Here is a 44,618-nt window from a genome sequence, read left to right as displayed (position 1 = left end):
AGTAACCCAAACACAAGTATTTCATTTTAACATCTCCTTTTTATGGCAGCAGTTTTTGATTCCAATGGTATTTTTTCTATTAAGTAAAATTCAACTAATCTTTATAAAATCCTTCTTCAACTATCCTGCTTCGTTAGTGCAATAACAAAAGGGATAGCCGTAGCAATCCCTGATTTTCAACTGTTGCACCCGTTAGTAACAATCACTAAGTTATTCGAACAAGTCATAATTCTCAATGATGTCTTCAAGTATTTCGTAGTTTTCTGGTTCCTTTTCATTTTTCAAGGCACTCTTAAGAATTGAAAAAATTGCTTTGTCACGAATTTCCCCTAATGCAATATAAGCAGCCCACCTTAAATCAGAATCCTGTTCATTCACCATTGATGAAAGTGGTTCTATAAGCCGTTTATCTGGAAAAGATGAAGCAATTTGTGCAGACCAATAACGAACCCCTTGATGGTCACTCAGTAACGATTTCACCAAATGAGGTATTACTTCTTCATTACTGAATTGTATTATTACATCTTCAATAAGTTGATAAACTCCAAACCCACTACCTTGTCCAAACACATTTAGAAAAAGCGGGATACAATCGGGATCAGGATTTTCGATAAAATACTTTCTTACTTCATCAAGACCTCTTATTTCTTCTATATCTACTTCACTATCACTTAGCAATGGTTGATGTTCTTTCAAGAAGGATAAAGCCTGATTAATGTCCATAAATAATATCCTTTCTAATATGTTTATATAGAGATTCAACATATAATTTAACTTTCCTTCTTCAACTATCCTGCCCTATAGTTTAAGTACATTTCTTCACAATCTCACACCAATATTAACATAAATATCCAGTATTATCTGGAAGTCTTATTAAGTTAAATGATCCATTAACATAAAGAAAGAGCACAATTCTTGCTACAGAATTGCGCCCTTTAATGGAAAAACATAGTTTATGATTTTGATCAAACTTTTGAAATCCACAATACCGAGGGCCGTAATCCAACGGATACAGTTATAGCAATTGCTAGCTAAAGCTACTAAAGGTTTTTCTTTTAGCAGCCTTTTTTAGTTTCCCTGCGGACCACCGGAGCTACCTTAGTTGCTAATAGCTCTATGTTTTTAGCAACTTTTTTAAAAGGTAAACCACCTATGTCAATTTGAGCAAGGAAGCGTTGATGTCCAAACAATTCATGTTGGCGTAGAATTTTTTCAATAATTTCCTGCGGGCTCCCGACAAATAAGCTGTTATTCGGACCAGCCATTTGCTCAAAATCTGTTTGAGAGATTTTCAATTGCCCTCCGTTTTTCATAAAAGATTTGAAATAGTTTGTATAATAAGCGTAGAATTCTTCCTTAGCCTTTTGAGATGTTTTACTAATATAACCATGTGCACCAATTGCCACCTTAAGTTTTTTTGAATTGTGGCCAGCCTTTAACCCTGCATACCGATAGGCCTCGACTAGTGGCTTAAATTGAATAGGGTCTCCTCCAAGCACCGCTAACATCAACCCTTCCCCCAGCCTGCCAGTACGTTCTGCACTTTCTTGTGAACCTCCAACACCTATCCAAATGGGGATTCTCTGTTGAATGGGACGGGGGGCAATATCTACACCCTTAAGCTCCGAGCGGAAATGGCCTTTCCAGGTAATACGCTCATTCTCATTTAATTTTAATAAAAGTTCAATATTCTCGGAGAATAAACGATCATAGTCATCCAGATTATATCCGAACAGTGGAAATGATTCCAAAAACGCCCCCCGCCCTGCTACTATTTCAGAACGACCATTTGAAACAATATCTAATGTTGCGAAATCCTCGAATAAACGGACAGGATCCACTGTGCTCAGAACGGTTGTTGCACTTATCAGCTTAATTTGGCTAGTATTTTGGGCAATAGCCGCTAATATAATGTGGGGAGATGATACAGCAAAATCCAAACGATGGTGCTCACCAATCCCGAACACGTCAAGTCCTGCATCATCCGCCAGTTTTGCTGCCTCTATAATTTCATTTATACGTTGTTTTGCGCTTATTAATTGACCGGTATAAGGATCGCAAAGTAGTTCCCCAAAAGTGTAGATGCCTATTTCTATTCCAGAATTCAAATTTATTTCTTTTCCCATAAGTCTCCTCCTACTAAGGTTATTGGGATACCAGCGAACTAACTCATTCTATATATATATATAAATGACTCCTTTGACCAATACACTTTAAATTATTAAAACAAGCCGAATTATTGAAAAAATAAATTTTGTTAGTGTAAAGATAGAATCAATCATTCAAGCGAAATGGACTAGAGTTTTTAAAAGATTCGGAGAAAAACTTCAGGGACAGCCTTAGGAGACTGTCCCATGTCCATTAGAACAACTACATCTTTTGGTTCGCCTTACGTTTTGCCAATCGACGAGTTTTCATTAGCATTTTTTAAGAACGTATTTACCAGGGAGATACTTTGGTTCTTATCATAACTATGATAGATATTACTGGCCATTTTAATCGGATCACCAAAAAAGAAACGTTCGTATAACGATTGCCTGCTGCCAAATGCATTCATGCTTATGTTCCAAGCCAAACGAAAAAGTCTTCCTCGTTCATTCGCATTTACATTAGTAGCTTGTAAGTAGATTTCGAGGTCATTTTTTATTTCAGACGAAAAGTCAACTTCACTTAGAATCGATACGAGTCCACTGGCTCCAATTTGTTGCAAAATTTCGCAAAACCGAGGGTAAAAGCGGGTATATATTAAAATGGCTGTGCTTAATGGGTTAAAATCAGGAACCATTGTCCCCCATTTGTCCAATTTAGCATTCACTTCTGAGGTAGACAATAGTGCTCTAAGAGTTTCAAGTCCCGAAATCACTTCTGTTATCTTTTCATGAATATGTTGAAATTCCTCAACATTGATCGTATTAACAAGCATATGTGCAACACCGAGAATAAATTCAGTTTTAACAATTCTCCTAGATGTAATTTGGTGTGCAATTAGCGGATAAAAGCTGCTTTCAGCAAAGATTTTATAAGAGGCTTCTGGATGTTGATAACAAGGGTACCGCCAACATTTCGGAAATTTTGTACGCTAACCAAATATCAACATCAAAAAGCCGATTTCCTGAAGATAAGGAATCGACTTTTTTATTTGCTTGTTAAACTAAAGCTACCCGATAGTTTAAGTACATTTATTCACAATCTCTTCTACACCTTAATATAACTCCAATCCCTAATACGTTTTATAAGGGGTATAAACAACATTACTTCTTCTAATATTTCTTTACCTCTTTTACAATAGTTCGTTCCACTAATAATTGATAAATATAAATAACGATTGCTGTTACAACTGACAAAATGAAAAAATGTTTTGGTCGCATTTTCTTGAATTCGAATACTCCAACTTTAGTGAAAAATTTTGCGATAGGGAAGGCAAGGAGATAATCTAGTACAATATTTAATGTTAAGTACTTTTTAAAGCTACCGTACGATAATTTAAATACCCAAATAGTTGTTATAAAAAATAAGCCTAAAAGGTAAGAGAAATCTAAACGATAATTTGGAAATAAAGCATTTTTTACTTTCCACCACTTTCGTCTATCAGCAATTTCACCTAACAAACTAAAGATATAACCAATAAAAGTTGCGACTGGAAGAAAGCGAACAAAAGAATTTTTCCCTAGCAATGGAGTAGTTAACCAAGGAATAACTAATGTACTAAATGATAAAGCCTTTCTTTTATTAATCATAGCAGCCCTCACAAGATACAATTTATCATTTATTATTCCCTTTTGTTCAGAAGTTTTATTCCATTAAATAGCCCGATTGTTTAACACAAGTTAAACACCGTTTTTCAACTATACTGCCCCTTTAGTACAATATCGACATAGCCATCCCGCAAAGCGAGGGAAGAGAATATCTGTAACACGCATGTCATACATTTAGATGGGAAAGGGGTTGAAAAGCGAAATGATTGCCGCATGGATTTGCGCTGTGATTGGCGGAATTTATTCAGGAATCTACTATGGTCAGGTTCCAAGTGCAACGGATGTATTCACCGGTTTCATCGCCGGCATTCTGATTGACTTTTATATCATTTATAGACAGAAAAACGGGTCAGAAGGCTGATCCGTTTTTGCTTTTAATAAAAAAACTTCCATATGGGTTGGGCTGAATTGTTGAAGCAGGGTATTTCCAATAGAATAGACATTACTGAACAAAGCTGACAATTTATACAGCTAGCCATTACACAAGCAAAGGATTTAATAATAATTTCCGGTTGTTATTGAACTAAAGCACCCGTTAGCTCAATAAAGGGCTAATCTATTTCTCCCATCTGATGCCGATTTCTTCAAATGAAATTCTGCTTTCGTTAAGACCTTCCTCGTCATCTGATTCAATCATTTTTATTTCATCCTCAGTCAAAACAATGTCACCAGTTGGGTTACTTATTTTTCTTTTAAACACAGATTGAAGTAGATTAACTTGAGTTTCAGACATTTCATAGTCCTCTTTCCATTCATTAATCGCTGTTTTAATATCTGTAACTTGCCTTTCTATTAAGAAACCACCATTTTCAATAAAATCCTCAAATTTGTCTTTTGAATAAATACCATCACAATTTCCCCAAAAAGCAGTAGTAACTACTGGGGCTGTCTTTCCATCAACATCATCTAACACATATTGTAGAGTTTCGTTAACTGCCAACGTTTTTGCTACTTCGGGTGCATCTATAAAGTAATCAAGAGCATCTATATTTTCTGATAAACGCTCACTATTATCGTTTCGAAAAGCACCTACCAAATAGTTGGGATGGAAAGTTATTGTCCCACGAGTACCTGAACTATCTTGTACATTGTAATTAATGTCATCCCAGGATTGTTCGTGCGACAATTCAGGATAGTGAGCTACCATAATGGCGTGAGCAATTGAAGCCAATATGCATCCTTCCCAAAGCTGTTCTCTTTCCCAATTTAACCTTTTCATATATTAATTCCCTCGTTTAACGATTAGATTTTATCCTTATTATTTCGCTACTAATTCTGATTAACCTTCTTAAAGTAACCTGCTCCGTTAGTTTAAGTATATTGTTTCACAATCCTACTTTTCTAATTTCTGATAATTCTAGTATTGACTAATATATAAATGTGTGTATAATATAAAACTAATTGCATAAGCCAAATGTTTTCTAGGGTTCCGTAACTTTAATGTTGGTCTGGTCCGAGAGAGAACTCACAGCTATGCTGTGTCACGGAAGGATAAAAGCCTGGGAGAAACTGTTTACAGTTATCTCCCAGGATTTTTTTGTTTTGGTAAAGAATAAAATTGGAGGTATGTTTAAATGAATGCAAACTGGATTAAAGTATTTGTTGCGGCTCTATTTGAAGTATTTTGGGTTATTGGATTAAAACACGCAGATGACTTTTGGACTTGGGCTGGAACAGTTATATCTATTATTATCAGCTTCTATGTGATGATTATGGCAGGACGACAACTTCCCGTAGGAACAGTATATGCAGTTTTCGTAGGACTAGGTACAGCAGGCACTGTCATTGCTGAAATTATACTGTTTGGAGAACCATTTAAAGTGAGTAAGTCACTTTTGATATTACTGTTACTAGCAGGTGTAATTGGATTGAAATTAGTTACAAAGGATAAGATTCAGAAAGGGGCTGATTCCTAATGGCGTGGTTTTCTTTATTCTTAGCAGGGTTATTTGAAATGTTTGGTGTTGCTATGATAAATAAACTTCATAAGGACCGTAATTTGAAATCCTTGATTTTATTAATTATTGGATTTGGAGCAAGTTTCATCATTCTAGCTTATTCAATGAAAACACTTCCTATGGGAACAGCATATGCAATATGGACAGGAATTGGAGCGTCTGGTGGAGCAATATTAGGAATGCTCTTTTACGGAGAACCAAAAGACTGGAAAAGATTGATCTTCATAACGATGGTTTTATGTGCAGCAATAGGATTAAAACTTGTATCATAACGGAAAAAAGGATAAGTAATATTTATTACCTATCATAATGGAATAAGAAAAGCCTATTCTTTAACTCAACTTATTATTGAAGGGGCTTTTCTTATTCAACCTGCCCCGTTACTTTAAGTGCAACTTTACACAATCTATATTTTCATTTTCACATAAATATCCAATAACTCTTCGGTAAATCAACTCACGTTCACTTAAATGTTCTAATAAATTCAATCAAAATGTTGGGGTACAAAAAAAAGTCTTCCCCGAATGGGAAAGACCTGTGCGAAGACTCCATTACATATTTTCCTTAACCTTCACCATCGAGGTTTCCTGTGTGACATTACCTTTGCGTTTTAGTTTACCCCAGCCAACGGTTACTCCCTTTATTGCCGAGAAGATCGATTTTATCACCACATAAGTCATCAGCTGCTTGTACAAGATTCGTTGCAGAAACAATGAGGCTAGTGGTTTGGGACTTTCTTTCTCCAATCGAAACGCGTAGAGAGAGGTTAATAAATCCAGTAAGTAAAAAAGAATAAATCCAATCGCTGCTCTTTCAGGGTGCGGGTTAAACAGGGCTAAAATAAACAAGATATCTGCAATAGGCGATATGGTTTGGTAAATATATTGGAAAAGCCACATATTTGGTAGGGCGATAAATCCTAATGAGTTATGTTTTTTATTGAATAAAGCATCCCGATGTTTCCATAAGCATTGTAACGTACCGTAAACCCATCGGTAACGCTGTTTTGCCAGACTTTTAATATCTTCCGGCACTTCTGTAAAGGCATAGGCCTTTTCCTCAAATTCTATCGTTTTCCCTTGGCGTAAAAGGGTAAGCGTGATATCGGTATCTTCTGCCAGTGTATCCTCTTGAAAGTATCCTGCATCTTCTACGGCCGTCTTTCTCCATGCACCGATCGCACCTGGTACAACCGTAATGCAATTGAGAGCGGCAAAAGCCCTTCTTTCTAGGTTAAAGCCTGTCACGTATTCGATATGCTGCCAGTTTGTAAGGAGGTTCCCCTTATTGCCGACCTTTACATTACCTGAAACCGCAGCAACCTTTTCATTCTTAAAATGGTTAACAAGCAATGAAATCGCATTTTCAGCGATGAGTGTATCAGCGTCAAGAGCCACCACGATTTCCCCGGTTGCCTCTTTAAAACCAAGATTAACAGCAGAAGATTTTCCCCCATTGTTTTTTTTAATTAATCTGACGAGCGGATGTTTTGTATATGTTTCTTGAACGACAACAGCGGTATCATCCTTTGATCCGTCGTCGATAATCAGTATCTCAAAAGCAGGGTAGTCGCTCGATAAAATAGAATCTACTGTTTTACAAATTACTTTTTCCTCGTTGTAGGCAGCAATTACCACACTGACAAAAGGTGTGAAGTTAGGGTCAATCACGGTCTCTTTATACCTTTTTACTTGCTTCCTTGAAAGGAAAACGAAGATAGCCAGTCGTAAGATTCCTAACAGGATCGCTGAGTAGAACAGGAAGCTTAATCCTAAGTGCCAGCCTTGTATCACCATGAATACAGCCTTGTCATAGACCAAATAAGGGCTGTCCTTAACAGGGGGCATAATCTGACTATCACTTTTTCCAGTTAGATCAGCAATGGTGGTAAATGTATAGCCGCGCTGTTTGAGTTCTTTAATAATCGTAGGCAAGGCTTCTACCGTGTTGGAGCGGTCACCGCCAGCATCGTGCATCAAAATCACATTTCCTTCAGGCAGCTGATCCAATACCCTGTTTACAATTTCATCACTAGAAAGTCTTTGCCAATCGTCTGAGTCAATTAATTCACCGACCATGGTATAACCCATATCCTGTGCTCGCAATATTGGCTCCAGTTCGCTCTTTGTGCTCGGTTCCGCATTGGCCACATATGGCGGACGGAAAAGAGTCATCGAATGACCGGTAATTTCTTGAAATAATCGCTGATTTGCATTTAGCTCCATTCTCGTTTGAAATGGTGTGATCGATGCAACATCCGGATGGGTAAAGGTATGGTTGCCAATTTCGTGACCTTTTTTATACATCTTGTTAACCAGTTCTGGATGCTGCAGCGCGTTCTCTCCAATGATAAAGAAGCTCCCTTTTATATGATTCTTGTCCAAAATGTCCAATATTTGTGGTGTATAGGTTGGATCCGGACCGTCATCAAAGGTAAGGACGACTTCCTTACCTTTCGGCTGGCCATACCGAACGACCTCAGAAGGCTTTGGTAATTTAGTATAGGTCTCGGTTTGAATCAACCCATGTGAATCCAATTGAATCGTTCTTGTTCCTTTTTCTGATGGAGAGGCAATTTTTAAAATCTCTCCAGCACCTGTATAGTGAACAGACTTAGGGCTGACCAAGGTTTGAAGGGCATGGGATGGATCGGTTATTCCCTTTGGTTTATTCAGGAAATTCCAGATTGAAGGATCTTCAGAACCGAGCCGCCAAACCGCTATTCCTCTTGAACCGTGATCTATCGCTAGCTTCATTTGATTATAAAATGAAGCTGCATCTAAAAACCAAACAACATGTTTTTTTCCGTTTCTTTTGTAGCGTACATAAGGGTTGCCTATTTGTTTATTCCATTGGATTTGGAGGTTGGTCCCAATTCCTAAATCCATGATATCGCCGAAAGCAACCGTATCTGCGGGCTGATGGGAGTTTTCTTCCCAGTCGTAACCGAAGCTTCCCAAACTCACAATCAATTTTTCAGAAGGAATATGGAGCTGGTTCAAGTTCTCTTTTACCCAATCAGACGGAGCCACAGGTCCAGGTTTACTCATCGAATGGTGCTGATCATAGAGCATGACAATCATGCGATCAACGTTCGTTGCTAAAGAAGTATAGTTAAAACCATTGTTATTCGGCGGAACATCCAATGTGACCATCAGACCATGTGGATGAAACGCCTCATAAACTTTACCGATAAAATGAGTGAAATCCTCTTTGTCCTTTGGCTGGATATCTTCAAAGTCTATATTAATTCCGTCAAAGTCATTTGTTCTCACATATTCCAACATCTTTTTAATAAAAAGATCTTCAGCACCGGGAGTAATAAATAAGCGGTGTAGGGCCTCGCCATCCCATTTATTATTACTAAAATTATTCACTAATGGGAGAATCTTTATATTATGGGCTTTGGCCTCTGCAATAATGGACTTGTCCGTGCTGGTTTTTAGGGTAAGACCAGGTGTCAGCTGCATCCACCCCGGCACTAATGTTGTAATCGAATCGCTATTCTTTTTAAAAGAAGTATGGCTGTTTTTGTCCCAATCGACGTAAAAGCCATACACTTCTTGTTTCTTGTTCGATTGCCCGATATTTTTTTGAATAAGAGGGGATGGACTCGTTTTTTGAAACTGAGTGGCAAGCTGTTCTGCACTGAAACTTTTATTAATCGGCTCGATCCCGCTCTTTACTGCGCTTTTATTTAATTGTAGTTCAGGAAATTCAGGGTTCGTATTAAGACTTTCAATAAAAATAGTCGATACTAAAATAATTAAAACCGTAAAGCCTGCACTCATTCGTTTGATAATGGACCAGCGTCTTTTGGCTGGATCAAGAAAAACATGTTCTTGATTTCTCTCCCTCTTTTTCAGCCCTAAATTGTAAAACCAATGGAAAATAAAGTAGCAGACAAGACCAATCAAGCCTCCTAGGACCCCTGAAGCCATGGTTTGTGAAAGCTGTATTTTAGACTGCAGGGTAGAAAATAACCAGTAATCCTCCAATAAACGCATATCCAGGAAGGGTAAATGATTCATCTTTGGTATAAAAAGCGGAATCAACGTTCCAAGAAATAAGGCAATGATATTAAGTCGCAACAAAAGTGAAAGAACAAGCAATAATGGAATTCTAAAACTATCTAAAGGGAAAAACCCCATGAAAAAACCAAGTGTACTTGCAACCGCTCCTGCATTACCAGTGACAGGTGCAAATAATGATCTAACAATCCACCTAAAAATTCGATTCACATAGACTCCTCCTATAGGCGTAGTGTCAAAAATTCTATTTTAATCGATTGAGTTTATACAATTAAATCTGTAAAAGGTTCACTGAAACGTTAACCGAAAGGAATTATAAATCGTGCGCATCGAACGGACAGACTTTTCGACAAAAAATGACTAACAGAATAAGCTTAGGTAGTCATTTTAAGATTTTGGGGGTAGGCAGAAAAAGTTCTTTTATATTTTTAATGGTAATTTGTAATTTTTCAGAGTTTGATAGAGGTTGGAGGGGAGAAGTGTTCGCGCACTTCTCCTTTTTTGCTTGGTTGGAAGCGAATGATGCCCGTGGAGGTTAAAAAAATGAATTCATCGGCGTAATGTTAGGCGGTATCCCTGCGAGAATGCACCTTTTCCCTTTTTTAAGCTATTTTTTCCTCTAGTTTATTCCCCGTCCCTTTTGTTATGATAAGGACTGCCAGTGAGTTTTTAATAATATTAACGGTTGTCGAAGATTGCCTTTGTTCTATACATTTTGTAGAAGGTTGTCTAAACTAACAATAAAAGTTTTTTACTTGAAGAAGGGTATGAGGAGAAAAAATGGGGCATCCAAATAGATTAATTAGAGAGCAATCAATTGAACCATTACCTGAAAATAAAAGGAAATCAGTTTTTCAAGATCTAACGACTCAAAACGTATCTTCTGGATTAATTTCTAGTACTTTAGTCATGACGGGTCCAGCGTTAATCATTCTGCAGGCAGCAGCGGCAGGGCATTTCTCTAATCAGCAAACCATCAATTGGATGTTTGCCGTCTATTTCTTTGGAGGGTTGTTAGGGATCGTAATGCCTCTGTTATTTAGAATTCCCATTACCGGAGCTCACTCGATTTCGGGGGTTGCTTTTTTAGCGACAGTGACAGCACATTTTACTTATCCCCAGCTAATTGGCGGGTATGTGATGTCAGGGCTGCTGATTTTGCTGATTGGGTTGTCAGGACTTTTTACTAAAATTATTAAATGGGTTCCGAAAGAAGTCATTGCAGCCATGCTTGCAGGTCTGGTCACCAACTATGTGGTTCAGCTTGTCCAAGACGTTAAGGCCTTACCCTTAGTGGGTGGGGCAGCCTTGCTTAGTTTCTTTATCAGTACGAAAATCTCAAAACGGATCCCGGCCGTTATGGTCGCAGTGGTTGTCGCTTTTATTACTTTGTTTTTAACCCAAGATCTACATAGCTCATCTAAGGAGATTGCTTTTTTTCTACCATCCATTCAAATGCCGGAATTTACATGGACGGGCATGGTCACATTAGGTCTGCCTCTGGCCATGTTAATCCTAAGTAATGATATGGCACCTGGAATCGGCGCACTAGAAAGCTCGGATTTTGAACCTCCGATCCGAAAAATTGTTTCTTTTAGTGGAGTGTTTTCGATTATTGCCAGTTTTTTCGGGGGGCAAAGTGCGAATATTGCTGGCATGATGACCGCCATCTGTTCTAGTTCGGATGCAGGGGTAAAATCAAAGAGGTATATGGCAGCGGTGGTATCGGGGGTTTTGACATTATTGTTTGGAGTATTCGCTTGGAAAATTGTTCCGTTTATCCAATCGTTACCCCACGCGTTTGTGTCGATGCTAGCAGGATTTGCGTTAATCAGCGTCCTTCTTTCTAGTTTGCAGCTGGGTTTCTCCGAAAATAAATATCGCTTAAGTGCCCTATTTGCGTTCCTCATCGCGTTATCCAATGTATCATTTTTCCATATTAGTGCACCGGTATGGGGTCTGGTTGTTGGAGCGATTATTGCAAAGACGGTGGAAGCGTAATGTGCCTGTCACGCCCCGAAATTTGTCGTAGATTAATAGGTTGTTAGAGGGGAGAAGTGTTCGCGCACTTCTCCTTTTTTTGCCGCAATCTAATTTCACTATCGGAAGATTAGCCGCTGTTCATATTATGGGTATGGGCACATGTTCTAGTTCAGCGGCTAAACATGGTTCCTTTTTAAAAGAGTTATTTATTGAGGAGAGACTAGCTGTTGTGTTTTCGCAAATAAAAGCCTTACTTTCGCAGGATTACATAATTTCGAACTCTTATTATATATTTTACGAAACTTATTCCATAATTTTGGATTCTTACTACATATTTTACGAAACCTATTACATAATTTCGCGCACTTACTACATATTTTACAAGTCTTACGACATTTGCTGGATAATAATGGGAAATATCTTCGAGTTTCAGTGCATCTATAATCCATTTGGTCTATTTTTATAATTAAGATTTTAATTGATTGACAACATTAACCAGCGAGTGTAGAGTGAAGGTTAAATTAATAGGAAGACCACTAGGGGAGCCTTTTTATGGCTGAGACGAGAGTTATCTTGGACCCTTTGAACCTGATCTAGTTCATACTAGCGTAGGAAAGTGGAGTTCGTGTATGGATAGATATAATTATTCAGCCGCTCCATTTTTGGGGCGGTTTTTTCGTTTTTAACATTAAGTTGATCCCAATAGAGTCTTCCCATTAAAACCAATAAGGGGGCAAAATTTTATGAGTTTTTCAGCAGAATTAAGAAAAGAAGCAGATCCTATTTTCGAGGCGATTTTTGAACATCCTTTTGTGCAAGGGATAGCTAATGGGGAATTACAAAAGGAACAATTGATTCATTATGTTAAACAGGACTTTGAATATTTGAATTCGTTTATTCGCATCTATGGAATAGCGGTTTCCAAGTGTGAGAATCGTGAAGATATGGATATGTTTAATACGCAGATTTCTTTTATCTTAAACAGTGAAATCCATCCTCATAATAACTTTTGTCAAGTAGCAGGTGTTCCTTACGAGGTATTACATGGATATCCGTTATCTCCCTCGTCCCTTCATTACACGCGTCATATGCTTACCGTTGCGCACGAAGGTACATTAGGGGAAATTCTAGCTGTGCTATTACCATGTCCGTGGACGTATTGGGAAATTGGGAAAAAATTATTAACGGAGGTTAATCCAGATCCTTCTCATCCTTTTTATGATTGGATCAGTTTTTATGGAAATCGTACCGATTCGATTACCACGAAATTTTGTGCCCGTCTTGATGAGTGGGCAATGACAGCAACCGAGAGAGAGAAGGAGAAGATGAAGGAACATTTCTTAATCAGTTGTCAGCTGGAATATATGTTTTGGGATATGGCTTATAAACTCGAAGAATGGCCTGTGAAAATGGAGGTAGTGAAACGATGACTTGGAAGATGAAAGAAGTCGTTCTTGCTGTGATTCTAGCGGTCGCATGTGGAGTAATCTATTTAGGATGGTCGACGCTTTGGATTCCCATTTCAGCTCTTGTCGGGCCGGTGGGCGCAGGTTTTATGTTTGGAATTTGGGTGATTGCTAGTCCAATCGTAGCGTATATTATCCGAAAACCAGGAGCAGCGCTTATTGCAGAGGTTGCAGCGGCGGCAGTGGAGTTATTAACCGGAAGTCATTTTGGTTTGTCGGCCCTTTTAGTAGGTGTCTTTCAAGGGATTGGTGCGGAAATCGCATTCGCAATATTCGGATATAAACGTTACAACCTATTTACTTTAATGCTATCGGGGGCTTTTGCAGCGCTTGGAAGCATGATTTATAACTTAATTGCCAACGGTTTAGGTTATTACTCGAAGGAAGTATTTTTTACAACATTAGGAATTCATGTCATCAGCGGAATGATTCTCGGTGGATTGTTAGCGAAGGTCATTGTGGACGCACTCGCAAAGACAGGTGTGTTAGAACAATATGAACTGATGAAGGAAAAAAGGAAAAGGGAAAACGTCGATGGACATGTTTCTGGGATGTAAGGATCTTTCGATTCGCTTTTATAATCGCTCTGAAAAAATACTCAGTCAGATTACTTTATCCATCAATAACGGGGAGAAAGTATTAATACTTGGGCCTAGTGGGAGTGGGAAATCGACGTTGATTTCCGCTCTTGCAGGCATTATCCCGGAGCATATGGAGGCAGAGGTAAGTGGTGAGGTATTCCGCAGGAAAGAAGCCGGTGTGATGTTTCAAGATCCAGATTCGCAATTTTGCATGCTTCATGTCGATGAAGAAATTGCGTTCAGCCTCGAAAACCGATCGGTTCCGCGCAACCAAATGGACCAAATGATTTCTGAGTTAATGGATAAAGTAGGGCTGATGGTCGATAAAAAAACACCGATTGAAACTCTATCAGGTGGGATGAAACAACGATTGGCGTTAGCTTGTTTACTGGCATTAGAACCAGAAGTCATTTTCTTTGATGAACCAACAGCCCAGCTAGACCCTGCTGGCCGGAATGAGATATTTGTTTTATTGAATCAATTAGCCCAAAAGACAAACCATACGATGGTATTTGTCGAACATGTCCTAGACGGCTGCATCGAATGGATGGATCGAGTCATTATCCTAAATGAGAAAGGAAGTATTATCGGGGATGGGGAGCCAAAAGAAATGCTGCTGAATTTTAAAAATGAAATGAAAGAGGCGGGTATTTGGCGCCCTAAGTTGTTTCCTCACAAATGGGAGGAAGTTGTTCAAAATGACGCGCATCCTCTATCTATCAAACTTGTTAATCTGAAAAAAACCAAACCGATCAAGGATGGCGAGATTTTACTCCATACCGAAAATGTTGAAATTGGCTATCGGAAGAAGACCATTGTGAGCGACATTGATATAAAAATCCATAAAGGGGAATGGATTTCCATCGTCGGAGAAAATGGAAGTGGGAAAAGTACCTTCTTAAAAAGTCTGATCCGTTTGGAGCCAATTAAAAAAGGGAAAATTCTCTTTAAAAATACGGAACTAAAAAAATGGCCAGAACGAGAATTATATGAAAAAGCAGGCTTTGTTTTTCAAAATCCAGAACTTCAATTCATTACGGATACTGTCTTTGAGGAAGTTGCCTTTGGCGGCCGGCAACGAAATTGGCCTGAAGACCTGATTCATACCAAAACCAGCCAATTGTTAGAGGAGTTTGGATTGGAATCGCATCAACATGCTCACCCGTTTACCCTAAGTTTAGGACAAAAACGGCGGTTAAGTGTGGCGACGATGTTATTGTTGGATCAAGATTTATTATTGCTGGATGAACCAACATTCGGTCAGGATGAAAAAACAGCGAACGAACTGATTCAACGCTTACAGGAGAGGCAGGACCAGGGAACAACGATTGTGATGGTCACCCACGATATGGATTTGGTGGATGATTATTCTGATCAAGTTATTCTCTTCAACAAGGGAAGAGTAACCTATCAAGGGACCCCCTATGGGTTATTTTCAAATCCGAGTAATTTCCGTGACAGTGCGTTAATTCCACCACTCCATTACCAGTTGATGCATGCACGAATGGAGGGGGTTTTGGTATGAAGGCTAACGATTCATTCCTCGCAACTCTCAATCCTGCTAGTAAACTGCTTTCTCATTTGATCGTTATGTTTCTTTTAATGGCAATCTCCAATCCAATGGTGACTTTTTTGATCTGGTTACTTGCTGTATTGATCGGTATTTTTTTAGGCGGATGGAGAATGACTTACCTTCTGAAAAGGCTTTTGCCCTATTTAGGTTTTTTCATTCTTGTATTTTGGATGATGGCGGCGTTTGGTGAAGGAGAAGAAACGATTTGGAAATGGGCCTGGTTCCATATTACGCAAGAGAGCATGAATCATGGCTTAACAATCGGTTTGAGGATGTTAGCGTTTGTTACGTATGGATTATTATTCACTTCTACCACAGACATCACGGTGTTCATCATGAGTTTAATTCATCAATGTAAACTTTCACCAAAATGGGCGTATGGGCTATTAGCGGGGTTCCGCTTTATCCCACTATTCCAATCTGAACTAAACCAAATGAAGACGGCTCATAAAGTCAGAGGTTACAAGCAGAAAAATAGATGGAAAGCTTTTATGAGGTACTCTTTGCCACTGTTTACTCAAGGAATAAGAAAATCAGAACGAGTGGCTATCGCAATGGAAGCGCGTGGATTTACGGGCACAAAAGACAGAACGTATTATCAAACAACTAAAATAGTACCGAAAGATTTGGTCTACTTACTTTCTTTGCTAATTGTTGGATTGGCAATTATTATTTTTATTGGATGAATGGGAACGATTAGTTAGAGGGGAGAAGTGTTCGCGCACTTCTCCTTTTTACTTTGGTTTCCTAAAGGTCTTTTTGATCGACGTTTAGTTCAATTAGATTCCCATCAGGGTCCGCACAGAATATTTGCGCAAAACCGCTCATGCCATTGGGTTTCTCTAACAGTTCAACATCCTTACTTTTCAACCAATTCAGCGTCTCTGTGTAATCCTGCACTCTTAGTGCAAAATGGCCTTCCCTGCTGCTCAGGCGTTTATCTTGGCGGATCGTTTGTGATGTAGGAAGAACAATTAGATGGAGCTGTTGTCCCTCAACTTCGTACCAGGCACCAGGAAAATCAAAATTAGGACGTTGTATTTCTTTTAAACATAAGATGCTGCTATAAAAATGCTTGGCGCGTTCTAAATTAGTAACCGTTAGACTAACGTGGTGGAGTTCTTTATATTGGATCACCGCAGTCGTCCCCCCTAAATAAATTTATTTTCATCATAACACAAATAGATGATTGTTATGGCGTGTTAAAAATTGCAGATAGGAATCACTTTTTTAGTTACTAAGTGATTTACAAGTGTCCACTTTATTGACTAAGGACCAACTTACTACACCTTTATTGGCACATACTACAAATTTACAGACACTTACTACATATTTATTGAGACTTACGACGAAATTGTGGTCACTTACAACATATTTTCCAAAACTTACGACATTTACTGGATAATAATTGGAAAATTACAACAGCTTACAAAGTATTGTTTTGTTAGTTTATCGGCCACTTCCGATTTTCTCCCATCACCCACCCCAATAAAACCTAAAAAAGCCAGGCATTTAGCCTGGCTCAGATCATTGTCATAATTCTCGTTGTCTGCCTGTCAGCCATTCACTCCTACAAGCTCTTTTTTTGGATTATCCCCGAAGTGATCACACTCCTTGATCATGGCTATAAACGGTTCAATGAATTGAGGATCAAATTGTTTTCCAGAGCAGTTGCGCAATTCAGCGATCGCTTCATGGAAGGTTTTTGTTTTTTGATAAGGACGCTCGGTTGTCATTGCGTCAAAGGAATCGATCACGCAGAGAATTCGCGCCAGCTTTGGAATCAATTTTCCTGCTAAGCCATATGGATAGCCGTTCCCATCATATCGTTCATGGTGGAGTTCAACTAGAGGAATCAAGTCTTCTAATTTTTTATTCGTTGAAATGATCTCTTTTCCATAGGTTACGTGCTTCTTCATCAATTCCCATTCATGAGGCTCAAGCTTTCCTTTTTTATTTAAAATCTCCCGCGGGATTTCAATTTTTCCAATGTCATGGACAAGGGCTCCAAGAATCAGCGTTTTGCGTTCATGAACACTTAAGTTAAGCATCCGTGAAAAATCAACCGCATATTGGTAGACCCGTTTACTGTGGCGATAGGTATAGACATCTTTTGAGAGGAAGATCTTTAATTGAAACTCCGCTTCCTCCAGCTCTTTTTCAAGTGAAAGCGAGTGATGAACGGAATATTCAGATCGGCCATTATAGATTTGGACAAGATTTTTCCCTTGGTTCTTCGCCGCATACATCGCTTGATCCGCTTTGTTCAGAAGTTCAGAAATATTGTAGGTCTCTTTTTCACATTCGGCAATCCCAGATGAAAAGGACAAGCAGCCGTAAGGGAGACGTTCCACCCCTTTATAGTAGGTGTCATTTACTTTCTTCCGTAATTCATTCATGAACGAATAAGCGGTTTTACGATTGGTGTTTGGCATTATAATCGAAAATTCTTCGCCGCCATAGCGTGCAACGATAAAATTTGCCGCGTCGGACTCGGTTTTCAAAATGGCACCAAATTCCTGGAGCAGATGATCGCCTTGAATATGCCCGTACAAATCATTAAATTTTTTAAAATCATCGATATCAAGGATGACCACACTTAAAGACTGATCGGTTTCCTTTGCGATCGCTACTTCTTTTTCCAAAATTTCTTTAAAGTAACCGTGGTTATTGAGGCCTGTCAAGGTATCTTTGTTGGCTTTCTCGGAAATCTCTTTATATAAATTAAAATACTGTTTAAATGCTAATGATAATAAAAACGCAATACAGGTGAAAAGAGACAGACCGAATAATTCGTCGGGTTTCATTAAAATGACTAGGACTAATGAAAGTACAAGTGTGATAATATATGTGGCAGCTGTCTCTTCAATAATTTCCTTAAAAAAGTTTACGATGTTTTCAGATGTTGCCAATATGAAATAAATCCCAACTAATAGTAGATTTAGTGTAAAATAGGTGCAAAAAGAAAGTAAATAGGAAAGAATGTTATCGACACTGAACGGTCCAGTGATGCCATTTGTATATATAAAAACATAATAGGCACTATTAATCATTAAAGAATAAACAGAGAAGTTAAATACATGTTTCCACCAGGCGATTTTTCGCTGGAATAAAGCAAATACAATGGAATGTATGAATAAAACAAGTAATGATGTATTTAATCCAAACAAAAAAAGACTTGCTAGATAAATAGAAGAATCCATGGAAAGGGAATTACCCTTTGGAGGAATCAGTACGGTGTAGTAATTAAGCAATAAGATGGAACTGGAAAAAGCAAAAATAACAATCCAATCCATTTGAGAGTACTGTGGGATTTTAATTGAGAAAGTAAAAAACAAAATGCCTAAGACTGAAATTAAGAAAAGATATATATTTGCAGGTCTCTTTATATTACGCATACTCATCACTCTCATAAATAAATTTAGGAGAAGTAACAAAAATTACTTCTCCCTACCATTCTACTCTTATACTAATTTATATCCAGATGTTAAAGCAATAATAATTGAACCAATAATGATTGCATTGAAAAGAATTCCAGTTAATTTAATGCCTTTTTTTTGTTCATTTTTCATCTTTTTTCACCTCCTCTAAAGGAGACGGGTGTGTATTCACTCTTTTTGGCGACTGGATGATGAACCATGAGATGTTGGATGAAAAAGAAGATTCCAATATTCATAACGATATCACCGATACTGATGATTTGCGTTCGTGGATAGGGGTCTGTGATGGGAATAACATCGCCCAAAAATCCAAGATACGTAGAAGACGTTAGCATCGTATGCTTGGCGTATAGGCTTTCTTTAAGGACTTCGATATATTCAGGATCCAAAACGGCAGCTGCTTCCAATGAAACCGGCATTCTTCCGCCGTTGATCACCATGACTAAAAAATTGAGAAATACACCAATTAGAATGAGAGTAAATCCTGGGTTATTGCGGTTCATAAATAAAAATAGCAAACCGAGTACATATACCACAATGTAGATGTATCCGCTTACCTGTCCCAGAAATTTGTAATCGTTTTGGAGCATAAAAACGGCTAGTTCAACAACCAATAGGAGAGGAAAGATCCATCCCCACTTTAGCTTTAGCTGTGCCAGAGCTCTTAGGTTCCCTTTTCGAAGAAGCCCTACTATAAACGAAATAATAATGCCGTCAAATACCATCGTTGTTACCTACCTATGCCAGAATATATAACTAATAGAAGAAGTTCAAAAATTCCACAAAAAAAAAATATTCCCACAATAATATAATCAAAGATATTCGTCGAATGCAAGGGGATGTCGCTTGGTCTTGTGTTGAATTTGTGTATATTCTGATGTCTTGACTCGAATACTCTTATTTCATAGGATTGTCCCACGATATAAACCGACTGGTAGGTTAATAGAATAGCTATTTATTACGTGAGTGCTTAGCTGTTCATTAGTAATCTCCAGAAAAGAGGTATTTTAAAGACAGTTCTCGACATACTTTTCAGCCATTTAGAGAAATAAATCCAGGAATGGCACGTCCTGAACCCACTTTTAATCAAACGTTTATGTAGTAGGGAAAAGGGGGGGAATTAATAGAATGATGTAAGTTCAAGCGAAATCTGCCTGTTTTTGTGGAAATAATGGTTATTACCTGCGGAATGATCCCGCGTAAACCGACAATTTCCCGCCTGCATTAGCAGGGGAAATCCTTATAGGCCAATACTTGCAGCTGTTTCAACCAAACGTTTGATTGAAAGGGAAACTTGGGGGAAATGGGTGAGATTTTTCATTTCATTGGATGGATTTGGAGTAAATAATCTACTAGCGGACATCCTAAAACCAGTTTTATAAATATGGAATAATCTAACTGATGATGAGATGGCTGTAGTGGGAAAGCATGTATTAAAAGTGGAAAGGGATTTTATCAAGGGGATGGGAGAGTTGTGTATGCTAGATAAAGTAAAAGGTGGTCTTTTTGGAGTGGCGATTGGGGATGCCTTAGGAGCGACAACGGAATTTATGTCCCCAGAAGAAATTAAAAAAGAGTATGGTCGAGTGACGTCGATCATTGGTGGGGGCGTTTGGAAAGTAGAACCGGGGGAAACCACTGATGACATAAAGAGGTTCTATGTGACCGTAAAGGAGGAAAAAAGGAGAGTCCGGTCACATAGAGAGGTTCTAAACAAAATCAGCTAGTGTGAGGCTTATTTCATTTTAGTAATATAGTTTTTTGAGCTCTCTCGCCGATAAAAGAGTTTATGCGGTGAATTAATTTTGTTCTAGCGGGTTTCTCCATTCTTCTGTTTTGTGCTATTTTTAAATATATCAAAAAGACATTTAAAATAATGCCCATTGGAGGAAGTTTACATGTTAGGTGCCATTGAAGCAGGAGGAACAAAATTTGTTTGTGCAGTAGGGGATGAATCGGGTAAGATTCTGGAGCGTTTTCAGGTTTCTACAACCGTTCCTGAGGAGACCATTCCTAGGGTGATCGAATTTTTTAAAAAATATCCTATCCAAGCCATCGGAATTGGCTCGTTCGGACCGATTGATGTGAATCGGGAAAGTCCAACTTATGGAATGATTACCACAACACCGAAAACAGCATGGAGGGACTTCCCATTTGTTGAAACGTTCAATGAGGCTTTTTCCGTTCCAGTCGGATTCAATACGGATGTAAATGCTGCTGCATTGGGTGAGTCTGTTCTGGGGGCTGCAAAAGGTCTGGATAGCTGCCTTTACATCACTGTTGGGACTGGCATTGGAGCAGGTGCGATTGTACAGGGAGAACTCTTGCAGGGGTGGTCACATCCTGAAATGGGTCACATTCTTGTAAGACGTCATCCGAATGATGAATACAAAGGCAAATGCCCATACCACGCTGATTGCCTGGAAGGTCTGGCGGCTGGACCTGCGATTGAAGAGCGGTGGGGTGAAAAAGGAATCCATCTGGTGGAGCGTTCAGAAGTTTGGGAAATGGAAGGGTACTATATTGCACAGGCACTTATGCAATATATACTGGTTCTCTCTCCTAAAAAAATTATTCTTGGCGGCGGCGTCATGAACCAAAAGCAGGTATTCACTTCTATCTATAAGTACCTGCCAGAATTATTGAACGATTATATCACCTTACCGGAGCTTTCCAACTTTATTGTGAGTCCTGGTCTAGGGGATAATGCCGGGATCACGGGGTCCCTTCTGCTTGCCCATCGAGCGTTACTTGAAGGCTGACTTGAAAAATAAACTTAAACCATCCTAATAAAAAGCGTAATAGGCGATGACCTATTTCGCTTTTTATTTTTTTCATAGATTCCCGGTCTTAACGAAGAGTGGCTGGAGGCCTTGAAATAGAGAGTGAGTAAATGCTGAAGCCATTTTTCTACATTCCTTTCAGGCATTTTGAGGGATATGTTCAGGACTGGAGAGTGGTGACACCACTTTTAGTTAAACGTTTGTGCAGTAGAGAAAAGGCGGGAAATTAATAGAATGATGGAAGTTTAAGAGAAACCCATCAGATTTTGTGGGAAGGTGGGTTATTTCCTGCGGAATGTTTTTGCGAATCTCGACAATATCCACTCACCTTTTACAGGGAAAATACCTATAGAACAGTGTTTGCAGCTATTTCAACCAAACGTTTGATTAGTATAGCATATATGGAATCACGTCGATTGGCTGTCGTTTAGAGACAATAATTGTTTAAAGGCTATTTATCTCCTAATTTTAGGTCGTTTTTCAACAATTAATTTATAAATTTGAAGGTATGAATACTTATTTATCAAGGGTTGAAGACACTTTTAATTAAACGATTGGTTGAAAGGGAAACTTAGGGAAAAGGGGCGAGGTGTGTCATTTCGATGATCGGTTATGTGAAAGAAGGGGAATCGAAACAGGCAGCGAATTAATTAGGTATTCTATATTAACGTGAGGTCTGATATGCCAACTCCAAAACATATTGTTTCAGCTGCAACTATTGTACTTAATGAGCAAGGGGAAATTTTATTAATTAAAGGTCCACGAAGGGGATGGGAAATGCCTGGTGGTCAGGTTGAAGAAGGAGAATCATTGAAGGAGGCGGCAATCAGGGAAACAAAAGAAGAAAGCGGAATAGATATTGATGTGATTAAATTTTGTGGTGTATATCAAAATGTGAGCCAATCGATATGTAGTACATTATTTTTGGGGATACCTACCGGGGGAGAGATGACCACTTCCTCAGAAAGTTTGGAAGTAGGTTTCTTTTCAGTTGAAGAAGCATTGGAAATGGTCACTTGGAATAATTTCAGGCAAAGAATCGAGTATTGTTTAAACGAAAAACTTCATCCTTTTTATGTGGAGTGTTGATTTAGTTTTTTTAGTAGTTGTGAAAAGAATGGAACGAACAGGAGTTACCGTGGGTTTTTCTTTGGACAGTAATCAGCCCTAACTCGGAAATATTCACTTATGAACAATCAGTCCATGCTAGACTGATTGTTCAAAAAACTCATTTTTTGATAGTGAAATTATCAGCTAACAACGTCCAGTTCGACGGATATGGATAGCCTAATGCCCAGTAACTAATTCCGCGGAGATTAAATTCCTTAGCCAAGTCGAACTTGGCTTGGGCGCTGCGGGCATCTTCAAACCAAACTTCATGGCCACGGCCCTTTTCATCGACGTAACGGAAAAATGGTGATTGGGTGGTGTCATCATATTGAATCGATGCCCCGTATTTTACCGCACGCGCAATCGCTTCTTGTGTACTAAATGTTTCTGCTTCTTGTCCTTTAACATGTGGAAGGAGCCAATCACGGGCATAAATTTGAAACCCTAAGAATATTTTTTCTGCCGGCATAACGGTCCGTGCGTATTCCACGACACGTCTCATTTGGTTGATAGGAGAGATCGCCTGTGGCGGCCCTAATCGGTATCCCCATTCATAGGTCATCAGCACGACAAAATCTACAATTCTTCCATGTGCTTCATAATCATGTGCCTCATACAGCAGACCCGCTTGTGTCGCACTTTGCTTGGGTGCAACTGCCGTTGAGACAAAATATCCTCGCGGATGAAGACGGTCCACGGTTAGTTGGAGGAATAGATTGTAATTTTCGCGATCGGCTGGCAACACATTTTCAAAATCAATGTTTACTCCTTTATATCCCTTTTCATCCATAATCCGAAGCATATTTGTCAGTACCTTTTCACGTAATTCTGGACTAGATAAAAGGGTATGAGCCACGTTTGAGCCAGCTGCAGTTGAAGTAAAGTTTGTAATCGACATCATCGGTGTGACATTACTTGTTTTTGCTGCTTGAAGGGTTAACTCATCATGAACTGGAGTGAGATCCCCATTTTCATTGATTAGGTAAGCAAATGGACTGATATACGTGAGCAACTGGCTAAGTTCCTTAACCGTTTCAGCCGCTGCTTGATCGGGTTGATAGGTATAGGCATTGACTTCGATGGTTGGTTTCTTGATTGGTATTCTTAGCCGTGTACCCGAATAAATAAGGTTTGGATTTTGAATCTGGTTTTCATCGATAATCGCTTGGACTGTTACCCCGTAACGATTTGCGATTTGCCATAATGTTTCCCCAGATTGAGTCACGTGTATCCGTGGAGGGATAATTAGTTTTGTCCCTGGATATAAAAGAGATGGATTTGTGAGTTGATTTGCCTGGATGATCGAGTTAATTTCCACCCCATATTGTTGTGAAATCGACCACAATGTATCACCGGATCTAATGATGTGTGATGTTCCGGGGACTGGGATTACTAGTGATTGCCCAACTAACAGCTGGTTCGGGTTTTGCAGCCCATTTGATTGAACAATTCCATTCATATTTACTTTGTAACGAGCAGCAATTTGCCAAAGTGTTTCACCGCTCCGGACCACATGGATCACCATCTGCCTCTCCTCCTGTTTCACTTCAATAATGTAACCTATGTGGGTTAGAAGGATTGGGTTAATTGTCTATATAAATTTATGGGCACAGTTAGATTTTTTTTGTAAAAAAGCTAATCATCGAATATTAGTGGGGATAAGTGAAATCAAATTATTCTTATTTTTCTATAGAAGTTGTTGTATGATCCTCAAAGAAACGACATATAGTCTGAATGCTTAGTTTTTTGTAATAGTATTGACAGTTTTTCGACATAATTATAGAATTACATTGAAATATATGAATCTATGTTTTTCTAATACGGTTGATCGGGGGATCAACTAAACCAGCTTATTATTACACTTCCCATTCCATAGCATAACATCTTGTGTTCAAAAGTAGGATTGAAAAATTTCGGGAGTAATTTTCGTGATGTAATTGTTTTTTTTGCACTCATTTGAAATCGTTTTCAATTTTTTTTGATAATAAAATCCCGAAGAAACAACACGAGTAGGTGTAATGTGAAGAAACTGAGTGAGGTAATATAAAAGGAGGAATTATTTTGGCAAAAAAGGTTTTAAAGGATTTCTTAACACCCCAACTGAACGAGTTGCGGGAAAACGGCCTCTACAATGTCATTGATACTGTAGAAGGACCAAACGGCCCTATAGTTACCATCAATGGCAAATCATTAATCAATATGTCATCCAATAACTATCTTGGCCTTGCCAATAATGAAAGAATGAAGCAAAAAGCGCATGAAGCAATCGAGGCATATGGTTTGGGGGCCGGTGCGGTCCGTACAATCAATGGTACATTAACAATCCATAATGAATTGGAGAAAACAATTGCCAAGTTCAAGCATACCGAAGCTGCCATTGCCTTCCAATCCGGGTTCAATTGCAACATGGGTGCCATTTCAGCCCTGATGACAAAGAAGGATGCAATTCTCTCGGATGAATTGAACCATGCATCGATTATTGATGGGTGCAGATTGTCAGGAGCGAAAATTATCCGCGTCAAGCACCAGGACATGGACGATTTGCGTCGAGTAGCGAAAGAGACAATTGAAAGCGGTTTATACGAAAAAGTCATGTACATCACAGACGGAGTTTTTTCAATGGACGGTGATGTAGCAAAGCTTCCGGAAATCGTTGAAATTGCTGATGAGTTTGGGTTAATCACGTATGTAGATGATGCTCATGGCTCTGGTGTAATGGGTAACGGTGCTGGTACGGTTAAGCATTTTGGCCTCTCAGACCGAATTGACTTACAGATTGGGACCCTTTCAAAAGCGATTGGCGTCGTTGGCGGATATGTAGCAGGTACAGAGCAGCTGATTGACTGGCTGAAAGTCCGCGCACGTCCTTTCCTGTTTTCAACCTCATTGACTCCGGGAGATGCGGCGGCATGTATCGAAGCTATCAATATCATGACCGAATCAACAGAAAAAGTTGAAAAGCTTTGGGAAAACGGAAGATATCTAAAAGAAGGCTTAAAGAACCTTGGTTTCGAAATTGGCCATTCCGAAACACCAATTACCCCATGCATCATAGGAAAAGAAGATCTGACCCAGTTATTTTCGCGCAGGCTGATGGAAGAAGGCGTTTATGCAAAATCGATCACCTTCCCAACAGTTCCGAGAGGTACAGGCAGGGTTAGGAATATGCCTACTGCAGCGCATACCAAGGAAATGCTCGATGAGGTTCTGGCGGTCTATGGAAAAATAGGCAAAGAATTGTCTATTATATAATCGTTTACAATTTCACAAACTATAACAGAGTTCTTGCTTCAGTTGAATAACTGTAAAATAAACCTCAGGAGGTCTCTAATATGAAAAAAATTCTTATTACTGGCTGTCTCGGCCAAATCGGTTCTGAATTGACACACCGTCTCAGAGTAATGTACGGAACAGAAAACGTTGTTGCAACAGATATTCGCCATATCGAAGGCAATCCAGTCATCGAGGGTGGTACATTTGAAATACTTGATGTTATGGATTACGAAGCAATGCTAGGCCTTTGCAAAAAATATGAAGTTGATACCCTCATGCATCTTGCAGCCCTTTTGTCGGCAGTAGGAGAAGCAAAACCAAAATTCGCATGGGACCTGAATATGGGTGGCCTGATGAACGCCCTTGAAGTTTCACGTGAGCTAAACCTGAAACTCTTTATACCGAGCTCCATCGCTGCTTTCGGGCCAGGAACACCGGCAGAAATGACACCACAGGATACGGTACAAAGGCCAGCTACTATGTATGGTGTCACAAAGGTAGCCGGAGAATTACTTTGCGATTACTATTTTACAAAATACGGTGTAGACGTACGCGGAGTAAGGTTCCCTGGACTGATTTCATACAAGACTCTTCCAGGCGGGGGAACAACCGACTACGCAGTAGATATTTACTATGAGGCTCTTAAGAATAAGAAATATATATCATTCATTGGCAAAGGAACCTATATGGATATGATGTATATGCCTGATGCTATCGATGCTATCATTCAATTGATGGAGGCTGATCCTTCAAGATTGAAGCACCGCAATGCATTTAACATCACAGCCATGAGCTTTGAGCCGGAACAAATTGCTGCATCCATTAGAAAATTCATTCCTGAATTCGAAATCTCATACAATGTTGACCCTGTACGCCAAGGCATCGCAGACTCATGGCCAAATAGCCTTGATGTATCTGCGGCACGCGAGGAATGGGATTTCAATCCTCAATATAACCTGGACCGTATGACAAAAGATATGTTGGAAAACCTATCAGAGAAGTTAGGCATTCCCTTTAGGGAGCTTGCACTAGCCTATTAAATATTAACTTCCTTTCCCCAAACTATTTTATGAAATCTGGGGTAAAGGAAGGCGCTCTCTTCTATAAAAACTATTATAATTCATCTGCGGAAAAAAGACAAATGTATTTTCAGGATGGACTCTTTCATGTATATTAGAAATTTAACAATAAAGAGGGGGAAATTTAAATGGCAAACAAGGAATTGAATAGGGGTTTAAGTTCACGCCATATTCAGATGATTGCGTTGGGCGGAACGATTGGTGTAGGTCTATTTATGGGGTCTTCCAGCACGATAGGCTGGACGGGGCCATCCGTAATGCTTGCTTATGCAATTACAGGAATTTTTCTATATTTGATTATGCGTGCCATGGGCGAAATGCTCTATTTGGAGCCAAGTACAGGTTCATTCGCAACATTTGGCTATAAGTATATCCATCCAATAGCGGGATATATGACTGCCTGGAGCAACTGGTTCCAGTGGGTAGTTGTCGGCATGGCGGAAGTTATCGCGATCGGCACATATATGCATTATTGGTTTCCAAATCTACCTGCGTGGATTCCAGGCCTTATCGCAATGGTTATCCTTGGGGCAGCAAACTTTATTTCTGTTAAATCATTTGGTGAGTTCGAATTTTGGTTTGCTTTGATTAAAGTAGTTACGATTGTATTGATGATTGTTGCAGGTTTCGGCCTGATTTTCTTCGGCTTTGGCAACGGAGGAGAATCAATCGGCCTATCAAACCTCTGGAAAAATGGCGGCTTCTTTACTGGCGGAGTTAAAGGGTTCCTCTTTGCCCTAGCACTCGTTGTGGGTGCTTATCAAGGTGTTGAGCTTATCGGTATTACAGCTGGTGAAGCGAAAGATCCTCAGAAAACAATAAGGAACGCGATTCAAAGTACAATTTGGCGTATCCTCGTTTTCTATATTGGCGCAATTTTTGTTATAGTCACAGTTTATCCTTGGGATCAATTGACTACTATCGGAAGCCCGTTCGTAGCAACTTTTGCAAAAATCGGTATTACAGCTGCAGCTGGAATCATTAACTTTGTGGTTATCACTGCTGCATTGTCAGGCTGCAACAGCGGTATCTACAGCGCAGGGCGCATGCTTTATACTCTTGGAGTCAATGGACAAGCTCCAAAAGCGTTTGCGAAGGTTTCAAGTAATGGGGTGCCTTTATTCGGTACAATTGGCGTACTGATCGGCCTTGGCTTTGGAGTTGTTTTAAGTTATATTGCACCGGAAAAACTGTTTGTGTACGTCTATGCTTCAAGTGTTCTTCCTGGGATGGTTCCTTGGTTTGTCATTCTGATCAGCCAAATCAAGTTCAGGAAAGTCCATGCTGCAAAAATGGCCGCCCATCCATTCAAAATGCCTTTTGCGCCTGTCACTAACTATCTGACAATTGGCTATCTGGTAGCGGTCCTTATCGGTATGTGGTTCAATGAGGACACTCGTGTATCGCTGATTGCGGGTATTGTGTTCCTGGTTATTGTGGCCATCAGCTTTTATGCTTTCGGAATAAACAAGCGTGTACCTGCGGATCTTCAAGCAGAGGATCGGACAGAGAGGAAAGCAATCTAAATCCTGACTGTTTGATTGTGGGAGAAACGGAAGGGTATAAGGAAGTAATTAATATAAGAAGCAATAAATAGGGACAGTTTTCATAAATTGTCCCTATTTTTCTTGCAGGCTGCATGCTAAGAAAACCAACGGAACATCTATGTAGAGAATCTTAATTATAGAACTCAGGTGAAAAAAATGAAGTATCGATCAGCATTTGAAATCATTGGTCCAATTATGATTGGGCCTTCCAGTTCACATACAGCTGGTGCAGTCCGGATTGGCCGCGTTGCCCGAACCCTATTCGAGGGCCAGCCTAAAAAGGCTGTTCTCTCGCTTTACGGCTCATTTGCAAAAACGTATAAAGGACATGGAACTGACTTGGCTCTTGTTGCGGGCTTATTGGATTTTGATACGTTCGACGAGCGGATACCCGACACATTGGAAATAGCGAAACAATTGGGTATGGAGGTCATCTTTCAAGAGGAAGAGGCCATTACAGAACATCCAAACACAGTAAAGATTAATCTTTTTGATGAAGATAAAGAGTTGGAGATTATCGGCATCTCCATTGGCGGAGGAACCATTGAAATAACTGAAATCAATTCGTTCAAACTAAAATTATCGGGTGACCCTGCAATACTGGTCATTCATAATGACCGTTTTGGAGTAATCAGCTCTGTAACATCCATTCTTTCGCAAAATAAAATAAACATCAGTCATATGGAAGTGTCCAGGAAAGATAAAGGCGACATGGCAATCATGGTAATTGAGTCCGATGAAAAGCTAGATGACCAGGTGATCAACGGGGTGCAAAAGCTGGATAACGTTATAAGTGTAATCCGTATGGTTGTATAAATAGGTGTTTTCGGGCACGAACATAAATTAATAGAAGACAGCAGGGGGAAATCCTATGTTTCGTAATGTAGCTGAACTTGTTTCGCTGGCGGAACAACGACAGGTTAAAATAGCCGAAATTATGATTCGGCAGGAAATAGAAGTGACTGGCCTTTCCCGTGAAGATGTGATTGCCAAAATGGATCAGAACCTGACGGTAATGGAACGGGCTATCGAACGGGGCTTAAATGGAGTAAAATCACGCACAGGACTCACAGGCGGAGATGCAGTATTGCTGCAAAACTATATTCAGAGCGGAAAGTCCCTTACGGGCACATTGCTGTTGGATGCGGTGAGCAAGGCGGTTGCCACAAATGAAGTCAATGCAGCAATGGGCATCATTTGTGCCACGCCAACAGCTGGTTCGGCCGGGGTTGTCCCGGGTACATTATTTGCGGTAAAGGATAAACTCAATCCAACTAGGCAGGAAATGATTGAATTTTTATTTACGGCAGCGGCGTTTGGATTTGTCGTTGCAAACAATGCGTCCATTTCAGGGGCTGCAGGCGGTTGCCAGGCAGAGGTAGGTTCGGCTTCAGGAATGGCAGCAGCAGCAATCGTTGAAATGGCTGGCGGTACGCCAAAGCAATCAGCAGAAGCGATGGCCATAACCTTGAAAAATATGCTGGGCCTTGTTTGCGACCCGGTTGCCGGCCTCGTTGAAGTGCCTTGCGTGAAACGGAATGCAATGGGTGCATCGAATGCTTTGACAGCAGCCGATATGGCCCTTGCCGGGATAACCAGCAGGATTCCATGTGACGAAGTCATTGGAGCCATGTATGCAATAGGACAGTCAATGCCGGCTTCTTTAAGGGAAACAGCCGAAGGCGGACTGGCGGCTACCCCGACCGGACGTAGGCTTGAAGCAGAAATCTTTGGCCAGCCTAAAGTAAAACTGATTGATTATTTAGTATAACTACTTCAAAAAGCTGCCGGTCATACTAGGCAGCTTAATTTTTTTGCATCTATGAAGGAGAAACGGAAGGCAAAAGGTCCATTGCAGATACCCTGAAAACTGGATTCACATCGAAAAACTTAATAACTCCTCAGCCGAGAGAAGAAGATACCGAGGGAGGTAGTCACTAAATGTAAAAGCTGCTTGTTCCCAATCTTCTGCAAACGTACATATTCTTTATAGGTTATTTTACTCCTGGCGATTCGCCGGCCAATTTCGTTCGACTCAATTGAAAAGAGCTGTCCGTCCCGGCCTTCAAGAACAACTTTTGAAATCACTGGCACTTTTTCAAGCCGGGTCCGTATTTTATTAAGTGGTTGTAAATTTAGCATAGATGATAAAAAATAAAGTTAATTCTCCCATTATGACAATGTTTGGAACTACCATGATCAAATTAATAATAAAAAAGGCTGCTAAAATCCCTAAAAACAACCCTAAATGATAAATTTTCAGACGGTGTTGTTCATACCTGTATTGATGAAAAACAATAGAAGTTGAAATGAAATAGAACAATACAGAACTAAATACAAAATATAAGATAAATGAATAATGGACCTCATTTAAAAACATCAGTTTGATAGATGCTGCAATCATGCTCAACGACATTAGAATAAACAGATGTCCGTAAATAATAGTTTGTCCTGCCCCCTGAATCGACTTGTTTACCTTCTTTTCTACATTATCAAAATATTGCCACCACATCGAAATAATAAGGATAAATGAAATAATCGAAAATGAGATCGAATTCCATTCACCTTTTTGGGGCTGTAGTACAAATAGGGTGCTGACGACCGATTCTCCAAAAAGGATTAATGTCAATAAAGCAAAACGTTCTAATAAATGAGCCGTATTGGTCAGGGCTTTTACCAAATACTTGCGTCCGAAAACAGGCACAATAACATCGACAATAATCCCTGCATATAACACGGCGTATCGAATCCATGAATCAAAAAATATAGAGAGAAATGAGATGAGGACTCCAATCCCAAAACATGTTCCTAAAAACCGAGCAGCCGTTTTTCTATCCCCTTCTTCTATATTCTGAACAACAAGATATTGAATTGCCGTTAGTGCCCTTACCCCAATATAGCCAATAAGAAAAGGGAGATAGTATTGATCAAAATCTATCGATAAGCTGGATGTCATAACAAGGATAAATAACATTTGAAGAATTATAAAGATACGTTGATGCAAAAAATCATGTCCAAACCGATTGATAAACATTGTTTGTCCAGTCCAAGACCACCATATCGGGATAAACATTAAAGCAAACTTTAATAAATATTCTGGATGAATATAACCTTTTTCAACATGAAGTAAAACATGAGTAGTAGTTGCAACTGCTGCGACAAATAGCAAGTCATAAAAAAGTTCTAACCACGTCACTTTTTTTTCTTCCACCACTGGTAATGCCTCCCATAAATGACGAAATATTTATAGACATAAAGTTTCAACTCTTGCAGCCACTTATTAAAACAAATGGAATCTTCCGATTATGATCGTCCAAAGGATCAAAGTTAAGATTGGCATGGAGATTAGGGTGATTAACCACGCTCTTTCAAATAGGTTATAGCCTTTTTTCTCCGCAAACCATTCAGACCATAGGATCAGGAGATAAAGGGAGATGAAGGGAGATGGACTCTAGCGTAATAGTTAATAACTTATAGAGTACAAAATTGAAGAAGCCATGATTGTCCATGTTTATCCCCTTTCGCTTGTACATGTTTATTCAAATTCAGGCGAAAGTATTATAAAAACTAAGGCTGTGGTGTCAGGCACCATTTACAACATGTCCCTACCGTAATTAAGAGGAAGCTCGCTACGGTTAACGATCTGATACTATAAATATATATTTATACAAAAAAATTGACAAATTCTGAATGGAATTTGTCGGTGAAGAGGTCATTTTCGTAGGAAAAGTTGAAATATGGGCTGAATTTTATTCCCGGGGACCTTTAGATGATGACTTTCCTCAAAAATAAAAATAAAAGATTAGATTTGTAGATTTTTGACTAAACATTCTTACCAAAGTGAGATATTTGGTGCAAAGGACATATCCCTGTATAATCAAAAGAAATATGAAGCTATTGAATGATCCGATTATAAGCACTAATACTCCCTCATTTGAAAGGAACATGAACCCATGCGATTAGAAGGAAAGAAAGTAATTAGTCTCGTTCATAATGATTTTGAAGATTTAGAGTTATGGTATCCGATTCTTAGACTTCAGGAAGAGGGGGCAGTCGTCCATCTTGCCGGAGAAAAAGCAAAGGAAAAATATATTGGTAAATACGGCGTACCTGCGATCTCTGATTTTGCCTATGATGAGGTTAGAGCTAAAGACTATGATGCAATCTTAGTTCCAGGAGGATGGGCGCCAGATAAAATCCGACGCTTCCCGGAAGTCCTTTCTCTGCTTCAGCAGATGAATGCGGATGAAAAACCAATCGGACAAATCTGCCATGCAGGCTGGGTACTAGTTTCTGCAAAAATCCTTGATGGAAAAAAAGTAACCAGTACCCCTGGGATTAAGGATGATATGGAAAATGCAGGCGCGATCTGGTATGACGAACCCGTTGTGACGGACGGTCACCTTGTGTCTAGTCGTCGTCCACCGGATCTGCCTGACTATCTACGGGAATTTATTAATGTGTTAGAAAAGAAATAGTAATGGAAGGGAGATAGCGAGCAATAACTCGCTGTCTTTTTTTGATTCCGTGCCTTGTCATGCCCTGAACATGGGGTCAGGCATCCTCCTTTTTTCCGAGGTCAAGGTAACGATTAACCTCTAATCGTTACCACTGACTGCTTTTTTCTTTGATTACGGGTAGAATAACTTTGCTAATCGATTTTTGACGGAAATTTTGGATTTTTCTAATGGGATTAGAAGATGATGGTGTTTACACCTCGACCGACCAAACCACAATCCACAAACCACAAACCATGAAACCTTTCCATTTATCATACGTATGTTTTATTAATGAGAATAAGGGTAATTTTGTAGAAAATAAACAAACGAGGGTGACTCAAAATACATGGAAACAAGAGATGAATTATTGAAAGAGCTAACAGTTATTGAGAAGTGGGAAAATGGCCAAAGTGATTTGTGGATTTGGGATCGCCTGGGACGACTGCCATTTAAGATTCTCGATAAAATCACTCCTCAATTCATCCACAATAAAGTGGGGAAATTACTAGAAGAGGTCGGTAACTATATTCAGACCGGCGGCAGCTATTTAATTAAAGAAGATAAACTATTTGATAGAATTGAAAAAGAGACAGGTAAGCCGATTAACAAAATAGCTGATATCAAGAAGATCCCTTTAGCTGCCATGAATAAGATAAGCGAAGAGTTGACCGGTCAACGAAAGAAGTTTGCGACGATCCAAGGAGCGAGCACCGGAATCGGCGGGATTTTTACTCTTGCGATCGATGTTCCGGCTTTGATGGGCATTTCATTAAAAACGCTGCAGGAAATTGCTATCATTCATGGATATGATCCTAGCGAAAAAAGCGAACGAATTTTTATAATTAAGTGCCTGCAGTTTTCCTCAGCCGATATTGTCGGCAAACGTGCGATTTTGAATGAGCTTTCCAGCTATTATCAACAAGGGAGCGGGTCAGGTGAAATGATGTCGCAGCTGCAAGGCTGGCGTGAGGTTGTTTATACATACAGAGACCAGTTTGGGTGGAAGAAGCTGTTTCAAATGGTACCTATTGCTGGGATGATTTTTGGTGCATTTACAAACAGGTCAATGATTAATGACCTTGCTGAGACAGGGATTATGCTTTATCGGAAAAGAAGGATTCTTGAGAGATTGGAACAGGAATAGTGTCAATCTAATTTGGGCGTAAGTTTGTTAATAAAAGAAACAGCATTTTTTGAAGGGATTACGTTTCCAATCGTAAAGCTGAAAATAGCACCGCATAATGCGGTGCTTTGTCATTTACAGATTAAAAAGCTCAGTTACGATTTAGTACAGGGAGAACAAGTTTTTTTCATTCAATAACTTGTTTTTAAGAATAACGGAGGAATCTTTAGAAAATGCTACTAAAATGGGGAAGATTGGTTATCGTTAGGGGGGGCTGTCTTGTTCAATCATATGGTAAAAGCTATACCTAATTTATTTACGATTGGAAATTTATTGTGCGGTGTTCTTTCAATTACCTCTAATATGAGTGGCTTTTTGGAAGTAGCCTCCATTTTTATTTTCTTATCGGCAGTTTTAGATCTTCTTGACGGAAGAATAGCGAGAAAATTAAAAGTGAATAGTGAATTTGGCGTAGAATTAGATTCTTTAGCTGATATTGTTAGCTTCGGAGTTGCTCCTGCACTTCTATTTCATTCGATAGCTGCGCCATCCATTTTAACTTCATTGGCATTTATCCTTTTCCCAACGATGGGGGCATTGAGATTAGCTAAATTTAGTGTTAAACCAACCATTGGATATTTTAAAGGATTACCTATTCCAGCTGCTGGATTGCCGTTGGCTGGTATGGGATTGTTTTTATATAGCAATGCATGGATCACCTTAATCCTCGCTCTCTTAATGGTAAGTCCAATTAGGATTAAAAAAATTTAATATTATTATCATTTGTATAAAAGCTAGTAACTTTTTCAAAAAAGGAATAGCTTTTTTATTTTATCCATTATCCTTTTTGTTCTCTTAAATCAAGATTAAGAATTCATTAAGTTGGAAAATTAAATCATTTTTCGTGCTACATTGTATTTAGAATTAAAATTTAAGTATTATTTATTTAGTGTTTTATAATTACTGGAGGCATTTATTTGTCATACTTAATCACTTTATTTGAACAGCACAGTTATCTGATTCTATTTTTAGGAATCTTTCTAGAACTGATGGCCCTGCCTATTTCAGGCGAATTTTTAATGAGTTACGCTGGGTATTTTGTATTTCAGGGAAAAATGAATTACCATTTGGCGCTGATGACAGTCTTTGTTTCAGGAGGAGCGGGAATTACTGTAACCTATTGGATTGGAAGGGCAGGGGGATATAAACTTATTGAAAAATACGGAAAATATATCCACCTAGGACCGGAAAGATATAAAAAAACATCCACTTGGTTTGAACGTTCAGGTAGTAAATTGCTAGTCTTTGCTTATTTTATTCCAGGGATTAGGCATTTCACTGGTTATATTGCGGGGATTTCTAGAATGCCATTTCGAAAATTTTTAATTCCTGCATATATCGGTTCATTTTTATGGGAAATCTGTTTTATTACATTAGGAAAAGTTTTGGGCCCCCACTGGGAGGCTTTCCATCATGCAGTAAGTAAATATTTACTAATTTTTATTATTGCTATAGCAGTGTTTCTAGCAGGATATTTGGTCTATCGGTTTAATAAAAATCAAATTAAAACATTTTTTATTAGTTTGTCAACATGGTTAATAAATCGACTAAAAACCATAAGAAAAACAGAGATCTTTCTTATTTTTCTCACTTTAGTTTTAATTGGTATGGTGACATTAATGCTGGGAATGGCTGAAGATTATTTATTTAATGAGTTTACTCAGTTTAATGAAATAGCTGAATATATGGTTAAATATGCTATTTATGTGAATTGGATGAAATGGTTTCTAGTATTTCAATCTCCATATGCTGTTGGTGCAATTATCGGAATAACCATCATTCGTATTTGGAGAAAAGGTAAGAACAGGATCCTAGAGTATCTTCTTCTCCTCATTTCAATTTTAGGAGCTAGGCTGTTTCATGAATCAATATTGCAGATTTTTTCCTTTCTTCAATCATTAGGCTTTGTAGGGAAATTTCATTCAGATAATTTTCCTGATATAAGTTCCACTTTAACAATCATTATTTATGGGACATGCATATTTTTAATTGTCCGACATCCCAAAACGAATATACCGCCAGTATTAGGCCCTTTATTTATTTTCGTTTTATTAATGGGGTTAACCATAGCAAATATTGTATCCACTGAAAAACTCCCGAGTGATATTGTTGGGGGTTATGTTTATGGAAGTGTCTGGATATTTTTTAACTTCTTGTTTTTTGAAATGATACGACTTGTATTGGAAAAAAATAAAAATGAAAATCAATACATTTAAAGTCATCATGGTTAAGAGGAAATTTCAACAGACAAAAACCCCCATATCTACAAAAGTAGGTAAGAGGGTTTTTGTCTGTTCCATGCCATTCCTAATTCATTAGAGTTATGGTTTTTTCCTCAAAGTATTTATTCATAAGTAAATTAAGTCTGATTGAAAGTGTAATATATTCGGAACTGCTTGGACCTATTTGATTATATATTTCGCTTAGTTTTGTTTTAAGAGTAACTATTTCCTGTAAAAGTTCCATGTTTTCATTATGAGCAGATTCGATTGCTTCCATCATACACCTCGTAAAATAATATTTTTTTCCAACAATGGTTTGGAAGGCATGATGACTTGATTCCTTATTCTTCGTCTTCTAATGATAATACGATTCCAATCCCATTCTGATAGTAACATAGTGGATTTTTCATGTGAACAGGGAATGAAATAGTAAAAATATTTGAAAAAAGGTAAATAATATTGGTATATCAAGTGTTCTCCAATAGCAATTTGTAACCGCTTGAAAATAAACAAATACTGAATTTAGCTTATTTCGATTCACTGCGAACAAGTTATATTGTAATAACATCAAAATTAAAAATAAAAATATTTTAAAAATTGAAAATAATTTAGATAAGGCATGCTTAAAGTTTCTTAAAAAAAAATATCCGGCAAGATGCCGGATCTACAAAAAATATATTAAAAGGGGGTCATGAAAAAGAAAAAGTTAAATGTTGTCCTCTTCATGTATTTATCGTACTACTTAATCATGAACAAACTATGAATAAACCGTTTAGATTTTATTAAAAAAGTTAAATTCAAAACTATTTATGGGAATTATAGGTTAATTAACATTGGGCTTTGCCTACTAGATCGTTAGATACTGTTTGCTAAGATTGTTACAAATGCGCTTAGTAGAACAGTTCCAATGGCTATAAAACTATAAGTAAGGTTTTTTTTGCGCTTTTTCTTTTTAAGCATTTCTTCTGTGGTGAGCCAGTAGCTTTTTGATATCTATATTAACTCCTTTGTGCCATTATAAAAATTTACTGTATTCCTGATGTTTATCTGTTTTTCCTGAATGTTATTATACAATAATTCTAAACAGATAAGAAAGTGACTTTAGGTAGTGAATTTTTGGAAGCTGATGAGTAAATTCCTATCCTAGTCTAAAATGTGATCCAATGGGCAGATCTTTCAAATGAGCTAACCATACGTTTATTTGCAGGCATCTTTTATATGAGATGCGATTGAAGCACGAGAAAACTTCGTTAATTCATTGCCAATATCTTGTCTTATAAGGGATTCTTCGACTTGATTTCTCGATGCGTTTAGAAGGAATGAAAAGAATCGGTGGGTAATTCGCCTAATTTATAGGTGAAATAAGCTCCCATATTTTCTTTTAGCATAGTATGCAAAAGAAAGTAGGTGAAAACATGACATTAGGGTCACATGGTATGATGTCATTTCCAGGAATGGGGATGAGCGGTTCACCAGGAATGGGAATGGGCGGTCAACCAGGCATGGGGATGGGCGGTTTTCCAGGAATGGGAATGAGCGGTTCACCAGGAATGGGGATGGGCGGTTCACCAGGAATGGGAATGGGCGGTCAACCAGGCATGGGGATGGGCGGTTTTCCAGGCATGGGGATGTAGCGGTTTCTCTAGAATGGATATATAGCGATGATTTAACCAAGTTTCCAATACTTTGTTCATCAAATAAGTGCTTTTGCGAAAACCAAAGCTGTCAATGTGGCAGCTTTTTTTATCAAAAAGCAGCGTAAAACCCCTAACTTTAGCTATGGGGATACTCATTTCAATTCTTTTTAAAGGAAACAAAAAAGGAACGGAGAAATCCATTCCCTTCTTGACTACATTTAAAGTCCTGCTTGGAATTTTTAATTACTTAGAGAATTCTAGTTTAAAATCACCATCATAAGGTTTATGCTCAACTGTTATGGTTATGTCTTTACCATCTTTATCTTTACCTTTTCGCTTATATGTGAATTTATTTTCATTAAGCTCTGTTAGTTCAAGAACGGCACCATACTTCATCCCTAGGGAAACATGTGCTCTTATCTTATTTCCATGTACGACATCGAAATAGCCGTAATCACCGCGGCTTTCACCCGTATTTGCATCAAAAAATTCATATTTATTTGTCTTATTATCATATTTGGCTAGACCTAAATAATTTGAATTAAAACTTGATACATCGTTTCCGTTTTCATCTAATGCCACGGTTCCTTGCCATAAGGTGCCTGATAAAATTTTATCCCCATCAATGTTTGTCACTACTTCTCCTGTAGTCGTTTCCAACTTCTTGTCCGGATCAGTAAAGGAAAGTTTTGTTTCTTTATAAGGAATATGATCAACGAATACCTCTACTTCGTTACCATTAGCATCTTTTCCCATTCTTTTATAGGTAAAGATATCTTTATTTAGTTTTGTTATTTCGACAACAGCTTGGTAACCCATGGATTCTGAAATTAATACTCTAATCTTTCCATCGTTGGTGATAAAGAAAGTTCCTTTATCGCCACGGCTTGCTTTTGTCGTTTTATCAAAAAATTCATATCTCGATGTTTCATCGTCATATTTCGCAAGGCCGATAAAGTTTGCGTTTTCTTTTGTTAAGTCATTTTTATCCTTATCATATACTTTTGTACCTTGCCAATTTGTGTTACTAAGTATATTAGCCAATTCCTGTCCTTTGGTTTCCTTATTTTGTTTTTTGCTCTTTTTTGCCGTTTGTTCTTGCTTCTGTTCACTCGTTTTCGCTTGTGTGACTGTGCTGCATCCTGTTATCACTAAAGTTAACCCAAGTAGTATAGATGGTAATATTTTATCCTTTTTGTTCATTTTATCGTCTCCTCATTTCTTTATTTTGGTGTAATTTACACTAGTGTCTATGATTTCTAGTAGTAACATGGTTTTGTGCTTAGAGATGGGAACCTTATACGCTCTGGTTACTTTGCTCCTGCTTTTAGCAAAATATGTTCAATCTCTTTAAATCCTTTCTCGCGTGCATGCTGTATAGGTGTCACATTATTATGATCAGGATTGTTGATATCTGCCCCATGATCTATTAGTAATTGCACTGTTTGCTGCTGTTTTTCGTCACCATTACTCAAAATAATCGCTTCTAGTAAAGCTGTCCAACCGAGATCATTTACATGATTAATATCGATATCAGTACTGGTAAGAAGTTCTTTAATTACATCCACATATCCATGTTCAGAAGCTGGGATTAAAGCAGTTCCTCCAAACCGGTTAGTTATAGATGGGTCGGCACCTGCTTCAATCGTGAGTTTAAGAATATCTATATAACCTTCTGCACCAGCATACAGGAAGGGGGTATTTTCCCTGTTATCCTTGATGTTGACATCTGCCCCCGCATCAATTAGGATTTTTGCAATCTCTACATCATTGTTATAAGTCGCAATCATAGTGGCAGTTCGCCCTTGTGAGTCCTGTGAATTAATATCAATACCTTCCTCAATCAATCTTCTTAAGGTATCCGTTTCTGTGTTTTCTGCAGCTTGAAATAGTTTTTCATTCACATCTATTGCTCCTTTTAACTCTTTTTCCTGTTTATTTGGATCTCCATCGTTATCAGAGACACATCCCTGAAGAATGAAAATACATCCAATGAATATTGTTAGCCACCTCCACATGAGAATTTCACCAGCCTTTTTTTAATTATTACTTTAATTATGTTAATACTTAATCTTGAACTCCCTCTAAATAATTTCTTAAAATAAGATAAACTTTTTAATAAAATTTCTTAAGATTGATAAAAAAAACCGTCACCTTTGTGACGGTTCCTCAGATTATTTAATTTAAATATTAAATCGATACCCGGCTCCCCAAACCGTTTCTAAAAATTTCGGATGTGAAGGATCTCTTTCAATTTTTCCGCGAATTTTCCTGATATGAACTGTCACAGTTGAAACATCTGCTGCCGTTTCTAACCCCCATATATTTTCATAAAGCTGTTCTTTGCTTAATACTTGATTCGGGTGCATCACAAGAAACACAAACAAATCGAATTCTTTTGTTGTGAACGGTATTTCTTCACTGTTCATATGAACTTTGCGCGCTGACTTATCAATCGAAATTCCATGTACGAGAATCGTATTTGTTTTAGCTTGATTTCCAGCTAAACGTTTATAACGCTCTAAATGTGCTTTCACCCTAGCTACCAATTCACTTGGACTAAAAGGTTTGGTTATATAATCGTCTGCCCCTAAACCGAGACCCCGAATTTTATCGATCTCGTCTTTTTTAGCGGAAACAAACAAAATAGGAATATTTTTAACAGCGCGTATTTGTTTACATATCTCAAACCCATTTACTCCTGGGAGCATGACGTCCAATATAATTAAATCATATTGATTTTGAAGAGCTAGTTGGAGTCCTGCATCACCAGTATGTTGAATTTCGACATTAAAATGATTAATTTCTAGGTAATCTCTTTGCAGTTCTGAAATACTAACATCGTCTTCAATAAGCAATATCTTTTTCACAATACATCACCTTTCTTCTTTAAGGAAAAGAAGATACTTGTACCTTTTCCTATCTTGCTTGTAGCCCACATTTTCCCTCCATGCTCTTGAATTATATGTTTTGTGATCGCAAGTCCTAAGCCACTTCCGCCTGTCTGAGAATTTCTAGATTGTTCTGCCCGGTAAAACCGATCAAAAATGTAAGGTAAAGCAGCAGGCTCTATCCCTTGTCCATTATCTTTTACTTGTACAGTTACGTTATAGATTCCATCAAATAGAGAAATGGTAATGTTCTTTTGGTCCTTATTCATATATTTTACACAATTGCTAATTAGGTTGGCTAATACGCGTTTTAATTTCTCTCTATCTGCTATTACATTTATCGGTTTGTCCATAAGATGAAGGTCAATCCGGATCCCTTGTTGAAGTAAATCATGATGAAGGTCTTCTACGTAGTCTTCCATATATTTATCCAGTTCGACAGTTTCAAAAGTAAAGGGCTCTTTTTTTAAATCTAGCTTAGAAAATAAGAACAGTTCATCTATTAGTGAATCCATATATATTGCTTTTTGGTACACAGTTGATAGGTACTTGTCCATTTTCTTTGGAGTATTAGCTACACCGTCTTTTATCCCCTCAACATATCCAATAATTGAAGTAATAGGAGTCTTCAAATCATGCGAAATATTGGACAGAAGTTCTTTTCGATTTTCCTCATACTGAATTTGGAGATTTACGGACTCTTTTAATTTTATTCTCATATCCTCAAAGGTTCTGTTTAACTGTCCGATTTCATCATTAGAAGCAGCTTTGATTTCAAAATTTAGATCTCCTGATTTTATTCTTTCTGCACCTTCCCTAAGAATTGAGATAGGTTTGATGATGCTTCGTGAAACTAGATAGTTCAAAAGTCCAATAATCATTATAAAGAGAACTAGCAATAGACCGAATAAAATTGGAAATAACTCACGAGTCAATTCAGCAAAGGAGCTTACCTTTCTCAATACAAAAATACTTCCTTTACTTTTATCTGAAAAATAGAAGTCAAACTTCACATACGTGAAAAAAAAATCTTCAATTTTAATCGTATCTCGCGTATTAATGTTCGTTGCCTCAAACCCAGGAAGGGACTTAATCAATGCTTCCTTATCAAGAGTGGGGGAAGCGTACTCTATTTTTCTATTCTTTCTTACGACAATCTTGATCTCTTGCTGTTCAATCTTTTTTAGTTCCTCTTGGTATAGAAGTTGCTTAGGATTATTTTTAGCCAACAACTTTAAATCTAGGAACGCACTTTCCTCTACTGGTGTTAAGGGTTTTTGAACATAAGATTTTTTGTAAAAATGCTCGATAGATTTTACATCACCTGTTACCGCAAAAATAAGTAAAAAACCAGCCGCTAATAATAAAGTGATAGAAACAAGGACTACTCCAACGTAGGACAACAGAAACCTCATTTTAATTGACATCATATTCACCCCAGTATCTATCTCTTGCTCATTCTTTAATAGAAGTTTACCGTTTAATCGGCTTGTTCTTGAATGCGAAATGCTGTTTGCAAATTACCATATCACATAATCCTTAAAACTTTCTAAAATATATATGAAAAATCCTTAAACATCAAACAATAAACGGCTTAAATAGTAATGGATTAGAATAAGGAAGAACTGTGGTTATCTAGCAAGAATTATAGTGGGGGTGAATCCTTAAAAAAACTATGAAATCTTTTAATGGGGATACAGAGATATTTTGAAATATAACATATAAAAGCGAAACGAAAAAAAGCGAGGTACCACACCTCGCTTTTTCAGTTCATAGTTTTGCGATGTATTGATCAGGATGAAGTAATCCGCGGTCGTCCTGTCGACCCTTAGGGACTAAGTCGAGAAACTGGTAAGTGATGTTCAGCATGTCAATACCACGGGCATAGGTTTATTTTGCTACTGCACCCCTTAGAGCTTTTAATATCCCAGTTGCAGCTAGTTCGCCTGTATCCACAGCTCCGTTCAAATAACCTTGATAATCTTGTGAGCAATGCTCGCCAGCGAAAAATACGTTGCCTTCTGGTTCACCTTCAACTCCACTAAAGGATGTATATTGCCCTATTTTCCAATAAGAATAAGAACCTTTTGTCCATGACATGCCTGGCCAATAAACAATCGCTGAAATTCCGTTCCATTTTTCTGTTATGCTCTTTTAAAAAGTGGGTTTCAAATCGAATCAGGGTCCAACAAAATTAGTTTCTGGCCTGTCGATATGCATCACAGCATAAATTATTCGTGTTTGCATAGTTTTTTATAATCTAAAAATACTATATATTCTGAAAAAAGTAATACAAATGTAATTAATTACATTTGGCATAGGAATTGCATTCCTTAGAGTAGATAGAGAATTAATAATAAACTCAAGGGGGTAAACATGAAAATTACTAAAAAGGTTCCAAAGTTTATGATGGTTCTTGCTGCGTCAGCAATGATCCTTTCAGCGTGTGGAAAGAGTGATAAGGAAGCCGCTAGTACAGTAAAGGAAACAAAAACCTTAAATCTATTAACTTGGGAGGGTTATGCAGATCCGGAGTTTACTAAAGCATTTTCCGAAAAGTATGGAGTGAAGGTAAACGCCACTTACTTCGGATCTAGTGATGAGCTGTTAGCAAAACTTAAATCGGGCGGCGGAGATACATATGACATTATCTCTCCTTCATCAGACGTAGCATCCATGCTAATCGATTCTGGCTTAGTTGAGGAAATTGATACTGAAAAAATTGACAGTTTCGGAGACTTAAATGAGCGTCTTCGTTCCCTTCAGGATGTGCAAAAGGATGGAAAAACGTATGGTATGCCTTTTACATGGGGACCTGATTATTTAATTTATGATGCGGATGTCATTAAGGAAGAGCCAACTTCCTGGAGTACGTTCTGGGATCCCAAGTATAAAGGAAAAGTATCAGTTTGGGATGACATTTCTAATATTTACTTAGTTGGACAAATTATGGGGTTGGATAAAAAAGATGAAAGCGCCATATACAACATGTCAGAAGAACAGCTTCAAGAAGCGAAGAAGAAATTGTTAGAACTAAAGCCGAATATTAGAAAATATTGGGCAACTGCTGGCGAACTTAATGATTTATTTGCGAATAAAGAAGTGGTCATGGCAGTTGGCTGGCCGCTGACTGTTGAGGCGGTAAATGCAAAGGGCCGTAATCTAAAGTGGACAATCCCGCAAGAAGGAGCAACGGGCTGGATTGACCGGTTAATGATTGTAAAAGGCGCTAAAAATAAAGCCAACGCTGAAAAGTACTTAAACTACATTTCAACTCCTGAAGCACAGGCGAAAGTGGCAAAAGTTACAACGTATGGCATTGCGAATCCAAAAGCAGCAGAATTCATGGACCAAAACCTGCAAGAACAAACATATGTTAACAATATGGACGACATGTTCTCTAAATTGAACTTCTGGCAGCCTGTTAAGGAACGTAACCGTTATAACGAGATATGGACTGAAATAAAAACTCAATAACCGTTAAATACTGAAGCCTTGAGGAGGGGTTACTATATTAGTAGCCCTTTTTCTGTGTGCCAGGCATGTTCATTAACTAGGCGGTGCAAGTCCGCTATGGGCGTTGGGATATGCGAACCATTAGCCGAAG

At 38.4% G+C, this 44,618-nt stretch carries 38 protein-coding genes, 1 pseudogene and 2 riboswitches; of the genes and pseudogenes, 22 read left to right on the top strand and 17 right to left on the bottom strand.

Annotated elements, in window-relative coordinates; all coding sequences use genetic code 11:
- Positions 1-210: 210 nt before the first annotated feature.
- The 4 genes from AB7942_RS26800 to AB7942_RS26785 form a co-directional block, all read right to left on the bottom strand.
- Entirely contained in the window at positions 211-723 is a 513-nt protein-coding gene (locus AB7942_RS26800) for a HEAT repeat domain-containing protein (protein WP_335711582.1), read from the bottom strand.
- Between the two features lie 332 nt (positions 724-1,055).
- Positions 1,056-2,126 carry an LLM class flavin-dependent oxidoreductase gene (locus tag AB7942_RS26795; RefSeq protein ID WP_088089886.1) on the bottom strand — a complete coding sequence of 357 codons (1,071 nt, stop codon included), beginning with the start codon at positions 2,124-2,126 and terminating at the stop codon, positions 1,056-1,058.
- 263 nt (positions 2,127-2,389) lie between these two features.
- Positions 2,390-3,016, bottom strand: coding sequence for a 4-hydroxyphenylacetate 3-hydroxylase C-terminal domain-containing protein (locus AB7942_RS26790; protein WP_369449221.1), 627 nt, complete (start codon positions 3,014-3,016; stop codon positions 2,390-2,392).
- Between the two features lie 244 nt (positions 3,017-3,260).
- Complete coding sequence (locus AB7942_RS26785) at positions 3,261-3,737, bottom strand: hypothetical protein (protein WP_369449217.1); 477 nt, start codon at positions 3,735-3,737, stop codon at positions 3,261-3,263.
- A gap of 208 nt (positions 3,738-3,945) precedes the next feature.
- Here AB7942_RS26785 and AB7942_RS26780 point away from each other — a divergent pair, with 208 nt between their 5' ends.
- Positions 3,946-4,116 (top strand): hypothetical protein, encoded by a 171-nt coding sequence (locus AB7942_RS26780; RefSeq protein WP_369449216.1) that lies wholly within the window; start codon positions 3,946-3,948, stop codon positions 4,114-4,116.
- A gap of 195 nt (positions 4,117-4,311) precedes the next feature.
- Here the strand turns inward: AB7942_RS26780 and AB7942_RS26775 are convergent, their stop codons facing one another.
- Positions 4,312-4,974, bottom strand: a complete 663-nt coding sequence (locus tag AB7942_RS26775; protein WP_369449215.1) for a hypothetical protein — start codon at positions 4,972-4,974, stop codon at positions 4,312-4,314.
- A gap of 191 nt (positions 4,975-5,165) precedes the next feature.
- Positions 5,166-5,263, top strand: a riboswitch (guanidine-I (ykkC/yxkD leader).
- A 66-nt stretch (positions 5,264-5,329) separates the two neighbouring features.
- Between AB7942_RS26775 and AB7942_RS26770 the strand changes: the two genes are divergently transcribed.
- Together AB7942_RS26770 and AB7942_RS26765 are read left to right on the top strand one after the other, a co-directional pair.
- Positions 5,330-5,671 (top strand): DMT family transporter, encoded by a 342-nt coding sequence (locus AB7942_RS26770; protein ID WP_369449214.1) that lies wholly within the window; start codon positions 5,330-5,332, stop codon positions 5,669-5,671.
- Complete coding sequence (locus AB7942_RS26765) at positions 5,671-5,985, top strand: DMT family transporter (protein WP_369449213.1); 315 nt, start codon at positions 5,671-5,673, stop codon at positions 5,983-5,985. The genes AB7942_RS26770 and AB7942_RS26765 overlap by 1 nt, the downstream gene beginning before the upstream one ends.
- 279 nt (positions 5,986-6,264) lie before the next feature.
- On the opposite strand, the gene AB7942_RS26760 is transcribed toward AB7942_RS26765, so the two are convergent.
- The gene (locus tag AB7942_RS26760; protein WP_369449212.1) at positions 6,265-9,954 is read right to left on the bottom strand and encodes a DUF2062 domain-containing protein; all 3,690 of its coding nucleotides are present in this window, start codon (positions 9,952-9,954) and stop codon (positions 6,265-6,267) included.
- Between the two features lie 570 nt (positions 9,955-10,524).
- Here AB7942_RS26760 and AB7942_RS26755 point away from each other — a divergent pair.
- The 5 genes from AB7942_RS26755 to AB7942_RS26735 all read left to right on the top strand — a co-directional run bounded on the left by AB7942_RS26755 (position 10,525) and on the right by AB7942_RS26735 (position 16,033).
- On the top strand, positions 10,525-11,745 hold the full coding sequence (locus AB7942_RS26755; RefSeq protein ID WP_369449211.1) for a benzoate/H(+) symporter BenE family transporter: 1,221 nt from the start codon (positions 10,525-10,527) through the stop codon (positions 11,743-11,745).
- Between the two features lie 510 nt (positions 11,746-12,255).
- A riboswitch (TPP riboswitch) is annotated at positions 12,256-12,359 on the top strand.
- A 111-nt stretch (positions 12,360-12,470) separates the two neighbouring features.
- Positions 12,471-13,157, top strand: a complete 687-nt coding sequence (gene tenA / locus AB7942_RS26750) for a thiaminase II (protein WP_369449210.1) — start codon at positions 12,471-12,473, stop codon at positions 13,155-13,157.
- On the top strand, positions 13,154-13,750 hold the full coding sequence (locus AB7942_RS26745; protein ID WP_335438980.1) for an ECF transporter S component: 597 nt from the start codon (positions 13,154-13,156) through the stop codon (positions 13,748-13,750). Before tenA ends, AB7942_RS26745 begins: the two co-directional genes overlap by 4 nt.
- Positions 13,728-15,299 (top strand): ABC transporter ATP-binding protein, encoded by a 1,572-nt coding sequence (locus tag AB7942_RS26740; RefSeq protein ID WP_369449209.1) that lies wholly within the window; start codon positions 13,728-13,730, stop codon positions 15,297-15,299. Before AB7942_RS26745 ends, AB7942_RS26740 begins: the two co-directional genes overlap by 23 nt.
- Positions 15,296-16,033 carry an energy-coupling factor transporter transmembrane component T family protein gene (locus AB7942_RS26735; RefSeq protein WP_369449208.1) on the top strand — a complete coding sequence of 246 codons (738 nt, stop codon included), beginning with the start codon at positions 15,296-15,298 and terminating at the stop codon, positions 16,031-16,033. Before AB7942_RS26740 ends, AB7942_RS26735 begins: the two co-directional genes overlap by 4 nt.
- A 61-nt stretch (positions 16,034-16,094) precedes the next feature.
- Here AB7942_RS26735 and AB7942_RS26730 read toward each other — a convergent pair whose 3' ends face one another.
- From AB7942_RS26730 to AB7942_RS26720, 3 genes are all read right to left on the bottom strand, one after another.
- Positions 16,095-16,484 (bottom strand): VOC family protein, encoded by a 390-nt coding sequence (locus tag AB7942_RS26730; RefSeq protein ID WP_098935158.1) that lies wholly within the window; start codon positions 16,482-16,484, stop codon positions 16,095-16,097.
- 419 nt (positions 16,485-16,903) lie between these two features.
- Positions 16,904-18,745, bottom strand: a complete 1,842-nt coding sequence (locus AB7942_RS26725; protein WP_369449207.1) for a bifunctional diguanylate cyclase/phosphohydrolase — start codon at positions 18,743-18,745, stop codon at positions 16,904-16,906.
- 170 nt (positions 18,746-18,915) lie between these two features.
- Entirely contained in the window at positions 18,916-19,512 is a 597-nt protein-coding gene (locus AB7942_RS26720) for a DUF5317 domain-containing protein (RefSeq protein WP_369449206.1), read from the bottom strand.
- A gap of 753 nt (positions 19,513-20,265) precedes the next feature.
- Between AB7942_RS26720 and AB7942_RS26715 the strand changes: the two are divergent.
- The 3 genes and pseudogenes from AB7942_RS26715 to AB7942_RS26705 all read left to right on the top strand — a co-directional run.
- Positions 20,266-20,433: pseudogene (locus tag AB7942_RS26715) on the top strand (ADP-ribosylglycohydrolase family protein); the annotation flags it as partial.
- A gap of 252 nt (positions 20,434-20,685) precedes the next feature.
- Positions 20,686-21,549: an ROK family protein gene (locus tag AB7942_RS26710; RefSeq protein ID WP_369449205.1), complete on the top strand. Its 864-nt coding sequence runs from the start codon at positions 20,686-20,688 to the stop codon at positions 21,547-21,549.
- Positions 21,550-22,251: 702 nt separating this feature from the next.
- Entirely contained in the window at positions 22,252-22,659 is a 408-nt protein-coding gene (locus tag AB7942_RS26705; protein WP_369449204.1) for an NUDIX hydrolase, read from the top strand.
- Positions 22,660-22,798: 139 nt separating this feature from the next.
- Here the strand turns inward: AB7942_RS26705 and AB7942_RS26700 are convergent, their stop codons facing one another.
- Entirely contained in the window at positions 22,799-24,205 is a 1,407-nt protein-coding gene (locus AB7942_RS26700) for a LysM peptidoglycan-binding domain-containing protein (protein ID WP_369449203.1), read from the bottom strand.
- A 536-nt stretch (positions 24,206-24,741) separates the two neighbouring features.
- On the opposite strand from AB7942_RS26700, the gene AB7942_RS26695 reads away from it, so the two are divergent.
- The 5 genes from AB7942_RS26695 (at position 24,742) to sdaAA (ending at position 30,350) form a co-directional block, all read left to right on the top strand.
- On the top strand, positions 24,742-25,932 hold the full coding sequence (locus AB7942_RS26695) for a glycine C-acetyltransferase (RefSeq protein ID WP_369449202.1): 1,191 nt from the start codon (positions 24,742-24,744) through the stop codon (positions 25,930-25,932).
- Positions 25,933-26,012: 80 nt separating this feature from the next.
- Positions 26,013-26,993, top strand: coding sequence for an L-threonine 3-dehydrogenase (locus tag AB7942_RS26690; protein ID WP_369449201.1), 981 nt, complete (start codon positions 26,013-26,015; stop codon positions 26,991-26,993).
- A gap of 167 nt (positions 26,994-27,160) precedes the next feature.
- Positions 27,161-28,558: an amino acid permease gene (locus AB7942_RS26685; RefSeq protein WP_369449200.1), complete on the top strand. Its 1,398-nt coding sequence runs from the start codon at positions 27,161-27,163 to the stop codon at positions 28,556-28,558.
- Between the two features lie 177 nt (positions 28,559-28,735).
- The gene (gene sdaAB, locus AB7942_RS26680) at positions 28,736-29,395 is read left to right on the top strand and encodes an L-serine ammonia-lyase, iron-sulfur-dependent subunit beta (protein WP_369449199.1); all 660 of its coding nucleotides are present in this window, start codon (positions 28,736-28,738) and stop codon (positions 29,393-29,395) included.
- Between the two features lie 55 nt (positions 29,396-29,450).
- Complete coding sequence (gene sdaAA, locus AB7942_RS26675) at positions 29,451-30,350, top strand: L-serine ammonia-lyase, iron-sulfur-dependent, subunit alpha (protein ID WP_168240965.1); 900 nt, start codon at positions 29,451-29,453, stop codon at positions 30,348-30,350.
- 348 nt (positions 30,351-30,698) lie between these two features.
- Here the strand turns inward: sdaAA and AB7942_RS26670 are convergent, their stop codons facing one another.
- Positions 30,699-31,790, bottom strand: coding sequence for a low temperature requirement protein A (locus tag AB7942_RS26670; protein ID WP_369449220.1), 1,092 nt, complete (start codon positions 31,788-31,790; stop codon positions 30,699-30,701).
- 742 nt (positions 31,791-32,532) lie between these two features.
- On the opposite strand from AB7942_RS26670, the gene AB7942_RS26665 reads away from it, so the two are divergent.
- The 4 genes from AB7942_RS26665 (at position 32,533) to AB7942_RS26650 (ending at position 36,477) form a co-directional block, all read left to right on the top strand.
- Positions 32,533-33,057, top strand: a complete 525-nt coding sequence (locus tag AB7942_RS26665) for a type 1 glutamine amidotransferase domain-containing protein (protein WP_369449198.1) — start codon at positions 32,533-32,535, stop codon at positions 33,055-33,057.
- 367 nt (positions 33,058-33,424) lie between these two features.
- A complete protein-coding gene (locus tag AB7942_RS26660; protein ID WP_369449197.1) occupies positions 33,425-34,222 on the top strand; it encodes an EcsC family protein in 798 nt (265 codons plus the stop codon).
- Between the two features lie 258 nt (positions 34,223-34,480).
- A complete protein-coding gene (gene pssA, locus AB7942_RS26655) occupies positions 34,481-34,972 on the top strand; it encodes a CDP-diacylglycerol--serine O-phosphatidyltransferase (protein WP_369449196.1) in 492 nt (163 codons plus the stop codon).
- A gap of 206 nt (positions 34,973-35,178) precedes the next feature.
- A complete protein-coding gene (locus tag AB7942_RS26650) occupies positions 35,179-36,477 on the top strand; it encodes a DedA family protein (RefSeq protein ID WP_369449195.1) in 1,299 nt (432 codons plus the stop codon).
- 91 nt (positions 36,478-36,568) lie between these two features.
- Here the strand turns inward: AB7942_RS26650 and AB7942_RS30615 are convergent, their stop codons facing one another.
- Positions 36,569-36,727, bottom strand: coding sequence for a Spo0E family sporulation regulatory protein-aspartic acid phosphatase (locus tag AB7942_RS30615; protein WP_483310927.1), 159 nt, complete (start codon positions 36,725-36,727; stop codon positions 36,569-36,571).
- Positions 36,728-37,898: 1,171 nt separating this feature from the next.
- Here AB7942_RS30615 and AB7942_RS26645 point away from each other — a divergent pair.
- On the top strand, positions 37,899-38,117 hold the full coding sequence (locus AB7942_RS26645; RefSeq protein WP_369449194.1) for a hypothetical protein: 219 nt from the start codon (positions 37,899-37,901) through the stop codon (positions 38,115-38,117).
- 246 nt (positions 38,118-38,363) lie between these two features.
- Here the strand turns inward: AB7942_RS26645 and AB7942_RS26640 are convergent, their stop codons facing one another.
- The 5 genes from AB7942_RS26640 to AB7942_RS26620 all read right to left on the bottom strand — a co-directional run bounded on the left by AB7942_RS26640 (position 38,364) and on the right by AB7942_RS26620 (position 43,129).
- Positions 38,364-39,323 (bottom strand): DUF4822 domain-containing protein, encoded by a 960-nt coding sequence (locus AB7942_RS26640; RefSeq protein WP_369449193.1) that lies wholly within the window; start codon positions 39,321-39,323, stop codon positions 38,364-38,366.
- A gap of 107 nt (positions 39,324-39,430) precedes the next feature.
- Positions 39,431-40,138, bottom strand: a complete 708-nt coding sequence (locus AB7942_RS26635; RefSeq protein ID WP_369449192.1) for an ankyrin repeat domain-containing protein — start codon at positions 40,136-40,138, stop codon at positions 39,431-39,433.
- A 165-nt stretch (positions 40,139-40,303) separates the two neighbouring features.
- A complete protein-coding gene (locus tag AB7942_RS26630; protein WP_088089859.1) occupies positions 40,304-40,990 on the bottom strand; it encodes a response regulator transcription factor in 687 nt (228 codons plus the stop codon).
- Entirely contained in the window at positions 40,987-42,438 is a 1,452-nt protein-coding gene (locus AB7942_RS26625; protein ID WP_369449219.1) for a sensor histidine kinase, read from the bottom strand. Before AB7942_RS26625 ends, AB7942_RS26630 begins: the two co-directional genes overlap by 4 nt.
- Before the next feature lie 463 nt (positions 42,439-42,901).
- On the bottom strand, positions 42,902-43,129 hold the full coding sequence (locus tag AB7942_RS26620) for an FAD-dependent oxidoreductase (RefSeq protein ID WP_369449218.1): 228 nt from the start codon (positions 43,127-43,129) through the stop codon (positions 42,902-42,904).
- Positions 43,130-43,387: 258 nt separating this feature from the next.
- Here AB7942_RS26620 and AB7942_RS26615 point away from each other — a divergent pair, with 258 nt between their 5' ends.
- Positions 43,388-44,488: an ABC transporter substrate-binding protein gene (locus AB7942_RS26615; RefSeq protein WP_369449191.1), complete on the top strand. Its 1,101-nt coding sequence runs from the start codon at positions 43,388-43,390 to the stop codon at positions 44,486-44,488.
- Positions 44,489-44,618 lie beyond the last annotated feature (130 nt).

Source organism: Neobacillus sp. BF23-41 (assembly GCF_041106275.1).
The sequence above is the reverse complement of the archived record's forward strand: the minus strand, read 5'-3'. Positions and strand labels throughout refer to the sequence as shown.

Coding starts and splice junctions, on each gene's coding strand:
- AB7942_RS26800 (WP_335711582.1), bottom strand. CDS start 723: ATGGACATTAATCAGGCTTTATCCTTCTTGAAAGAACATCAACCATTG.
- AB7942_RS26795 (WP_088089886.1), bottom strand. CDS start 2,126: ATGGGAAAAGAAATAAATTTGAATTCTGGAATAGAAATAGGCATCTAC.
- AB7942_RS26785 (WP_369449217.1), bottom strand. CDS start 3,737: ATGATTAATAAAAGAAAGGCTTTATCATTTAGTACATTAGTTATTCCT.
- AB7942_RS26775 (WP_369449215.1), bottom strand. CDS start 4,974: ATGAAAAGGTTAAATTGGGAAAGAGAACAGCTTTGGGAAGGATGCATA.
- AB7942_RS26770 (WP_369449214.1), top strand. CDS start 5,330: ATGAATGCAAACTGGATTAAAGTATTTGTTGCGGCTCTATTTGAAGTA.
- AB7942_RS26765 (WP_369449213.1), top strand. CDS start 5,671: ATGGCGTGGTTTTCTTTATTCTTAGCAGGGTTATTTGAAATGTTTGGT.
- AB7942_RS26755 (WP_369449211.1), top strand. CDS start 10,525: ATGGGGCATCCAAATAGATTAATTAGAGAGCAATCAATTGAACCATTA.
- tenA (WP_369449210.1), top strand. CDS start 12,471: ATGAGTTTTTCAGCAGAATTAAGAAAAGAAGCAGATCCTATTTTCGAG.
- AB7942_RS26745 (WP_335438980.1), top strand. CDS start 13,154: ATGACTTGGAAGATGAAAGAAGTCGTTCTTGCTGTGATTCTAGCGGTC.
- AB7942_RS26740 (WP_369449209.1), top strand. CDS start 13,728: ATGGACATGTTTCTGGGATGTAAGGATCTTTCGATTCGCTTTTATAAT.
- AB7942_RS26735 (WP_369449208.1), top strand. CDS start 15,296: ATGAAGGCTAACGATTCATTCCTCGCAACTCTCAATCCTGCTAGTAAA.
- AB7942_RS26725 (WP_369449207.1), bottom strand. CDS start 18,745: ATGCGTAATATAAAGAGACCTGCAAATATATATCTTTTCTTAATTTCA.
- AB7942_RS26720 (WP_369449206.1), bottom strand. CDS start 19,512: ATGGTATTTGACGGCATTATTATTTCGTTTATAGTAGGGCTTCTTCGA.
- AB7942_RS26710 (WP_369449205.1), top strand. CDS start 20,686: ATGTTAGGTGCCATTGAAGCAGGAGGAACAAAATTTGTTTGTGCAGTA.
- AB7942_RS26705 (WP_369449204.1), top strand. CDS start 22,252: ATGCCAACTCCAAAACATATTGTTTCAGCTGCAACTATTGTACTTAAT.
- AB7942_RS26700 (WP_369449203.1), bottom strand. CDS start 24,205: ATGGTGATCCATGTGGTCCGGAGCGGTGAAACACTTTGGCAAATTGCT.
- AB7942_RS26690 (WP_369449201.1), top strand. CDS start 26,013: ATGAAAAAAATTCTTATTACTGGCTGTCTCGGCCAAATCGGTTCTGAA.
- AB7942_RS26685 (WP_369449200.1), top strand. CDS start 27,161: ATGGCAAACAAGGAATTGAATAGGGGTTTAAGTTCACGCCATATTCAG.
- sdaAB (WP_369449199.1), top strand. CDS start 28,736: ATGAAGTATCGATCAGCATTTGAAATCATTGGTCCAATTATGATTGGG.
- sdaAA (WP_168240965.1), top strand. CDS start 29,451: ATGTTTCGTAATGTAGCTGAACTTGTTTCGCTGGCGGAACAACGACAG.
- AB7942_RS26665 (WP_369449198.1), top strand. CDS start 32,533: ATGCGATTAGAAGGAAAGAAAGTAATTAGTCTCGTTCATAATGATTTT.
- AB7942_RS26660 (WP_369449197.1), top strand. CDS start 33,425: ATGGAAACAAGAGATGAATTATTGAAAGAGCTAACAGTTATTGAGAAG.
- AB7942_RS30615 (WP_483310927.1), bottom strand. CDS start 36,727: ATGGAACTTTTACAGGAAATAGTTACTCTTAAAACAAAACTAAGCGAA.
- AB7942_RS26645 (WP_369449194.1), top strand. CDS start 37,899: ATGACATTAGGGTCACATGGTATGATGTCATTTCCAGGAATGGGGATG.
- AB7942_RS26640 (WP_369449193.1), bottom strand. CDS start 39,323: ATGAACAAAAAGGATAAAATATTACCATCTATACTACTTGGGTTAACT.
- AB7942_RS26635 (WP_369449192.1), bottom strand. CDS start 40,138: ATGTGGAGGTGGCTAACAATATTCATTGGATGTATTTTCATTCTTCAG.
- AB7942_RS26625 (WP_369449219.1), bottom strand. CDS start 42,438: ATGTCAATTAAAATGAGGTTTCTGTTGTCCTACGTTGGAGTAGTCCTT.
- AB7942_RS26615 (WP_369449191.1), top strand. CDS start 43,388: ATGAAAATTACTAAAAAGGTTCCAAAGTTTATGATGGTTCTTGCTGCG.